Source organism: Burkholderia sp. BCC0405, from assembly GCF_902833075.1.
Lineage (GTDB): Bacteria > Pseudomonadota > Gammaproteobacteria > Burkholderiales > Burkholderiaceae > Burkholderia.
The window spans coordinates 55526-113196 of sequence record NZ_CADFEO010000020.1 but is presented as its reverse complement, the minus strand read 5'-3'; the positions used below and the strand labels follow the sequence as shown (position 1 = coordinate 113196).

The following is a 57671-nucleotide window of genomic DNA, read 5'->3' as shown; positions in this document are numbered from 1 at the left end:
CCCGGCGCTGCCCGCCGTGATGCCCGCCTCCGCTTCCGCTGTTGCCATGCCCACCGCCATGGCCGCCCAGGATTCGTTTCAGAAAGCTCATCGCGTGCTCCTCAACGCTTGGCCTGCGCGCCGCCGAACGCCCCGGAGGACGACAGCAGCCGCAAGCCATTGGCCACGACGATCAGGCTTGCGCCCGCGTCGGCGAAGACCGCCATCCACATCGTGCCGAGCCCCGCGACCGTGAGGCCGAGGAACACGATCTTCACGCCGAGCGCGAAGCCGATGTTCTGCACCAGGACACGATGCGTCGCACGCGACAGCCGCACGAACGCGGGGATCTTGCGCAGGTCGTCGTCCATCAGCGCGACGTCGGCCGTCTCGATCGCCGTGTCGGTACCCATCGCGCCCATCGCGAAACCGATGTCGGCACGCGCGAGCGCCGGCGCGTCGTTGATCCCGTCGCCGACCATCCCGACCGCGCCCGCGCCACTCGCCGACAGTTCCTCGACCGCCGCGAGCTTGTCTTCCGGCAACTGGTTGCCGCGCGCGTCGTCGATGCCGGCCTGCTGCGCGATCGCCTGCGCGGTATGCGGGTTGTCGCCGGTCAGCATCGCGGTGCGGATGCCGAGCGCATGCAGATCGGCGATCGCTTCGCGGCTCGTGTCCTTGATCGTGTCGGCCACGGCGAAGATGCCGAGCACGCGCGCTTCGTCGACCAGCACCACGACGCTCTTGCCCTGCCGCTCGAGCGCATCGAGCTTCGCCTCGAGGGCCGTCGAGCAGCGCTCGAGTTCCTCGACGAGCCGGTGGTTGCCGAGCCAGTAGCGCGTGCCGTCGATCGCGCCGCGCACGCCGCGCCCGACGATCGCTTCGAAGTCCTGCACATCGGCGAAGGCGGTCGCGCCGGCGTCGCGGGCAGCAGTGGCGATCGCCTGCGACACCGGGTGATCGGAGCGCGCCGCGAGGCTCGCGCCGAGATGCTGGACACGTGCCGCATCAGCATCGTCCGCATGCAGGTCGAAGTCGGTCTGCACCGGCTTGCCGTGCGTGATCGTGCCGGTCTTGTCGAGTGCGAGCCACGCGAGCTTGCGCCCTTCTTCCAGGTACACGCCGCCCTTCACGAGAATCCCGCGCCGCGCCGCGGCCGCGAGCCCCGACACGATCGTCACCGGCGTCGAGATCACCAGTGCGCACGGGCACGCGATCACGAGCAGCACCAGTGCACGGTAGATCCAGTCTTGCCACGAACCGCCCATGACGAGCGGCGGCACCACCGCGACCAGCAGCGCGACCGCGAACACGATCGGCGTGTAGACGCGTGCGAACTGGTCGACGAAGCGCTGCGTCGGCGCCTTCGCGCCCTGGGCTTCCTCGACCGCATGGATGATCCGCGCGAGCGTCGAGTGGGCCGCGACGGCCGTCACGCGATATTCGAACGAACCCGATTCGTTGATCGTGCCCGCGTACACGGCGTCGCCGGTCGTCTTTTCGACGGGCAGGCTCTCGCCGGTGATCGGCGCCTGGTTCACCGTCGAGCGGCCCGCGACGACTTCGCCGTCCAGCCCGATCCGCTCGCCCGGTTTCACGCGCACGACCGCGCCGAGCGCCACCCGCGCGGCCTCGATCGTGCGCCACGACCCGTCGGCGTCCCGCACGGTCGCGGTGTCCGGCGCGAGCCGCATCAGGCCCTGGATCGCATTGCGCGCCCGGTCGAGCGACTTCGCTTCGATCAGCTCGGCGATCGTGAACAGCACCATCACCATCGCGGCTTCCGGCCACTGGCCGATCGCCATCGCCCCCGTCACCGCAATGCTCATCAGCGCGTTGATATTCAGGTTGCCGTTGCGGATCGCGATCCAGCCCTTCTTGTACGTGGTGAGCCCGCACGCGAGCACCGCCGCGAGCGCGAGCGCCGCCGACAGCCACACGGGCAGGCCGGCCCAGGTCGCGCCTTCGGACGCGATCGCGGCGACGCCGGCCAGCGCCAGCGGCCACCACGGCTTCGCGGGTGCGTCGGCGACGCGCTGCGCCGATGCGCCGGCCGTTGCCGCCTCGGGCGTCATCCCGAGCGTGCGGATTGCGCTTTCGATCGCCGGCTGCGCGCCCGGCACGTGCTCGACGGTCAGCATCCGCTGCATCAGGTTGAATTCGAGCGCCGACACCTCGCTCATCCCGCCGAGCTTCTTGCGGATCAGCGTTTCCTCGGTCGGACAGTCCATCTGCATGATCCGGAACGCGGAGCGCACGTGGCCCGACGCGGTCGCCTGCGCGACCGGCAGCGGCGCGAGCGTCAGCGCGGCTGGCGCGCAGCAGTCGCCGGCCGCGTGGTCGTGGTCGTGGTCGTGGTCGTGGTCGTGGTCGTGCCCGGCATGGTCGTGCGCATGATCGTGATCGTGGCCAGCATCGCCATGCTCGGCATGCCCGTGCGAGCACGATGCACCCTGCACATGCGGTTCGTCGTGTGCATGGCCGTGATCGTGGTCGTGGCCGCGCGAGGCGGCCTTGCCGTGCGCGTGCTCGCCGGCCGCCGGCACCGCGTCGGCAACGGTCGCCAGCTGCGTGTCGCGCGGGTCGGCGCAGCACGTATCGGCGTCGTCGGCATGACGGTGTCGTGAGTCGTGGGTACGCTGGGCGTCGGTCATGACAACCTCCTTTATGGCTTGACGGTGTAGAGTTAACACCCTGAAGCCACTACAAGGTCAACCCTTACACGGGAGAAAGGCATGAAGATTGGCGAACTGGCCAAAGCGGCCCGCTGCACGCCCGAGACGATCCGGTTCTACGAGAAAGAGGGACTGATGCCGGACGCGGAGCGCACCGACTCGAACTACCGCAACTACACCGACGTGCATGTCGAACGGCTGCGCTTCATCCGCAACTGCCGCGCGCTCGACATGGCGCACGACGAAATCCGCGCGCTGCTGCAGCTCACCGACATGCCTGCCGATCCGTGCGATTCGGTCAATTCGCTGCTCGACGACCACATCGGGCACGTCGACGCGCGCCTCGCGGAGCTCACGCATCTGCGCAACCAGCTCATCGAATTGCGCCGCCAGTGCGTCGGCGAGCATTCGGTCGAGGATTGCGGCATCGTGCACGGTCTCGCGACGATGGAAACCGTCGCCCCGGCCGCGAAACGCTCGCACCTCGGCTGAAACCCTTGTGAAATATGATAGTCTGGTTGAGAATAGTCATATTCACACTAGATATTGAATAACTATTCATGTCCACCAGTCGTCCGTCCCCGCTCGCGCTGGCCGTCCTCGCGACGCTGACCGAAACGCCGATGCATCCATACGGGATGCTGCAGCAACTGAAAGCGCGCGGGTACGACGAAGTCGTCAACGTGCGCCAGCGCACGAGCCTCTATCAGACGATCGACCGGCTGCTGCGCGACGGGATGATCGTCGTGCACGACACCGAGCGCGACGGCGCGTTTCCGGAGCGCACGCTGTATGCGCTGACCGAGACAGGGCACACGGCCGGGCGGGCGTGGCTGCATGCGCTGCTCGCGGAGCCCGCGCGTGAATTTCCGGCATTCGGCGCCGGTCTCGCGTTCCTGCCGCTACTCGACGCCGAAGATGCTCGCCACCAGCTCGAGCTTCGGATCGCCCGGCTCGACGCCGAGCGCGAGCGCCTCGAAACGCTGCGCGCCACCGCGCAGGCCGATCAGGTGCCGCGCCTGTTCCTGCTGCAGAACGAGCACGCGCTCGTGCTGCTCAATGCCGAACTCGAATGGGCGCGCAGCGTCGTCGAACACCTGAAGATCGGCGCGCTGCGCTGGGTGGACGGCTGACGCGTCGCGCCGGCCGCCCCCGCCGGCAACGGGCATCGCCCCGATCAAAGCACCTTGCCGGGATTCAGGATGCCGAGCGGATCCAGCGCGGCCTTCAGGCGTCGCATCAATCCGATTTCCGCGTCGCTGCGCGTGTGCGCGAGATAGGGACGCTTGAGCACACCGATCCCGTGCTCGGCCGACACCGAGCCGCCCATGTCGCGCACCACCGCGTACACGCAGCGATCCAGCGCATCGAGGTCCACGTCGGTCATCCCGGCCAGCGACACGCCGATATGCACGTTGCCGTCGCCGACATGGCCGAAGAACAGGCACGTGACGTCCGGCCAGCGCGAGCGCAACGCCGCCTCGCAGCGCTCGGCGAACGCGCCGAGTTCGCCCGTCGGCAGACTCACGTCGAAGTTGACGAGATGCGGCAGCGCATCGATCGCAAGCCCTTCGCGCAGCGTCCACAGGTCGCGCGCCTGCCGCTCCGACGTCGCGATCACCGCATCCTCCACGAGCCCTGCGTCGAACCCCGCCGCGAGACCGGCTTCCAGCGCCTGGTTCGCGTCGCCGCCCGGTGCGCTCGTCGCACATTCGATCAGGATCGCGAAGCCGGCGTCGCCGACAAACGGTGCCGATACACCCGGCGTATGACGCGCGACGTAGTCGTAGAACGCGGGCCACATCGCCTCAAAGCTGACGACCTCAGGCAGCGTGCGCACGCGGTTCCACAGCGCGACCACCGCGTCGTAGTCCCGCACGCGGCAAAGCGCCGTGGCCGGCGCGGCGAGCAACGGATGCAGCCGCAGCACCGCGCGCGTGACGACGCCGAGCGTTCCCTCGCTGCCGATGAACAGCTGCTTCAGGTCGTAGCCCGCGTTGTTCTTCAGCATCCGGTTCATCGACGACACGACCGTGCCGTCCGCGAGCACGGCCTCGAGCCCGAGCACCTGCTCGCGCATCATCCCGTAGCGGATCGCGCGCGTGCCGCCCGCGTTGGTCGCGAGCATGCCGCCGATCTGGCATGAGCCGCGTGCGCCCAGATCGACGCCGAACGTGAAACCCGCCGCCTCCGCGGCTTCCTGCACCGTCTGCAGCGGCGTCCCGGCGCGTACGGTGATCGTGCCGGCCGCCGCGTCGAGCGCCTCGATGCCCGCGAAACGCTCCATCGACAGCACGACCTCGCCGCCGAGCGCGACCGCGCCGCGCGCGAGCCCGGTCAGCCCGCCCTGCGGCACGACCGGCTGGCCGAGCCGCGTGCACAGCGCGAGCGTGCGCGACACGTCGTCGACGCTGCGCGGGCGCACCAGCGCGCGCGGCCGCACGCCGGCCGGCTCGTTGTACGCGGTGAAGTAACGCGGATCGATGTCGGCCGAACGCGTGACGAGCGCATCGCCCAGTTCGGCGACGAGCATGGCATCGAGCGCGTCACCCGACAGCGACGCGCCGTCCTGTTCGCCGCCCACGGCGGCCGGGTTCGGATTCGGCATCGCGCCCAGCTCCGCTTACTTCGTCGAGATGTCGATATCGCCGAAATACTTCAGGCCCAGCGACTTCACCGTGCCGTCCGCCTTCAGCTTGTCGATCGCCGCATCGAGCTTCGCCTTCAGCGAATCGTCGCCCTTGCGCAGCCCGAAGGCGATGCCGCTGCCGAGGATCTTGTCGTCGTGCACCGGCTGGCCGACGAACGAGAAGCCCTTGCCGTCCGGACGCGACAGGAAACCGCGCTGGCCGGACGGTGCGAGCACGAGCGTCGCGTCGAGGCGGCCCGCCACGAGATCCGCATACGCCTGGTTCTGGTCCTGGTACGCGACCACCGCGACGCCGGCCGGCTCCCAGTGCGCCTTCGCGAAGGTTTCCTGGATCGATGCCTGCAGCACGCCGACGCGCTTGCCCTTCAGTGATTCCGGCGTCGGCAGCAGGCCGCTGCCGGTGCGCGCGATCAGCTGGGTCGGCACGCGATAGATGATCGTCGTGAAGTCGATCGCCTGGCGCCGCTGCTCGGTCGCGTTCATGGCCGAATTGATCGCGTCGAACTTGCGGCCCTTCAGCGCGGGAATCAGGCCGTCGAACGACGTCTCGACCCATTTGCACGACAGCTTCGCCGTCTGGCAGACGGCATTGCCGACGTCGATGTCGAAGCCCTGCAGGTCGCCGTTCGGCGCTTTCGATTCGAACGGCGGGTATTGCGCCTCGAGGCCGAAGCGCAGCGTCTGCGCGTCGGCGAGCGCCGCGCCGGAGCCGATTGCGCACGCGAGTGCGAATGCGAGTTTCAGGGTGGCCGTGTGCTTCATCGTGATCTCCTGGTCTGGTCGATGCGACGTCCTCGTCGCCGGTTTCCGTACGGTTACAGCGAACGCAGCCGCCGCGCGCCTTCGACCAGCGTCGCGTCGTCCTTCGAAAAACTGAGCCGGATCACGCCAGCGTCGGTGCCGTCGGTGTAGAACGCCGACAGCGGAATCGTCGCGACGCGCGCGTCGCGAATCAGGCGCAGCACGAAATCGCTGTCGCGCTCGTCCGAGAAGTGCCGGAAGCGCGCCAGCATGAAGAACGAGCCTTCGCTCGGCAGCAGCTCGAAACGCGAATCGGCCAGTTCGCGCGCGAGCAAGTCGCGCTTGGCCTGGTAGAACGCCGACAGGCCGAGATAGCTGTCCGGGCGTGCGAGGATCTCCGCGAACGCGACCTGCATCGGCGTGTCGGCCGCGAACACCATGAACTGGTGCACCTTGCGGATCTCGTCCATCAGCTCGGCCGGCGCGAGGCAATAACCGACCCGCCAGCCCGTCACGTGGAACGACTTGCCGAACGACGACACGATCACGCTGCGCTCGGCCAGCTCGCGATGGCGCGCCATGCTCTGGTGCTGCGCGCCGTCGAACACGACGTGCTCGTAAACCTCGTCGGACAGGATCACGATGCCGGTATCGTGCGTGAGCTGCGCGAGCCGTTCGAGATCGTCGGCCGAGAACACGGTCGCGGTCGGGTTGTGCGGCGTGTTGACGATGATCATCCGCGTGCGCGGGTTGATCGCCGCGGCGACTTCGTCCCAGTTCACGCGGAAATGCTCCGGCGACAGCTTGATCGCCACCGGCGTCGCACCCTGCAGCCGCACGATCGGCGCATAGCTGTCGAACGACGGCTCGAAGTAGATCACCTCGTCGCCCGGGTGCACGAGCGCGCTGATCGCCGCGTAGAGCCCTTCGCTCGCGCTGGCGATCACCGTGATTTCCGTGGCCGGGTCGTAGCGCGTGCCGTACAGCGCCTCGGTCTTCTCGGCGAGCCGCTCGCGCAGCGCCGTGACGCCGGCCATCGGCGCGTACTGGTTGTGCCCGTCGCGCATCGCGCGCGCAACGCCTTCGACGAGCGCCGGATCGGGCGCGAAATTCGGCGCACCCTGCGACAGGTTCAACGCATCGTGCCGAGCAGCCAGTTGGCCGATCACCGTGAAGATCGTCGTCCCGACGTCGGGCAGTTTCGAACGGGGCGCGGTCGCGCTTCGCATGACTCCTCCTTCTGATGTCCTTCGGGCAGGCCGCGCACGGCCTGCATCTGCCGCAAGATTTAGCCCGAGCCAATATCGGCGGACAATCGAAAGTTCGTCATGGCGGCCATGCATTTTTCTCATGGCTCGCGAAGAGATGCGCGCAGCGGCAAGGCTAGGCCGCCAGAGCGACATGCGAATCAGGCATTTCCTCCAGGGCCTGTTCACGCTAATGACGGGCTTGCGCTGGCCCCACGAATGATTTTTTCCAAATAAGGGAACGTGCGTTGCCGGCCGCATTGCGGCGTCGCGCGTCGCTTGTCTGGCTCGACCAAACGGCGCTCCTTGCTTCTTGCACGCGCCCGAAGGAAGTCCCCTTGGGGGATAGCCGGCAAGGCTCGTTCGCAAGCCCGTTACTAGCGTGAACAGGCCCTCGGAAATGCTACCGGCCGGCCGCGGCCAGGTAGGCGAGCAGCACGGCCCGCAGTTCGTCGCGCAGCGCGGCGATGTCGAACGCGGGCCCGAGCGTCAGCAGCGCCTGCGAGAGACCGCCGTAGCAGATCGCGTGCGCCATCCGCGCGAGCCCGTCGAGCCGTGCGGCCGGCGGCGGATCGGCCGCGTGCGCGAGCGCGTCGCGCCACAGCGCGACGTACGCGTCGTAATGCCGGCGGTACGCGGTGAGCGGCGACACCTGCCGCTCCAGCGCGAAGAGCACGCCCCACAGCGCCGCGTCGGCGCCGATCGCATCGACCTGCAGGTCGACGAGCGCGGCGGCGATTTCGGCCCGCGGCGCGCCGCGCAGCCGCGCCACGGCGTCGCGCAGCCGGTCGGCCAACGCCTGCACGTGCCGGTGGATGCAGAGCGCCGCGAGGCTCTGCTTGTCGCCGAAATACTCGTAGAAGGTGCCGATGCTGACGCCCGCGACAGCCGCGATTTCGCGGATTGTCGCCTTCGCGTAGCCGCGTTCGAGCAAAAGCTGAACGAACGCCTGCTGCAGCGCGTCGGAACTCGCCTGCGCGCGCGACTGGCGCGGCCGGCGGCGCAATGCGGGCGCGGGTTGCGCCGCCGGCTGGCCGGGCGGCGCCGGAACCTGAACATGTCGCGGCGGCATATTTGCTACTCTGAAAATCAGCAGGGTATGCGTTTTACCGGGGGCCGGAACCGGCGCCGAAGCGCCATCCGTGCGGCATGGCGCCGGCCGCCCGCGAAGCATGAGACCGGAGACAACCTCGATGACCGAATCGACTCACGCCGTCACGAACCAGTTCGACGAACTGGTCGACTATAACCTCTTCGCGACGGACATCGCGCTGCGCGACGCGCTCACCCGCGCGGGCGCCGACTGGGCCGTACCGCAGCTCGACGCGTACGGCGCGCGGCTCGGCAGCGCCGACACCGCACGGCTCGCCGACGAAGCGAACCGCCACACGCCGGAGCTGAACACCTTCGACCGGCGCGGCCGGCGTATCGACCGCGTCGACTTCCACCCGGCCTGGCACGCCCTGCTCGGCCAATACCGCCACGAAGGCTTCGTGTCGCTCGCATTCCGCGAGTCGCGCCGCGGCCGCTGGGCCGCGACCGCGGCCGGCTTCTACCTGCACGGCCAGATCGAGGCCGGCACGCTGTGTCCGGCGACGATGACGCAGGCCGCGATCCCGGTGCTGCAGAAGGAGCCTGCGCTGTGGGCGCTGCTGCACGACAAGCTCTACAGCGACGACTACGATCCGCGCGACGTGCCGGTCGCCGACAAGCGCTCGATCTGGTTCGGCATGGGCATGACCGAGAAACAGGGCGGCTCGGACGTGCGCGCGAACACGACACTCGCGACCGCCGTCGGCGCGGGCGGACGCGGCGGCGAATACCTGCTGCGCGGCCACAAGTGGTTTTTCTCCGCGCCGATGTGCGACGCGCACCTCGTCGTCGCGCGCACCGAAGCCGGCGGCCCGTCGTGCTTCTACGTGCCACGCTGGCGGCCGGACGGCACGAAGAACGCGGTCGAGATCCAGCGGCTGAAGGACAAGGTCGGCAACCGCAGCAACTCGAGCAGCGAGGTCGAGCTGAACGACGCGTGGGGCATCATGCTCGGCGACGAAGGCCGCGGCATTCCGACCATCATCGAGATGGCCACCTACACGCGGCTGAACTGCGTGCTCGGCAGCGCGGCGATGCTGCGCCAGGGCGTCGTGCAGGCGATCGCGTACACGCGCCAGCGTCATGCGTTCGGCCGCGCACTTGCCGAGCAGCCGCTGATGCGCACTGTGCTGGCCGATCTCGCGCTCGAAAGCGAAGCGGCGCTGTCCCTCTCGATGCGTCTCGCCGACGCGTTCGAGCGCGACGACTCGCCGCGCGAACGCGCATGGAAGCGCATCGTCACGCCCGCCGCGAAATTCTGGGTATGCAAGCGCGCGGTCGAGCTGACCGGCGAGGTGATGGAAGTGTTCGGCGGCAACGGCTACGTCGACGACGGCCCGATCGCGCGGCTGTTCCGCGAGGCGCCCGTCAACTCGATCTGGGAAGGTTCGGGCAACGTGATGTGCCTCGACGTGCTGCGCGCGATATCGCGCGAGCCCGACGCGGCCGCCGCGCTGTTCGCCGAACTCGCCGACCTCGGCGCGGGCGAACCGCGCATCCGCGCGGCGCTCGATGCGCTGCGCGCGATGCTCGCGGCGCCGGCCGACACGCTCGAGGCATCGGGCCGCGTGTTCGCGCAACGGCTCGCGGTGGTCGCGCAGGCGTGCCTGCTGCGCCGCGATGCACCGGCGGCCGTCGCCGACGCGTTCGTCGCGACGCGGCTCGCCGCGCCCGACTGGGGCCGCATCGCGGGCGGCTTCGATCCGCACGCGATCGACGTCGACGCGCTGCTGCAGCGCGCGTATCCGGCCTGACGTCGTTTCGGATCACTCAGTACGGCCCAGTTCGCCCTCGATCGCCCGCCCGGAGCCCCGATGAACCTCGTCGCCGCCCTTGACCGCGCCGCCCGTGCAACGCCCGGCAAGCCGTTCCTCGTCAGCGAATCCGCGACGATCACCTATGCTGCCGCACGCGAGCGCTCGCACCGCGCGGCAGCCGTGCTGAGCGCGCTGGGGGTCGCGGCCGGCGACCGCGTCGCCGCGATGTGCTTCAACACGCCGGCCTTCGTCGACCTGATGTTCGGCGCGTGGCGGCTCGGCGCGACGTTCGTGCCGATCAACCACAAGCTGCAGGCGCCGGAAGTCGACTACGTGCTCGAACACAGCCGCAGCAAGGCGCTGCTGTTCGACGTGGCGCTCGCGCCGGTGGCCGAACGCATCGTGCATCCCGCGCGACGGCTCGTGACCGAAGGCGAGCTCGACGGCGTGCCGTGCTTCGACACGCTGTGCGCGACGATGGACGGCCTCGCGGGCATCGAGCCGGCCGACGGCGACCTCGCGCAGATCCTCTACACGTCCGGCACGACCGGCCACCCGAAAGGCTGCGTGCACAGCCACCGCACCGTGACGCTCGCGGCGATGCAGGCGGCCCTCGCGACCGGCATCGGCCGCCACGAGCGCACGCTGATGGCGATGCCGATCTGGCATGCGTCGCCGCTCAACAACTGGTTCGGCGGCACGCTGGTCGCGGGCGGCACCGTCGTGCTGCTGCGCGAATACCATCCGCTGCGCTTCCTGCAGGCCGTCGAGCGCGAGCGCGTGACGCTGTATTTCGGCGCGCCGGTGTCGTACCTGCTGCCGCTCGACACGGTCGACGGCTTCGCGGCGTTCGACCTGTCGAGCGTGCGCGCCTGGCTGTATGGGGGCGGCCCGATCGGCCCCGCGCAGGCCGAACGTCTCGCGCGTGCGTATCGCAGCGACGCATTCTTCCAGGTGTACGGCATGACGGAAGCGGGACCGGCCGGCACGACGCTGTATCCGGACGAGCAGATCGCGAAGGCCGGTTCGATCGGCCGCCAGGGCGGCCCGGGCGTCGACCTGCGCGTCGTGCGGATGGACGGGATCGACGCGCAGCCGGGCGAGACCGGCGAGATCTGGCTGAAGACCGACAGCATGATGCTCGGCTATCTCGACGATGCAGCCGCGACGCGCGCCGCGTTCGCGCCGGACGGCTGGTATCGCACCGGCGACATCGCGCGGATCGATCAGGATGGCTACCTGTTCATCGTCGACCGGCTGAAGGACATGATCGTGACGGGCGGCGAGAACGTCTATTCGAAGGAAGTGGAGGACGTGCTCGGCGCGCACCCGGACATCGCCGAGGCAGCCGTCGTCGGCGCGCCTCATCCTGACTGGGGCGAGACGGTCGTGGCGCACGTGGTGCTGCGCACGGGCGCCGTGCCCGACGCGGACGCGCTGCGCGCGTTCTGCGGCGAGCGGCTGGCCGCGTACAAGATCCCGCGCGAATTCACGTTCGCGCAGGCGCTGCCGCGCACGCCGACGGGCAAGCTGCAGAAGTTCCTGCTGCGCGTGCGTCGCAGGGACTGAGTACCCACGATTGCGCCAACGCACTTGCAACTCGCGTACTCATATTCCCCTCGTGCCCCCAATCTTTCATCAAAGCGGGATACTGCACCATTCCCTGTCCGCGTCTCCCTCGGACTGCCACGTAACGAATGCGTAACGCCCTCCAGGAAATCGCACGGCCCCATAAGCTGACCCATGCATTCCCGAACGCGCGGCCGATGCAATACGCGGAATTGAACTAGCAATAGAAGTTAGCGGTACTGAATCATATTCGTCCGATTGATCGACGTTTCTTATCTGGAATAGTGTCTCCAGATAGCCATTCCATTTATTGAAAATGGGATGCCATCCGAATCAAGCAATAAACAATGCCGACAGTGTTGCGGGATACGTAATTTACAATGCTTAAGTTCATTCTCGGCCTAAGCCTTCTCACCTCCAATCCGGCATTTGCATGCATCGCCAGCGAGAATTTTGACATCTACTTCTCGAGAGATAGCTCGCACATATCGAATTCAGAAATCGCCCGCATTGCAAAATGGGCCGCTGACCAAAAAATCCATTACGCCAATCACTTCACCAAAGAAACAACACTGATTAGTGGCCATGCCGAGGAAAGTGAACGGAGCGCACTGGCCCTTGCGCAATCAAGAATGCAAACCGCGTATGCGCTGTTGGAGCAACTAGGTTTTTTACGCGGGACCATCAAGACGAGCGCCCGCGTCTACTCGCATGGCGACGTGGACAATGGGCGGCGTGTGGAAATTTCCTTCCTGCCCGATTGCCCTAACAAGTGCTGCGATGGCAAGTAACGTCATACCGCCGCCGGTCACGGCGATGCGGCGTTGACGTACACATATGGCAAGCCTGCTGCACCATCGCCGGCAAGATCCATATGACGTGCCGGCCGTGTACCACCAAAGAAAAAGCCACCGGAGCCCGACGGCCCGGTGGCTTTTTCGCATGATCGGCAGGGCAGCGACAAGCGCCGCCGCCCGCGCGTCATGTCACGTCATGCCCTGCTTACTTGCCGCCAATGCTCTTCAGCGGCTTCCACTCGCCCTTCTCGACCTTGTACATCGTGATGCCGCCGTTCTTCAGGTCGCCCTTCGCGTCATACGCGACGTGCGTCGACGTCACACCGGCCATGTCGGTCTTCGCGAGCAGCGGCAGGTACTTCGCCGGATCGGTCGAATCGGCCTTCTTCATCGCGTTGAACAGCGCCATCGCACCGTCGTACGCATACGGCGAGTACGTCTGCACGTCTTCGCCGAAGCGCTTCTTGTACTTGTCCGCGTACGTCTTGCCGCCCGGCATTTCTTCCAGCGGGAGGCCTGCCAGCGAAGCGATCGTGCCGTCGGCCGCGTTGCCCGCGATCTTCAGGAACGTCGGCGTCTTCACCATTTCGCCGCTCATCAGCGGAGCGGTGATGCCGAGCGTCTTCATCTGCTTGACCATCGGCGCCGCCTGCGAATCCGCGCCGCCGTAGTAGACGAGATCCGGCTTCGCAGCCTTCAGCTTGGTCAGGATCGCCTTGAAGTCGACAGCCTTGTCGTTCGTGAATTCACGGTCGACGATCGACGCGCCGCCGGCCTTCGCGGCCTTCTCGAACTGGTCGGCGAGACCCTGGCCGTAGGCCGTGCGGTCGTCGACGATCGCGATCTTCTTCATGCCGAGATCCTTCGACGCGAACGTGCCGGCCACCGAGCCCTGCTGCGTGTCGGACGTCATCATGCGGAAGGTCGTCTTGTAGCCCTGCTGCGTGTATTCCGGTGCGGTCGCCATCGCGATCTGCGGAATGCCCGCGTTCGCGTAGATGCGCGAAGCCGGGATCGTCGTGCCCGAGTTGAAGTGGCCGAGCATGCCCTTGATGCCGTCGTCGACGAGCTTCTGCGCAACCGTCGTGCCGGTGCGCGGGTCGGCCTGGTCGTCTTGCGTGTCGAGTGTGAACTTCACCGGCTTGCCGCCGATCTTCGGGTTCGTCGCGTTGAAATCCTCGATCGCGAGCACGATCCCGTTCTGCATATCCTTGCCGTAGTGCGCCTGCGCGCCCGTCATCGGCCCTGCGTAACCGATCTTCACGTCATCCGCATGGGCCGTCCCCGCCAGCGACATGACCGCGACGAACGTCGCGCCTGCCAGCTTTTTCATCGTGTGTTGCATAGCATCTCCTTGGTACCAGGGTAAATGAAGCGGCTTCGGGATCGCCTTGCCGCTTCTTTTGTTTGATCCGAACGGCAAGGATGATCAGCCGATCGTCATCAAATTCGCATTGCCGCCCGCCGCGGCCGTGTTCACGCTCACCGAGCGCTCCGTCAGCAGCCGTTCCAGCGCGTAATCTTCCGCATCGCCGTTCTCGAACGCGCCCACCGACACGCCCTGCACCGACACGATCGGGCCCGGCCGCTGCGCGACGTCCTTCACGAGCGTCTGCAGTTCGTCGCTGTCGCCTTCGAACAGCACCGCGTCGAACGGCGCGTCGGCCTGCTTGCGCACGGTCGCGTGCGCCTTCAGCGACGCCGGCAGCGCGGCGACCAGCGCCTCGCCGGCCGCGCCCGCGAACAGCGCGCGGTTGCCGGTTGCGAGCACTGCCGCGAACTGCGCGCGCGCACCGCCCGGCGTCGCCGCGACACACAGCACCGTGCCGCGCGGGCCGAGTGTATACGTGTTTCGCTCGCCTGTCGGACCGGTCAGCACCGCGGTCGCACCGGCCGGCACCTGGGCCAGATAGCCGTCGCAGCGCGCGGCCAGCGCCGGCTCGCGCTGCTCGATCAGCCAGTCGCGCAGCGTCGTGAGCGCCGCCGCCGGGTTGCCGCGCGCGTCGCCTTCCACCGCGCCGTCCGCGATCAGCATCTGCGCGAGCGAACGCGGCAGGCCCGACGGACGCGTCGCGAGCAGGCGCTGCAGGTACAGCGCGCCGCCAGCCTTCGGGCCCGTGCCCGACAGCCCTTCGCCGCCGAACGGCTGGACGCCGACCACCGCGCCGATCACGTTGCGGTTCACGTAGATGTTGCCGACGTGCGCATTCGAAATCACGTGCGCGATCGTTTCGTCGATCCGCGTGTGGATGCCGAGCGTCAGGCCGTAGCCGGTCGCGCGGATCTGCTCCAGCAGCTTGTCGAGCTGACTGCGGCGGTAACGCACCACGTGCAGCACGGGGCCGAACACCTCGCGCTTGAGCTCGTCGATGCTGCCGATCTCAATCAAAGTCGGCGGCACGAACGTGCCGTGCGCACAGGCCTCGGGCGCCGGCAGTTGCGTGACGGCGTGCCCCTTGTCCTTCATCGCCGCGACGTGCGCGTCGATCGTCTGCTTCGCTTCGGCGTCGATCACCGGGCCGACGTCGGTCGACAGGCGGTCGGGATTGCCGAGCGCCAGCTCGTGCATCGCGCCCTTGAGCATCGTCAGCGTGCGATCCGCGACGTCGTCCTGCAGACACAGAACGCGCAGCGCCGAACACCGTTGACCGGCCGAGTCGAACGACGACTGCATCACGTCCGCGACGACTTGCTCCGCGAGCGCCGACGAGTCGACGATCATCGCGTTCTGGCCGCCCGTCTCCGCGATCAGCGGGATCGGCTTGCCGTCCGGGTCGAGGCGCGAGGCGAGCGTCTTGTTGATCAGGCGCGCGACTTCGGTCGAGCCGGTGAACATCACCGCACGCGTACGCGGATCGGCCACCAGCGCCGCACCGACGGTCTCGCCGGTACCCGGCAGCAGTTGCACCGCACCGGCCGGCACGCCGGCCTCGCGCAGCAGGCGCACGGCCTGGGCGGCGATCAGCGGCGTCTGTTCGGCCGGCTTCGCGAGCACCGTGTTGCCGGCGGCGAGTGCCGCGGCGACCTGGCCCATGAAGATCGCGAGCGGGAAGTTCCACGGGCTGATACAGACCACGGGGCCCAGCGGACGGTGCGTGTCGTTCGAGAATTCGCCGCGGATCTGTGCCGCGTAATAGCGCAGGAAGTCGACCGCTTCGCGGATCTCGGCGATCGCGTTCGGCAGCGATTTGCCGGCTTCGCGCACGATCAGGCCCATCAGCGTGTGCATCTGCGCTTCGAGCAGGTCGGCCGCGCGCACCAGGCAATCGGCACGCGCATCGACCGGCGTCGCCTGCCAGATCGGCGCGGCGGCCACCGCGTGCGCGAGTGCCGCGCTCACGTGTTCGGCCGTCGCTTCGCTGACCGTGCCGACCAGGTCGCGCTGGTCGGCCGGGTTGCGCACGTCGCGGGCCGGCGCATCGGCGAGCGTGTCGTCGGCAAGCATCGGCGCCGCGCGCCACGGGAAATGCGCGCTCGCGAGCAGTGCGGACGACAGCGACGCGAGACGGTGTTCGTTCGACAGGTCGAGGCCCATCGAGTTGGGACGCTCGTCGCCGTACAGGTTGCGCGGCAGCGGGATCTTCGCGTGCGGCGCGCCGAGCGGCACGACCTTCGACGCTTCGTCGACCGGATCGGCGACCAGCTCCTTCACCGACACGGTTTTATCCGCGATGCGGTTCACGAACGACGTGTTCGCGCCGTTCTCGAGCAGGCGGCGCACCAGGTACGCGAGCAGCGTCTCGTGCGTGCCGACCGGTGCGTACACGCGGCACGGACGGTTCAGCTTGTCGCGGCCGGTGACTTCCTCGTACAGCGGCTCGCCCATCCCGTGCAGGCACTGGAATTCGTACTGGCCCGGGTAGTAGTTCTGGCCCGCGAGCTGGTAGATCGCGGCCAGCGTGTAAGCGTTGTGCGTCGCGAACTGCGGGTAGACGGCGTCCGGCGCCGCGAGCAGCTTCTTCGCGCACGCGAGGTACGACACGTCGGTGTAGATCTTGCGCGTGTAGACCGGATAGCCTTCGAGGCCATCGACCTGCGCACGCTTGATCTCGGAATCCCAGTACGCGCCCTTCACGAGGCGGATCATCAGGCGGTGACGGCTGCGGCGCGCGAGATCGATCAGGTAATCGATCACGAACGGGCAGCGCTTCTGGTAGCCCTGCACGACGAAGCCGATGCCGTTCCAGCCCGCGAGATCCGGATCGAAGCACAGCGCCTCGAGCAGGTCGAGCGACAGCTCGAGCCGGTCGGCCTCTTCGGCGTCGATGTTCAGGCCGATGTCATAGCGGCGTGCGAGCAGCGCGAGGGCGCGCACGCGCGGCAGCAGCTCGCTCATCGTGCGGTCCTGCTGCGAACGCGAGTAGCGCGCATGCAGCGCCGACAGCTTGATCGAGATGCCCGGGCCTTCGTAGATGCCGCGGCCCCCGGCTGCCTTGCCGATCGCGTGGATCGCCTGTTCGTACGACGCGTAGTAGCGCTGCGCGTCCTCTTCGGTCGTCGCCGCTTCGCCGAGCATGTCGTACGAGTAGCGGAAGCCGCGCGCTTCGTACTTGCGGCTGTTCGCCAGCGCTTCGGAGATCGTCTCGCCGGTGACGAACTGCTCGCCCATCAGGCGCATCGCCATGTCGACGCCCTTGCGGATCAGCGGCTCGCCGCCGCGGCCGATCAGGCGCGTCAGCGCCGACGACAGCCCGGCTTCGCTGTTGGTCGTCACGAGCTTGCCGGTGATCATCAGCCCCCAGGTCGCCGCGTTCACGAACAGCGACGGCGCGTGGCCGACGTGCGAGCGCCAGTCGCCCTTGCTGATCTTGTCGCGGATCAGCGCATCGCGCGTCGCGCGATCGGGAATGCGCAGCAGCGCTTCGGCGAGGCACATCAGCGCCACGCCTTCCTGGCTCGACAGCGAGAACTCGTGGATCAGCCCCTCGACGCCGCCGCCCGAGCTCTTCTCGCGCAGCGCCTCGACGAGCTTCGTCGCGAGCGCCTGCACGTCCGCCTGCAGGTTCGCGGGCAGGCGCGCCTGGCCGAGCAGGAACGGCACGCATTCCGGCTCGGGGCGGCGGTACGCCGCCGTGATCGCCGCGCGCAGCACCGATTGCGGCTGCACGTTCTGCGCGAACTCGAGGAACGGATGCGGCGAGTTGTCGTCGTCGCCGTCCGCGGCCTGGCCGTCGGCGAGCTCCGTGACGCCGCTGTGGCCCGACAACTCGGGCGGCAACTGGCCGTGCTCGATCCGCTCGAGGTACGCGAAGATCGCCTGCTTGATCAGCCAGTGGGGAGTGCGCTCGAGACGCGCGGCGGCATCCTTGAGGCGCGAGCGGAGAAGGTCGTCGACTTTGACGCCGAGAGTCGTGCTTGCCATGGTGGGTTCGTGCGCCGGTGCGAGCCCGGCAATAGGGTGTGAGAGGATGCGCGAAATCCTACGGCACGCAATAAAAAGGTGCAACCACATTGAGAGATGGGTTGCACCCTTAGGTTAGTCAATATAATCAGCCACTTAGAACGTTGCAACCTAGGGGTTGCCCGTGGTCGGAGGATCGGTGTTTTCCCTGAGCGGGCCGATTTGACATGCGTGCGCAACCTTCCGCGCGCGAGGCGGCGGACGAAAATGGGTTGCACTGGGTGTGACGGCGGGTGTGGCGCCGAGGCGCAGCCGTGCGGCAAAAGACGGCTTGGGGGCGCACGGCCCCGGCGGGCCCGGCTTCAATGGGGCGGCACGCAGCACGGCGAGCGCACGGCGCGCCGCTCAGATATCCAGCGGATCGACCTCGACGCTCCACCGCAGCACGCCCTTCAGCGCGCGCAGCTCCGGCTGCCATGCGCGCAGCGCATGCTGCAGCGCCGCCCGCGACGCGCTTTCGAGCAGTAACTGCGCACGATGGACGTTCGCGACCTTGACGATCGTCATCGGCACCGCGTCGTAGACGGTCACGCGATCGGCGCCCGGCAGCCCCGGCAACGCGGCCGCGGCCTGCAGCAGGAACGCGAGCGCCGCATCGAGCGTTCGCCCTTCGGCGCGCAACAGCGCCTGGTAGACGAACGGCGGCAGGTGCGCGTCGCGGCGCTCGCCGAGCGTCGAATTCGCGAAGCCGACGTAATCCTGCCGCCCGAGCGCGTGGTACAGCGCGTGACGCGGGTAACGCGTCTGCACGAGCACCTCGCCCGGCAGCCCGGCCCGCCCCGCGCGGCCGCTCACCTGCATCAGCTGCGCGAACAGCCGTTCGCTCGCGCGGAAGTCGTGCGAGAACAGCGCGGTGTCGGCATTGAGCACACCGACGAGCGACACGCGCTGAAAGTCGTGCCCCTTCGCGATCATCTGCGTGCCGACGAGGATATCGACCTCGCCCGCGTGCACGTCGGAAAAGAGCGCCTGCGCGCTGCCCTTGCGGCGTGTGCTGTCCGCGTCGATCCGCAGCACGCGCGCGCCCGGCACGGCCTCGGCGAGCGCCTCCTCGATGCGTTGCGTGCCGCGCCCGAGCGGCGCGATGTCGACGTTGCCGCACTCGGGGCACGATCTCGGAATGCGCGCTTCCCAGCCGCAGTGATGGCAGCGCAGCGCGTGCTCGGGCTTGTGCAGCACGACGTACGCGCTGCAGCGCGGGCAGCCGGCCACCCAGCCGCAGGCATCGCACGCGAGCTGCGGAGCGTAGCCGCGCCGGTTCAGGAACACGAGGCTCTGTTCGCCGCGCTCGAGCCGCGCCTTCAGCGCCGCGACGAGCGGCCCCGACAGCCCGCCCAGCGACGCGCGCCCGCGCCGCCGCTCCTCTTCGAGGTCGATCAGCCGCACGGTCGGCAGCGTCGCGTCGGCTACCGCGCGGCGCGACAGCGTGAGCCGCGTGTAGCGGCCCTGCTCGGCCTGCCACCAGCTTTCGAGCGACGGCGTCGCCGAGCCGAGCACGACCGTGATGCCGAGCTGCTTCGCGCGCCACACGGCGAGATCGCGCGCCGAATAGCGCAACCCTTCCTGCTGCTTGTACGCGGGCTCGTGCTCCTCGTCGACGACGATCAGCGCGAGCGTCGGCATCGACGCGAGCACCGCGAGGCGCGTGCCGAGCACGATCCGCGCGCGTCCCGTATGCGCGGCGAGCCAGTTGCGCGCACGCTCGCCCTCGGCGAGCCCGCTGTGCAGCGTGACGATCGCGTCGTCGGCGAGGGCGCCCGCGAAGCGCGCGCGAAACGCGGCCTCGAATTGCGGCGTCAGGTTGATTTCGGGAACGAGCACGAGCGCCTGCGCATCCGGCCGTGCGTCGAGCAGCGACGCGAGCGCATGCAGATAGACTTCGGTCTTGCCGCTGCCCGTCACGCCGTGCAGCAGGAACGGCGCGAAGCCCTGCGCGGCGCGAATCGCGTCGAGCGCCTCGGCCTGCTGGTCCGTGAGCGCCGGCGGCACAGTTCGTCCACCGGCTGCCAACAGGTTATCCACAGCTTTGGGCACAGGCGCATTGGCCCAGCCGATCTCCTCGACGTCGACCCAGCCGCGCGTCGCCCAGTCGTCGAGCGTGACCGCCGCCTTCGGGTGAAGCGCGCGCGCATCCGGCAGCGCCAGCGAGCCGGTGTCGACCAGCGCCTGCGCGAGCCGCCGCAGCGCGGCCCCGCGGGCGGGCAGCGCCTCGGGCAGCGCCGCGCGGCCGGCTTCCGTCGGCCGGTAACGCACTTCGGGCGCGAGCAGCCGCCCCCAGCGCCCGGCATCGCGCAGCGCCTGCGGCAGCGCCGGCAACGCGACCTCGCCACGCCCGCGCTGGTAGTAGTCGGCGGCAAACGACACGAGCGCGAGCCAGTCCGGCGACAACGGCGGCAGGTCGGCGCAGATCGCGTCGATCGCGCGCAGCCGGGACGGCGGCACCTCGGTGTGAGTCGTCACTTCACAGACGAGCCCGACGGCCTGCCGCTTGCCGAACGGCACCTGCACGAGCGTGCCCGGCCCGGGCGGCGGTTGCACGTCGCAGCGGTAATCGAACAGGGTGGCGAGCGGATGGTCGAGCGCGACGCGCAGATAGGTGCCGCTCATGACGGCACTCCGACGGCGGCATGCGCCGCATGGGCATGGACGGCCGACATCCGCGCTCGCATCGGGGCAGCGAACTTAAAGTAAAACTTCAGATTCGGCGCTAAGTTTTGGATTCGCATTAGGAATCGCCGTATACCCTGCCCAGCCTGTGGATAACTTTGTTGAGAACTCGCCGCTCACTGGCCGCAACGCGCGCGGGGCCGTGCTTTGCGCGGATTTTCGCCGCTTGTTGCGGTGCCCCGCTGAGCCTTATTCCATAAGGCTGCTATTCAAATTACCGAACCATAGCGAGACAAATTGACCGATACAGGGCTCTACCGCGCTGCAACGTGGAAAATGTGTATAAGTCAAGTCTTGACAAGCACTGAATCGGCAACCGGTGCGGGGTTGCGTCCTGTTTAGTTCCGATAGCGAAACGCTGTCACGCCGCAGTGCAGCATGACAGCGCTTGCGCTCAGCCCGCGGCTCCGCTACGGATCGAGCGGCTGTGGCGATGCACTTCGTCGACGAGTTCGGCGACGTGATCGGGCGATGTGAATTGCGAAATGCCGTGCCCGAGGTTGAATACATGGCCCGGATGGTTGCCATAGCTGTCGAGCACCGCGCGCGCCTGCTCGCGTACGGCGGCGGGCGGCGCAAACAGGATCGTCGGATCGAGGTTGCCCTGCAGCGCGACCTTGCCCGCAACGCGTTCGCGCGCGTGGCCGAGGTTGACCGTCCAGTCGAGCCCGACCGCGTCGACGCCGGTCGCCGCGATCTCCTCGAGCCACAGCCCGCCGCCCTTCGTGAACGTGATCACCGGCACGCGCTCGCCGTCGTGCTCGCGCTTGAGCTGCGAGACCACGCGGCGGATGTAGTCCAGCGAGAAACGCTGGTACGCGCCGTCCGCCAGCGCGCCGCCCCACGTATCGAAGATCATCACGGCCTGCGCGCCCGCTTCGATCTGCGCGTTCAGGTACGCAGCCACCGCCTGCGCGTTCACGTCGAGGATCCGGTGCATCAGGTCGGGACGCGAATACGCCATCGACTTCACCGTGCGGAAATCGTCCGACCCGCCGCCTTCGACCATATAGCACGCGAGCGTCCACGGGCTGCCCGAAAAACCGATCAGCGGCACGCGCTGGCGGCCCTGGCCGTCGGTGAGCGCGCGACGGATCTCGCGCACAGCGCCCGTCACGTAGCCGAGCGTCTCTTCGATGTCCGGCACCGCGAGCTTCGCGACGTCGGCCTCGGTACGCACCGGATGCGCGAACTTCGGCCCTTCGCCGACCTGGAAGTCGAGGCCGAGCCCCATCGCGTCGGGAATCGTCAGGATGTCCGAGAACAGGATCGCGGCGTCGAGCGGGAAGCGCTCGAGCGGCTGCAGCGTCACTTCGGTCGCGTAGTCGGGATGCTTCGCGAGGCCGAGGAAGCTGCCGGCGCGCGCGCGCGTCGCGTTGTATTCGGGCAGGTAGCGGCCGGCCTGGCGCATCAGCCAGATCGGCGTGTAGTCGGTCGGCTCGCGCAGAAGCGCACGCAGGAAGGTGTCGTTGAGCAGGTTATGGGCCACGGTAGGAGCGACGATGCGAGGGCAAAGCGGCATTTTACCGGACAGCCGCCGTCGGGCCGCGCTTGCCGACGCGATGGCGGCCATATGACGCGCGCGATGGCTCCGTTATGATCGGACGCTCATATCGAACGAAACGAAGGAGGAGACCGATGAAGACACTCGCCACGCTCGCCGCCGCCGCATTGCTTTGCTGCGCCGCGGCGCACGCGCAGACTGGCGCAGGCACCGCCGCCGCACCGGGCGCCGGCTCGCGGCTCGACGACGTGCTCGCGCGCGGCACGCTGCGCGTGTGCACGACGGGCGACTACAAGCCGTATTCGTACTACCGTGCGGACGGCCGCTTCGAGGGCATCGACATCGACATGGCCGAATCGCTCGCGAAGTCGCTCGGCGTGAAGGCCGATTACGTGAAGACGAGCTGGCCGAACCTGACCGGCGATTTCGTCGCGAAATGCGACATCGCGGTGGGCGGCGTGTCGACGACGCTCGAGCGCCAGAAGCGCGTGTTCTTCACGCAGCCGTACGTGGTGGACGGCAAGACGCCGATCGTGCGCTGCGCGGACGCCGGCAAATACCAGACCGTCGCGCAGATCGACCGGCCGGAGACGCGCGTGATCGTGAACCCGGGCGGCACCAACGAGCGGTTCGCGAAGCAGCATTTCACGCATGCGAACCTCACCGTCTATCCGGACAACGTAACGATCTTCAAGCAGATCCTCGCCGGCAAGGCGGACGTGATGGTGACGGATGCGTCCGAGACGCTGCTGCAGCAAAAGCTGAATCCGGGCCTGTGCTCGGTGCATCCGGACAAGCCGTTCCAGTTCGGCGAGAAGGCGTACATGGTGCCGCGCGGCGACGTCGCGTTCCAGCAGTACGTCGATCAGTGGCTGCATCTCGCGCTGTCGACCGGCGAATACCAGGCGATTTCGGACAAATGGCTGAAGTAAGCGGGCACGCGCACGGCGACAGGTAGCAGGCACCGACCCCGCGGCTACCGCCGCGAAAGCCGCTGCGCGGCGGCAGCCAAAGCGCCGCCGTTACAGTTCGGCGCAGCGCGCCGGCGCCCGGAAAATCGGCCCGAAGCCACCGAATTGGCCGAACGGCCGACTTCCACGCGTGCCGATCACGTTTCAAAATCTTTCCGACGAATGAATCGTCATGCGCGGTATCGGCCGGAAGGCGCATTTTCTCACGTGCAAATCGGCAGTTCGTCGAGCCTGATACGCATGAAAAACGCATCGTGCGCATGCGCTGAAAACGCTGCGGAAAATATGAGTAAAAATGACCTTTTTCAGGCCCTCAAAAACAGCAAAAAATCCCGGAAAGCCTTATCTGGCGGGCGTTACAACCTGAAACACTTTGTTACCGCGACGGGTCATTAATTCGCCCACAATGGCCTCAACGGTTTCAACACGGATGCGGTCTCGTGTGCCAAGTGTGAGCGGACGCGAAGCGCTGCGAGCCAGTCGGTCACGTACCGAAGCCCTTCCGAGGGGCATCCCTGTTGGAGTCGTTTCCGGCCCCCCGCCGGACTCGGTTTCATCTTTGGTCTCCTCGCGCTAACCCCGTAGCGTGTGGTTTTTAGCGGGCTAATAAGCCCGCTTTTTTTCGTCCATCGAAAGCGCAACGGCCCGCAGGCCGCCGCGTTTTTCCCGCCTTCATGCCGCACTACGCGGTCTTCTGCACGTCGAGCTTCAGCTCCTCGATCATCCGGTCGCGCATCACGAATTTCTGCACCTTGCCCGTCACCGTCATCGGCAGCTCGTCGACGAAGCGGATGTAGCGCGGGATCTTGTAGTGCGCGATCTGCCCGTTGCAGAACGCACGCACGTCGTCCTCGGTCATCTGCTCGTCCGCGCGCAGCACGATCCACGCACACAGCTCCTCGCCGTACTTCGCATCGGGCACGCCGAATACCTGCGCGCTCTGGATCTTCGGATGCCGAAACAGGAATTCCTCGATCTCGCGCGGATAGACGTTCTCGCCGCCGCGAATCACCATGTCCTTCAGCCGGCCGACGATGTTGCAGTAGCCGTCCGCATCGAGCGTCGCAAGGTCGCCCGTATGCATCCAGCCGTCCACCAGCACCTCGCGCGTCTTCGCGTCGTCGTCCCAGTAGCCGAGCATGACCGAATAGCCCTTCGTGCACAGCTCGCCGGTTGCGCCGACCGGCACGATCTCGCCGTTCGGGTCGACGATCTTCACCTCCAGATGCGGCTGGATGCGGCCGACCGTCGTCGTGCGCTTTTCGAGCGGATCGTCGGTCGAGCTCTGGAACGACACGGGGCTCGTTTCCGTCATCCCGTACGCAATCGTGATCTCCGACAGGTGCATCTGCGACACGACGCGCTTCATCGTCTCGATCGGGCACGGCGAACCGGCCATGATCCCGGTGCGCAACGTCGACAGGTCGAATTTCGCGAACTCGGGGTGAACGAGCTCCGCGATGAACATCGTCGGCACGCCATGCAGCGCGGTGCAGCGCTCGTCGGCCACCGCCGCGAGCGTCGCGACCGGGTCGAACGCCTCGCCCGGGAACACCATCGCCGCGCCCTTCGACACGCACGCGAGCACCGCGAGCACCATCCCGAAACAGTGATACAGCGGCACCGGGATGCACAGCGTGTCCTGCTCGGTGAAGCGCATCGCCGCCGCGATCGAGCGCCCGTTGTTGACGACGTTGCGATGCGTGAGCGTCGCGCCCTTCGGGCTGCTGGTCGTGCCGCTCGTGAACTGGATGTTGATCGGCTCGCTGGCCGCGAGCGTCGCGCCGATCGCATCGAGCAGCGCGGGACCGACGGCCTGGCGGCCGCGCGCCATCACGTCCGCGAAGCGGAACATGCCGGCCGGCGCGACGTCGCCCATCGACACGACCGTGCGCAGGCTCGGCACGCGGGCCGCATGCAGATCGCCCGGCGTCGCGCTCGCGAGCTCCGGCGCGATGGTCTGCAGCATCTCGACGTACGCGGAAGTCTTGAAGCGCTCGGCGGCGATCACGGCCTTGCAGCCGACCTTGTTCAGCGCGTATTCGAGCTCCGACAGCCGGTAGGCCGGATTGATGTTGACGAGCACGGCGCCGATCCGCGCCGTCGCGAACTGCGTGAGCAGCCATTCGCTGCGGTTCGGCGACCAGATGCCGACGCGATCGCCCTTCACGATGCCGAGCGAGGCCAGGCCGGACGCCAGCACGTCGACCTCGTTCGCGAACTCGCGCCAGGTCCAGCGCACCTGCTGCTCGCGGAACACGACGGCCGGACGATCGGGAAAGCGGCCCGCCGTGTCGAGCAGGAACCGGCTGATCGTCGCTTCGGAGAGCGGAACGTCGGTCGTGCCGCGTACGTACGACAATCCGTTTTCGGGCGCGATCAGCGCCCCCACGCCAAGGTCTGCTGCCATGAATGTCTCCGTCCTTTTGGTCTGGTCGGCCTGCGCACTTGCGGCGCCCGCCTCCGCCGCGCAATCGCGACGGACGGCCTCGACGCAGATGATGACGCGCGCGGCTGACGACACTCTGACAGCAAATCGCGGCCGACGGATGAAATAGCACGACCGGACGGAATGATCCGGCCCGCAAAAATCAGACGAACGCGACAGGCGAAAAAAAAGCAGCCCGAAGGCTGCTTTCTTTCGCGGGATACGCGGCGCGGCTCAGTGCCGGCTGCGAATCTTCGCCAGACGCTGGATCGCCTCGAGCTGCGCCATCGCGGTCGCAAGCTCGGATTGCGCCTTCGCGAGGTCGAGATCCGACTTCGCGTTCTGCAGCGTTTCCTCGGCACGCTTGCGTGCTTCCTCGGCTTTCGCCGCGTCGAGATCCTTGCCGCGGATCGCGGTATCGGCGAGCACCGTCACGGCGCCCGGCTGCACTTCGAGAATGCCGCCCGCGACGAACACGAATTCGTCGTTGCCGCCCTCGACTTCGATGCGCACCGCACCCGGACGAATCCGCGTGATCAGCGGCGTGTGGCCCGGCAGAATACCCAGCTCACCCGTTTCGCCCGGCAGCGCGACGAATTTCGCCTCGCCCGAGAAGATCTGCTCTTCCGCGCTGACGACGTCTACTTTGATGGTTGCCATATCGACTCCTGTCGACGAGTGCGAACGCCTCGCGGCGCCTGCCCTCGTCCCATGCACGGCGGATTGAGCGTGTTGCGGTCGGCGCGACCGGCCCGGTTACCGGTCAGTGAAGACCGACACCCAGCCAGCACGCGCCGTGCGACTCACTCGAACCCTTACGAGATCTTCTTGGCCTTTTCGAAGGCTTCGTCGATCGTGCCGACCATGTAGAACGCCTGTTCCGGCAGGTGGTCACACTCGCCGTCGACGATCATCTTGAAGCCGCGGATCGTTTCCTTCAGCGGCACGTACTTGCCCGGCGAGCCCGTGAACACTTCAGCAACGTGGAACGGCTGCGACAGGAAACGCTGGATCTTACGAGCGCGCGCGACCGACAGCTTGTCTTCCGGCGACAGTTCGTCCATACCCAGAATCGCGATGATGTCGCGCAGTTCCTTGTAGCGCTGCAGCGTTTGCTGAACGCGACGGGTGATCGTGTAGTGCTCTTCACCGATCACGTTCGGGTCGATCTGGCGCGACGTCGAGTCGAGCGGGTCGACCGCCGGGTAGATACCCAGCGAAGCGATGTCACGCGACAGAACGACGGTTGCGTCCAGGTGGCCGAAGGTCGTAGCCGGCGACGGGTCGGTCAAGTCGTCCGCAGGGACGTACACGGCCTGGACCGACGTAATCGAGCCCTTCTTGGTCGACGTGATGCGCTCTTGCAGCTTGCCCATTTCTTCAGCCAGCGTCGGCTGATAGCCCACTGCCGACGGCATACGGCCGAGCAGTGCCGACACTTCGGTACCGGCCAGCGTGAAACGGTAGATGTTGTCGACGAAGAACAGCACGTCGAGGCCTTCGTCACGGAAGTGCTCGGCCATCGTCAGGCCGGTCAGCGCGACGCGCAGACGGTTGCCCGGCGGCTCGTTCATCTGGCCGTACACCAGCGCGACCTTGTCGAGAACGTTCGAGTCCTTCATTTCGTGGTAGAAGTCGTTCCCTTCACGGGTACGCTCGCCCACGCCCGCGAACACGGAGTAACCACCGTGTTCCTTCGCGATGTTGTTGATGAGCTCCATCATGTTGACGGTCTTGCCCACGCCAGCACCGCCGAACAGGCCAACCTTGCCGCCCTTTGCGAACGGGCAGATCAGGTCGATAACCTTGATACCCGTTTCGAGCAGTTCGGTCGACGGCGACAGTTCGTCGAACGCCGGAGCCTTCTGGTGGATCGAACGCGTATGTTCGCTTTCGATCGGGCCGGCTTCGTCGATCGGACGGCCGAGCACGTCCATGATCCGGCCGAGGGTCGGCTTGCCGACCGGCACCGAGATCGGCTTTGCCGTGTTCTTCACGGTCAGGCCGCGGCGCAGGCCGTCGGATGCACCCAGACAAATGGTGCGGACCACGCCGTCGCCCAGCTGCTGCTGGACTTCGAGCGTCAGTTCCGAGCCATCGAGAATAAGCGCGTCGTAGATCTTCGGCATGCTGTCGCGCGGGAATTCCACGTCGATAACGGCGCCGATGCACTGTACGATCTTGCCTTCTACCAAAGCAGCAGTACTCATCGCTTTTCCTTTAAATACCTGATTCTTTACTCGCGCAAAGGCGCAGTTGTCGTCCGTGGCGCGCGCTTAAACAGCAGCTGCGCCGCCGACGATCTCCGACAGTTCTTTCGTAATCGCGGCCTGACGGCTCTTGTTGTACACGAGCTGCAGTTCGCTGATCACCGTCTTCGCGTTGTCGGACGCGGCCTTCATCGCGACCATGCGCGCCGATTGCTCGGACGCCATGTTTTCCGCGACGGCCTGGTACACCAGCGCCTCGACGTAACGCACGAGCAGTTCGTCGACGACTGCCTGCGCGTCCGGCTCGTAGATGTAGTCCCACGACGTGGCCGGCGTACCGTCATCGGCTTCGAAGTGCTCCGACGACAGCGGCAGCAGCTGCTCGATCACGGCTTCCTGCTTCATCGTGTTGACGAAGCGCGTGTACGCGATATAAACGGCCGACAGCTTGCCTTCCGAGTACAGGTCGAGCTGCGTCTTCACCGCGCCGATCAGCTTGTCCAGGTGCGGGGTGTCGCCGAGGTGCACGACCTGCGACATCACCTTCGCGCCGAAGCGGTTCAGGAACCCGAGGCCCTTGCTACCGATTGCGGTGGCTTCGACCTTCTGGCCCTTCTCTTCCAGCTCCTTGAACTTCTGCACCGTCGCACGCAGCACGTTGGTGTTCAGACCGCCGCACAGCCCCTTGTCCGTCGTGACGAGGATGATGCCGGCCGTCTGCGCGCCGTCGTTCGCCACCATGAACGGGTGGCGGTACTCCGGGTTCGCGCGGCTCATGTGCGCGGCGATGGCACGGACCTTGTCCGCATACGGGCGAGCGGCGCGCATGCGTTCCTGCGCGCGGCGCATCTTCGATGCGGCCACCATCTCCATCGCCTTCGTGATCTTGCGCGTGTTCTGCACGCTCTTGATCTTGCCGCGAATTTCCTTCATTCCAGCCATAGCTTGCTCCTTGACCGAAGCGGCGCGGGCGCATCAGCACCCGCGCGGCCTCAGTGTGTCACTCGCGGATCAATAGGCACCGGACTTCTTGAAGGATTCGATCGCCGAGCGCAGTGCGCCTTCGTCGTCCTTCGAGAGATCCTTGGTGTCTTCGATGCGCTTGATGAGGTCAGCGTTGCTGGTCTTCAGGCTTTCGCGCAGGCCCTTCTCGAACGACAGCACTTGCTTGACGTCGAGGTCGTCGAGGTAGCCGTTGTTTGCGGCGTACAGCGACACGGCCAGTTCCCACACCTGCAGCGGCTGGTACTGCGGCTGCTTCAGCAGTTCCGTCACGCGGCGGCCGCGCTCGAGCTGCTTGCGGGTCGCTTCGTCGAGGTCCGACGCGAACTGGGCAAATGCCGCCAGTTCACGATACTGCGCGAGGTCGGTACGGATACCGCCCGACAGCTTCTTCACGACCTTCGTCTGAGCGGCGCCACCGACGCGCGACACCGACACGCCGGCGTTGATTGCCGGGCGGATGCCTGCGTTGAACAGGTCGGTTTCCAGGAAGATCTGGCCGTCGGTAATCGAGATCACGTTCGTCGGAACGAACGCGGTCACGTCGCCCGCCTGCGTTTCGATGACCGGCAGTGCCGTCAGCGAACCGCTCTTGCCCTTCACTTCGCCGTTCGTGAACTTCTCGACGTACTCTTCCGACACGCGAGCCGCGCGCTCGAGCAGACGCGAGTGGAGATAGAACACGTCACCCGGGTATGCTTCACGGCCGGGCGGGCGGCGCAGCAGCAGCGAGATCTGACGGTATGCCCAGGCTTGCTTGGTCAAGTCGTCGTAAATGATCAGCGCGTCTTGGCCACGGTCGCGGAAGTATTCGCCCATCGTGCAGCCGGCGTACGGTGCGAGGTACTGCATCGCTGCCGAATCCGAAGCCGAAGCGGCGACGACGATCGTGTATTCCATCGCGCCCGTTTCTTCGAGCTTGCGAACCACGTTCATGATCGACGAAGCCTTCTGGCCGATCGCGACGTAGATACAGATCAGGTCCTTGCCCTTCTGGTTGATGATCGCGTCGAGCGCCACCGCGGTCTTGCCGCACTGACGGTCGCCGATGATCAGCTCACGCTGGCCACGGCCGATCGGCACCATTGCGTCGATCGACTTGATGCCCGTCTGCACCGGCTGCGACACCGACTTGCGCCAGATCACGCCCGGGGCGATCTTTTCGATCGCGTCGGTCAGCTTCGCGTTGACCGGGCCCTTGCCGTCGATCGGGTTGCCGAGCGCATCGACCACGCGGCCGACGAGTTCCGGACCGACCGGCACTTCGAGAATGCGGCCCGTCGTCTTGACGATGTCGCCTTCCGAGATGTGTTCGTATTCGCCGAGAATCACCGCGCCGACCGAGTCGCGCTCGAGGTTCAGCGCGAGGCCGAACGTGTTGCCCGGAAACTCGAGCATTTCGCCCTGCATCACGTCCGACAGGCCGTGGATACGCACGATACCGTCGGTCACGGAGATCACGGTGCCCTGGTTGCGAACGTCTGCGCTCGCTTCAAGGCCCTGGATCCGGCTCTTGATCAGCTCGCTGATCTCAGAGGGATTGAGTTGCATTATTCGCTCCTGATAGTCAATTCTGTTGCGTGCCGGCGTGGCGCTCAGGCGGTCAACGCAGCCTGCATCGATGCGAGGCGCGCGCGAACCGAGGTGTCGAGCACTTCGTCGCCGACCGTCACGCGCACGCCGCCGATCAGCGACGAATCGACTTCGACCGTCGGTTTCAGCTTGCGCTTGAACTTGCGCTCGAGGCCCGAGACGAGACTCTCGAGATCCGCGCCGTTCAGCGGGAACGCGCTCACGATCTCGGCGTCGGCTGCACCTTCACGTTCGTTCTTGAGCGCCTCGAACTGCTCGGCGATTTCCGGCAGCAGCGCGATGCGATGATTGTCGACCAGCATCTGCACGAAGTTCTTCGCTTCAGCGCCAGCCGCGAGCGGCGACTTCACCGCAGCAAGCAGCAACTCGGCTACTTGCGTGCGCGTCACCTTCGGGCTCGACGCGACCGACAGGACTTCCGGCAGACGCGCAACCTGGGCCAGCTCTTGCACGAGCGTGGACCAGGCGGCGATGTCACCGCCCTCGGCCACGCGGAACAGCGCTTCTGCGTAAGGGCGGGCGATGGTTGCAAGTTCGGCCATGATCAGAGCTCGGCTTTCAGTTGATTCAGCAGTTGGGCGTGGGCCGTTTGATCGACTTCGCGCTTCAGGATCTGCTCGGCGCCCTTCACGGCCAGCGTAGCGACTTCGCCACGCAGCGCTTCGCGCGCCTTCACGATTTGCTGTTCTGCTTCCGCCTTCGCCTGGGCGATGATGCGGGCGGCTTCAGCCTGGGCGTTGGCCTTGATTTCCTCGGCGACCGCCTGGGCACGCTTTTCGGCGTCGGCGATGCGCTGCTGGCCGTCATTGCGGGCCTGCGCGAGTTCCTGGTCCACGCGCTTGTGCGCTGCGTCGAGTTCTGCCTTGCCCTTTTCGGCGGCGGCGAGGCCGTCGGCGATCTTCTTCGAACGTTCGTCGAGGGCGTTGATCAACGGCGGCCACACGAATTTCATCGTGAACCACGCGAGGACCAGGAACACGACCATTTGCGCAAACAGAGTTGCGTTGAGATTCACGGTGTTTCCTTATCTGCTATTCCGGAAAAATGAAACGGTAAGGCGCTCATCGAGTTGCATTCGATCAGCGCCCCAAGTCTCCGTTCCGCCCTGCGCCGGCTTGCGCCGGACGCATATTTCCGAGGAACCTTAGCCTGCGAGCTTCGACAGGAGCGGGTTCGCGAACGCGAACAGCATTGCAACACCCACGCCGATCAGGAATGCCGCGTCGATCAGACCAGCCAGCAGGAACATCTTCGTTTGCAGCGGGTTGATGAGTTCCGGCTGACGTGCGCAGGCTTCGATGTACTTACCACCCATCAGCGCGATACCGATACAGGCGCCGATTGCACCCAGGCCGATGATGATGCCGATACCGATGGCGGTCAGACCCTGGATGTTGGCGATGTAAGCTTGCATGATCACTCCTTTGTGAAAAGACTTGGAACTGAGATTTAAAAAACTAAAACGGAAACTCTTTCTTGCACGCCGCGCTTAATGCTTGTCGTGCGCCTGGCCGAGATACACCAGCGTCAGCATCATGAAAATGAATGCCTGCAACAGAACAATCAGGATGTGGAAGATTGCCCAGACGCTACCCGCGATCACATGGCCAACGAAGCCGAGGAACGTTGCGTCGCCACCGAAGCTCCACATGCTGCCGAGCAGGGCGATCAACAGGAACAACAGCTCACCCGCGTACATGTTGCCGAACAGCCGCATACCGAGGGAGACGGTCTTCGCGAGATATTCGACGATGTTGAGCGCGAGGTTCGGGATCCACAGCAGCGGGTGGGCGCCAAACGGAGCCGACAGCAGCTCATGCACAAAGCCGCCCGCGCCCTTGATCTTGATGCTGTAGTAGATCATCAGGACGAACACGCCGAGCGCGATGCCGAGCGTGCCGTTCAGGTCGGCCGTCGGGACGATGCGATGGTGGGTAATCACGTCCGACAGACCGAGCCAGCCGATCACGCGGCCCGGCAGGTCGACGGGGAGGAAGTCGAGGGAGTTCATCAGCGCGACCCACACGAACACCGTGAGCGCGAGCGGAGCGATGAAGGTACGATTGCCGTGAACGATGGCCTTCGATTGGTCTTCGACCATCTCGACGAGCATCTCGATCGCGCACTGGAAACGGCCCGGCACGCCCGACGTCGCCTTGCGGGCAGCCAGACGCAGCACGAGGATCGTCACGATGCCGCAAACGATCGACCAGAACAGCGTGTCGAGATTCCAGACGTGGATGTCGAAAATCGACGTCTGATGCGAGGTGGAGAAATTCTGCAAGTGGTGCGCAATGTACTCGGACGGATCCGGACCACGCGTGCCTTCGCTAGCTGCCATATCGTTAATGCCACCCAAATTGTCGAAAATCGTTTTGCCAGTTCCGCAACACCCTATTGCGGGAACGGGCCGGTGCGGTTCGTTGTCGAAACCGCACGCTGCTTGTTCCTTACCGCCAGGCCAGCGCGATCCAATACGTCTTCAGCACGACGAGGTACGTGACGAGGAACGGCACCCAGTGCACGCCGGCCCAGCCGAACGCCACTGCTGCGAACATCCCGATCGTCAGGCCGAGCTTCAGGGCTTCGCCCATCACCCAGCTCATCACGGTGGCCGAGCCACCTGCCTTCAGTCGTGCCACGAACACCGCACTGGGCACCCAGCCAATCGCCCCGCCCAGAAACGCGGATTGCGCAGCGGCGCCCGGCGACTTCGAAAACAGCCACCACGCCAGCGTTGCAACCAGGGACAGAACCACTTGCGCGAATACCACCTTGTAGGGAGTCACGCGCGAGGGCTTGCTCACGTTCGGGCCGAACAGCTTTTCGGCTTCTGCCCGTGTGAGCGGAACGATGTTGTTATCTTGCTGCTCGACATCCCAGTCATCATCGAATTCGCGCCGCTCGCCGGCCGCTAAAGCGGTGCGTTGCGTGCGCTGATCGTCGTGCCTGTCGTCCGGCGCCTGACCCGCCATCGCAATCTTCCGCAAAATCCTTGAACCCGGCCCCAAGCTTTCCGAAAGCTTTCAGGGGTGCCTAGCTAACAAATCCGGGCGATTGTAAGCGATAGTTGCAAGTGATTCAAGGCTTTAGACGCGACAAAAACCTGCGTAAAACGACGCCTCATCATGTGAAAAAACACGCGATTCGACGACGTACGATGACAGTTGTAAGGTCGCTTTTTTGCGCCGGTATTTCTTGCTCGAAAACATCCGGCGATGAGGGAATGGCGAGGAAACGATGCCCGGTGCGGGCGCTGGCGGAGCGGCGCGATCACCGCCCAAGATCCACGCTGTGACGCAGCTCGGGGCCCAGGCTCCGCTCGACACCCCAAGCAGACGAAACACTGTGACCACCCGGCCGCGCCGGTTGCGTGAAATTGGGACCGACGCTGACGCGCCGAACCATCCAATCAGTTGTCACGCCACCACAGTCGATCGACTGTGGATTGCCGCACTTATCAACAGCCCGCACCAGCGCGAATGCTGTGCACCCTCCCCGCCACACGAATGGCACGCCTGTGCCACGCACATCCGCATCGCTCAACCGTGAACGAGCAGCCATGCGCCGAGTGCCGCGCTTGCGAGCGCGAACGGAATCGAGACCAGGTGGAACGGCAGCCACATGCGCGGCTCCTTCGCGAGACGCACCGCGATCAGGTTCGCCAGCGAGCCGATCGCGAAACCGAATCCGCCGACCGATACGCCGAACGCGAGCGCGCGCCAGTCACGCGTGAACTCCGACAGCAGGATCGCGGCCGGCACGTTGCTGATGCCCTGCGACAGCACGGCACCGGCCGCAAAGATGCGCAGCGATGAATCGAGGCGCGCATGCGCAATCGCGTCATGGATGACGGGCAGCGCAGCCGCGCTGCGCAGCACGACGAACATCAGGACGAAAATCAGGAGCAGCAGCCAGTCGATCTTAAGGACTGCATCACGTTTTACGACAAGCAGCACGATCGCGACGGCAACCAGGCCCGGCAGCGGATGGTGTGCATCGGCGAGCAGCACGAATGCCGCGAACAGCACCGCCGCGATCAGCGCGTGCATGCGCTGTACGGGAATGGCAACGACGTCGCCGGACAGGTCGAGCGGCTTCGCGCGAAATGCGCACGCGGTCAGCACGAACAGCAGCGCCATCAGCGCGATCGCGAGCGGCCCGAGCGTGACCACGAAACGGCCGAACGACACGCCGCTCAATTGCCACAGGAAAAGATTCTGGGGATTGCCGAGCGGCGTCGCGACGGACCCCGCATTGACGGCCAGCGCGACGACGATCACGAGCCGCCGGAACGGCAGCGGTGTCAGCGCACGCAACGACACCATCAACGGCACGACGACGAACAGCGCGACGTCGTTGGTGAGCCACATCGACAGCAACGCGGCGAATCCGACCAGCAGCATCGCCAGGCCGCGTTCGGAGTGCACGTGATGCACGATGCGGTGTGCGAGCCACATCAGGCAGCCGGACAGCTCGAGCGCCTTGGTCAGCATCAACAGGCCCGCAAGCGTCGCGACCGTCTGCCAGTCGACGCGATCGGCCAACACGGACAATGGTTGCGGACGCACCCATTGCAGCAGGATCAGGCCCAGCGCGAGCACCGATAGCACGGGCTCCTGCGCAAGCCATCCGAGCCAACTGCGCGGCGCCCGCGCGCCCGTCTCCGCCATCGGCTACCCGTTACTCTTCGGCTGCAACGTTGCCGCGCAGTCGCGCGAGAATGCCCTCGAGCGCGTCGAGGTTGCCGAAGTCGATCATCACCTGCCCTCGCCCGCGGCGGCCAAGTTTGATCTTCACCGTCGACGCGAGCAGGTCGGACAACTCCTCCTCGAGACGGCGCGTATCGCGGCCGCCGTCGTCCTTCGCGCGCGCCTTCACGGACGGCGCTTCCTTTGTCGTGTGCGAGACAAGCTTCTCTGTCTCGCGTACCGACATGCGCTTGTTGACGACCTGATGGGCGAGCGTGATCTGCGTGGCAGCATCGACGGCGAGCAGCGCGCGCGCATGCCCCATGTCGAGATCACCGGCCAGCAGCATCGTCTGCACCGGCGAGGCCAGGTTCAGCAAGCGCAGCAGGTTCGACACCGCGCTGCGCGAACGGCCAACCGATTCGGCCGCCTGTTCGTGCGTGAAACCGAACTCGTCGAGCAGGCGCTGGATACCGTGCGCCTCTTCAAGCGGGTTCAGATCCTCGCGCTGGATGTTCTCGATCAGCGCCATCGCCGCGGCGGCCTGATCCGACACGTCCTTCACGAGCACCGGCACTTCATCGAGGCCCGCCAGGCGCGCCGCACGGAAACGGCGCTCGCCTGCGATGATCTCGTATTTGTCTGACGAAATGGGCCGTACCAGGATCGGCTGCATCACGCCCTGCGCGCGAATGCTCGCCGCGAGCTCCTGCAGGCTGCCCTCGTCCATCCGCGTCCGCGGCTGGTACTTGCCGGCCTGCAGCTTGCCGAGCGCGAGCGTGTTCGGTGCGCCTTCGATCTTCACCGCTTCGGTGATATCGGCACTGCCGCCGAGCAGCGCTTCGAGGCCACGTCCCAAGCCCTTCTTCTTTGGTACCGCGTTCATGTCTTTCTTCCTCGCTTCGCTCATGTCCGGATCACGACACCTCGAACGCGCGCACGCGGTCGATCATCTCGGCGCCGAACTGGAGATACGCTTGCGCACCACGCGAGTTGCGGTCGAACACGACGCCCGGCAGCCCGTAACTCGGCGCTTCCGCCAAGCGCACGTTACGCGGAATCACCGCGTCGAACACCTTGTCGCCGAAGTGCGCTTTCAGTTGATCGGAGACTTGCTGCTGCAACGTGATGCGCGGATCGAACATCACGCGCAGCAAGCCGATGATCTTCAGGTCGCGGTTCATGTTCGCGTGAACCTGCTTGATCGTGTTGACGAGGTCGGACAACCCTTCCAGCGCGAAGTATTCGCACTGCATCGGGATGACTACGCCGTGCGCCGCGCACAGCCCGTTCAGTGTCAGCAGCGACAGCGTCGGCGGGCAATCGATCAGCACGAAGTCGTATTCGTCGGCCACGTGCTCGAGCGCGGCCTTCAGCCGGCGCTCGCGGTTGTCGATGTTGATCAGTTCGATCTCGGCACCGGACAGCTCGCGGTTCGCGGGCAGCACATCGTAGGTGACGCCGTCCGGGCGGATGCGCGCTTCGGTCACCGACACGCCGTCGACCAGCACCTCGTACACGGTCGATTCGCAAGCAGCCTTGTCGATCCCGCTGCCCATCGTCGCGTTGCCCTGCGGGTCGAGATCGATCAGCAGGACTCGTTGCTCCTGCGCTGCAAGGCTTGCGGCGAGATTGACCGATGTCGTCGTCTTGCCGACGCCCCCCTTCTGGTTCGCAACGCAGAAGATCTTTGCCATCGTTGGTGTGTTCCCTTTACCTTCAAACAAACGGCGCGCTACTGCGCGCCTGCCCTTCAATTCGCTTCGTCGACGGCCACTTCGATCAGATGCCGTTCGGCATCGAGCATCGGTACCGCCAGCCGTATCGTCTGCTTCACGCGGCTACCTTCCGGCAATCGCGCAATCTCGTCGTCCGGATGGACGCCCTTCATTGCCCAGATCGATCCGCCCGGCGCGACCAGATGTCGGGCAAGTTTAACGAAGTCGGACAGATCCGCGAAGGCGCGGGATACGATCATGTCGAATTTTTCCGGCACTTCGACACCCGGCCGCAGCGATTCGACCCGCCCGGTGACCACCGACAGGTTCGCGAGCTTCAACTCCGCGCGCATCTGAGTCTGGAATGCAGACTTCTTCTGCACGATATCGTTCAGCGTGATCTGCCAGTCCGGCTCGACGATCGCCAGCACGATACCGGGCAGCCCGCCGCCCGAACCGACGTCGAGCACACGGGCCGATGCGCGGCCACGCAGATGCGAGACGATGGAGAGCGAATCGAGGATGTGCTGGATCAGCATCTGCTTCGGGTCGCGAATCGCCGTCAGGTTGTAGACCGCGTTCCACTTGCCGAGCAGCGCGACGTAGTCGAGCAGCTGGTTGCGTTGTGCATCCGTCAGTGCGAGGTCGAGCGCCGCCGTACCTTCGACGAGCATCTGTTCCAGTACGTCCCGATTAACCGCCGGCGCGCGACGCGCCGTCATTGTTGCGTCGGGACGGCGCCGTCCCCCTGCTCCGTTGCCGCTTCGGCAGTGCCATTACGGCGGCCCAGGCCACGGCGCTTCAGGTGCACCATCAGCAGCGAGATCGCCGCCGGCGTGACGCCCGAGATGCGCGACGCCTGCCCGATCGTCTCCGGCCGGAACTCGTTGAGCTTCTGGCTCACCTCGAACGACAGGCCGCGGACTTCGCGGTAATCGATACCGTCCGGCAGGCGCGTATTCTCGTTCGCATCGTTGCGCTCGATCTCGGAGGCCTGGCGCTCGATATAGCCCTGATACTTGATGCCGATCTCGACCTGCTCCTTGATCTGCTCGAGCAGCACCGGATCGTCGGTCAGCGGCTCTGCGGGGCCACATTCGCCGCCCTTCAGCCCGCACACGCCGTCGTAGCTGATACCCGGACGGCGCAGCAGCTCGGCGAGGCTGTATTCGTGATCGATCGCCTTGCCGAGGAGCGCGGTCGCCTCTTCCGGCGGCAACGTCTTCGGCGTGACCCACGTCGACTTCAGGCGTTCGGTTTCACGTGAAACAGCGTCGCGCTTCCGGTTGAATGCGTCCCAGCGCGCGTCGTCGACGAGCCCAAGCTCGCGGCCGATCTCGGTCAAGCGCATGTCGGCATTGTCTTCACGCAGGCTGAGACGATACTCGGCACGGCTTGTGAACATCCGGTACGGCTCGGCCACGCCACGCGTCACGAGATCATCGACCAGTACGCCAAGGTAGGCCTGGTCGCGGCGCGGGCACCATGCGTCCTTCTCCTGCACGTAGCGGCCCGCATTGAGGCCGGCCAGCAGACCCTGCGCGGCCGCCTCTTCATAGCCGGTCGTCCCATTGATCTGGCCCGCAAAGAACAGCCCGTTGATCGCCTTCGTCTCGAGCGACGCCTTCAGCGCGCGTGGGTCGAAGTAGTCGTACTCGATCGCGTAGCCAGGGCGCAGGATATGCGCGTTCTCGAGGCCGCGCATCGAGTGCACGAGCTCAAGCTGGACGTCGAACGGCAGGCTCGTCGAGATCCCGTTCGGGTAGAACTCGTTGGTCGTCAGCCCTTCCGGCTCCAGGAAGATCTGGTGCGATTCCTTCGATGCGAACCGGTGAATCTTGTCCTCGATCGACGGGCAATAGCGCGGTCCGACGCCTTCGATCACGCCTGTATACATAGGCGAACGGTCGAGACCGCCACGAATGATGTCGTGCGTGCGTTCATTCGTGTGCGTGACCCAGCACGGCAGCTGCTGCGGATGCTGCTCCGCGCGGCCCAGGAACGAGAACACAGGGACCGGATCGAGATCGCCCGGCTGTTCGGTCAGCTGCGAGAAATCGATCGAACGGCCATCGATACGCGGCGGCGTACCGGTCTTCAGGCGGCCCTGCGGCAGCTTCAGCTCCTTCAGGTGCGACGACAGCGACACGGCCGCCGGATCGCCCGCGCGACCGCCCGTGTAGTTGTTCAGGCCGACGTGGATCTTGCCGTCGAGGAACGTACCGGCGGTCAGCACGACCGCGCGGGCGCGGAAGCGGATGCCGATCTGCGTGACGGCGCCCACCACGCGGTCGCCTTCGACCATCAGGTCGTCGACGGCCTGCTGGAACAGCCAGAGGTTCGGCTGGTTCTCGAGCCGGTGGCGGATCGCAGCCTTGTACAGGATGCGATCGGCCTGCGCACGCGTCGCACGCACAGCCGGGCCCTTCGACGAATTGAGGATCCGGAACTGAATGCCGCTCTCGTCCGTCGCGGCCGCCATCGCGCCGCCCAGCGCGTCGACCTCCTTGACCAGATGGCCCTTGCCAATGCCGCCGATCGACGGATTGCAGCTCATCTGCCCAAGTGTTTCGATGTTGTGGGTCAGCAGCAGTGTCTTTGCGCCCATGCGGGCGGACGCCAGCGCGGCTTCGGTGCCGGCATGGCCGCCACCGACGACGATGACGTCAAATTCTGTGGGAAAAAGCATGGTGGATTCCGTACGCAGGACAGCGCACGAACCTATCTGAGAAATGTATGGGCCGAATTATAGCGGGTTCGCTTTTCACCCGAAGGCTATCCGAATGGTAGGGTCTGAGCATTTCGTCGTTTTTTTGGCGGCGGCCCGATGACTCCGTGGTTCAAAGCCCCTTCTGCAAAGCTTCCGGCCCGGCCGCCGCACATCGATGCGCCTGTGCAGAGAGCCATTTGTCCGGAAATTTCACGTGGAACATACAACCCGATCGGGGCCTGTGCCCCACCCAACACCTCGGACGAAACACCCTGTGCAACCACACCCACCCTCTTCCTCACAGAATTTTCGTCGGCTCGTTCGACGCTTATCCACTGTGACGACGCACATCGCCTGCCTGTGAAACGAGTGGCCAACTCCGAATGGCAAACCGGATCGCCCTCTGCACTGTGGATACCTCCACCCATCGCCGCTGCACAGGGCTTTTGATTGTTCCTCCGGAACTTGTCCCCTGGTTGTGAACCGCCGATGTACCGGCATCACATCTCGCCCAAAAAACAAAAACGGCGTGTTTCACGTGAAACACGCCGCCCGTTTTCCGCCAACCGCACGTCCGATCAAGCCGTTTTCTTCGCCAACCCAAGGTAGGTTTCGATCACACGCGGATTCTGCGCGAGTTCCGCCGCCGGCCCTTCCAGCGCAAACTCGCCCGTCTCCAGCACGTAGCCGTAGTCCGAGATCTGCAGCGCCGCACGCGCATTCTGTTCGATCAGCAGCGTCGCCACCCCCGTACCGCGCAACGCGCTGATGATATGAAAGATCTCCTTAACGATCAGCGGCGCCAGCCCGAGGCTCGGCTCGTCGAGCATCAGCAGGTCGGGCTTACCCATCAGCGCGCGGCCAACCGCGAGCATCTGCCGCTCGCCACCGGACAGCGTGCCCGCCGCCTGCTTGCGCCGCTCCTTCAGCCTCGGAAACAGTGCGAAGACGTGATCGAGCTGGTCGAGGAAGTTCGCTTCGCCCGCCTGTTTGCGCCGATACGCGCCCAGTATGAGGTTGTCTTCGACCGTCATCGTGCTGAACAGCTCACGCTTCTCTGGCACGAGGCACATCCCGCGTGCGACGCGCTGCTCGACCGGCAGTGCACCGACATCGTGACCGCGATACACGACCGCGCCCGACGCATGCCCGGTCACCGGTAGCGCGCCCATGATCGCGTTCAACAGCGTCGATTTGCCGGCCCCGTTCGGGCCGATCACGCTGACGATCTGTCCTGCACCAACCTTGATCGCCGCGCCGTGTAGCGCCTCCACCTTCCCGTACCGGACCGCCAGCCCGCGCACGTCGAGAATCGGTATCGTCGTGTCCGTCATCACTCCACCCCGCCCAGATACGCTTCGAGCACCGCAGGATCCTGCTGCACATCCTGTGGCAGCCCTTCCGCGATCCGTGTGCCGAATTCCATCACCACCAGCCGGTCGGTGAGATTCATCACGAAATCCATGTCGTGTTCCACGAGCAACACGCTCATTCCCTCCGCCTTCAGCCGCCGCAGCAAGTCAGCGAGTTGCTGCTTCTCCTGATAACGCAGCCCGGCGGCCGGCTCATCGAGCAGCAACAGCGTCGGGTCGCAACACAGCGCGCGCGCGATTTCGAGAATCCGCTGCTGGCCCAGCGCGAGGCTGCCCGCTTCGTCGTACATGTGCTTTTCGAGCCCGACGCGGCGGATCTGCTGTGCGGCCTCGGCCAGCAACTGCGCTTCCTCAAGGGCATTGAGCCGAGCGACGCTACGCCACACACCGGTATGGCCGCGAAGGTGCGCACCGATCGCGACGTTCTCGAGCACCGTCATCGCCGGCAACAGCTTCACGTGCTGGAACGTCCGGCCAATGCCGCGGCGGACGATCTGGCGCGATGTGAGCCCGTCGATGCGCTCGCCACGGAACGTGATCGTGCCGCCCGTCGGCTTCAGCACACCGGTCACGAGGTTGAACGTGGTCGACTTGCCGGCGCCGTTCGGGCCGATCAGCCCGATGATCTGCCCGGCTTTCACGTCGAAGCTGACGTCGTTGACGGCCACGAGCCCGCCGAACTGCTTGCGCGCGTTGTCGACGACGAGCAACGGCTCGCCGGCCATCGGCTTCGCCCGTTGCGGCAACGGCTCGGCGTGCTCGGGTACATGCGCCCGCGGCCCGCGCGGGAACAGCCTGGCGACGAACGGCCACACGCCCTGGCGCGCGTACTGCAGCAGCAGCACCATCAGCACGCCGAACACGATGATCTCGAAGTTGCCTTCCGAGCCGAGCAGCTTCGGCAGCAGCGTCTGCAGGTAGTCCTGCAGCACGGTCAGGATCGCCGCACCGAGCACCGCGCCCCACACGTGCGACACACCACCCACCACGGCCATGAACAGGAACTCGATCCCGTGGTTCAGCCCGAACGGCGTCGGGTTCACCGCGCGCTGCAGGTGTGCGTACAGGAATCCCGATACCGCCGCGAGCACGGCCGCGTAGACGAAGATCACGACCCGCATCCACGCGGTGTTCACGCCCATCGCCTCGGCCATCACGCCACCGCCGCGCAGCGCGCGGATCGCACGGCCCGGGCGGCTATTCAGCAGGTTCTGCACCGACACGATCGCGGCCAGCACGACGGCCCAGATCAGGAAGTACAGGCTGCGGCCGCTTTCGAGCTCGATGCCGAACAGGTTCAGCGCCGGAATCCCGTTGATCCCGTCGTACTTGCCGAGCAGTTCGAGGTTGCCGAACAGGTAGAACAGCGCGAGGCCCCACGCGATCGTGCCCAGTGGCAGGAAGTGACCGGACAGCCGCATCGTGACCGCGCCGAGCACGAGCGCGACGAGCGCCGTCAGCACGACGCCTGCGATCAGTGCGAGCCACGGCGATACACCGTAGCGCGTCGTCAGGAGCGCGGTCGCATAGGCGCCGATGCCGACGAACGCGGCCTGCCCGAAGCTCGTCATCCCGCCGACGCCCGTGAGCAGCACGAGCCCGATCGCGACGATCGCGTAGAGGCCGATGTAGTTCAGCAGCGTGATCCAGTATTCAGGCACCTGCAGCGCGCCGGGCAGCACCGGCAGCGCGAACAGCACCACGAGAAACACCCAGAAGGTCTTGTTGCGTCCCATCGTCTTCATCGTGTCACTCCTCTTCCTCTTCCGCGTGCGGCGTGGCGAAGCTCCGCCACAACAGCACCGGAATGATCAGCGTGAACACGATCACCTCCTTGTAGGCGCTCGCCCAGAACGACGAATACGATTCGAGCACGCCAACGAGCAGCGAGCCGGCGGCCGCGAGCGGGTAGCTGACGAGCCCGCCGATGATCGCGCCGACGAAACCCTTCAGGCCGATCAGGAAGCCCGAGTCGTAGTAGATCGTCGTCAGCGGGCCAACGAGGATCCCGGACAGCACGCCGAGCCCCGCCGCGAACGTGAACGCGAGCCGCCCCGCCTCGGTCGTGCCGATGCCGACGAGCCGCGCGCCGAGCCGGTTCACCGACGTCGCGCGCAGCGCCTTGCCGGCGATCGTGCGACCGAAGTACACGTAGAGCGCGCCGATCAGCACGAGCGCGGTCACGACGACCAGGAGGCTCTGCACCGACACGGTCATGCTGCCGATCGACAGCGACGCATCCGAGAAGCCGTTGGTGCGCGAGCCTTCCGCGCCGAACATCACGAGCCCGAGGCCGACCATCGCGAAGTGAACGGCGACCGATACGATCAGCAGCAGCAACGTCGTGCCTTCGGCGATCGGCTGGTACACGAGCCGATAGACGAATGGCCCCATCGGCACGACGATCGCGAGCGTCAGTGCGATTTGCGCAAGCATCGGCAGCGGCTGCACGGCGAAGCTGCGTGTGATCGCGAACACCGCGAGCGGCAGCAGCACGTAGCGGCTGCCGAGCGTCGCGAGCGTGCGGCCGAGCTGATGGCGCCGTTCGCGATGCCGGATCAGGCCGCCGACTTCGAGCAGGAAACACGCGATGCCCATCACGAACAGCAGCCAGCAGGTGGCGGGAAATTTCTGCGCCTGCAACGCGGCAAGCGTCAATGCACCGTAGGCGACGAATTCGCCCTGGGGAATGAAGATCACCCGCGTGACGGAAAACACCAGCACGAGCGCCAGCGACAGCAATGCATATATGGCGCCGGTCGTGATGCCGTCTTGCGCGAGGATCGCTGCAATCGAGAGATCCATACGTTTCGTGTATCGAGAATGCTGCGGAGAAACGAAAGACGGGATGGCCGACGCGCGGACGGCAAGGTCAGCGCGTCGGGCGCCAGGCAGGCGGCCCCGGCGGTTCCTGGCGGCACGGGCGCGGCCCGTCAGGCCCGGCACCCTGCCGACGGCATGCACGGCGCCACTCGCGCCGCGCACGCCGGTTTGACGTGATGCTTACTCGGCCTGCAGCTTCCACTTGCCGTCGACGATCTGCACCATCACGCGCGCACGCGTGTCGAAGCCGTTGTGGTCGGTCGGCGTCATGTTGATCACGCCATGCGACACGGGCAGGTCTTTCACGTTCTCGATCGATGCGCGCAGCGCCTCGCGGAACGCCTCGGTGCCCGGCTGGCCCTTCTTCAGCGCTTCCGGAATCGCACGCTGCAGCAGCAGCCCCGCGTCCCACGCATGGCCGCCGAACGTCGCCAGCGAGCCCGCGCCGTACGCCTTCTCGTACGCGGCCTTATAGCCGAGCGCCGGCTTCTTCACCGGGTTCGAATCGGGCAGCTGGTCGGTCACGAGCACCGGGCCGGCGGGCAGGATCTCGCCTTCGCAATCCTTGCCGCACACGCGCAGGAAGTCGTTGTTCGCGACGCCGTGCGTCTGGTACACCTTGCCCTTGTAGCCGCGCTCCTTCAGCGTCTTCGCCGGCAGCGCCGCCGGCGTGCCCGAGCCGGCGATCAGCACCGCATCCGGATTCGAGCCCATCAGCTTCAGCACCTGCCCCATCACCGACGCGTCGGTGCGGTTGTAGCGCTCGTTCGATACGACCTTCAGGCCGTTCTTCGCGGCCGCCGCGTTGAACGTGTTGTACCAGCTGTCGCCATACGCATCGGCGAAGCCGATGAAGCCGACCGTCTTCACACCGTGCTTCGCCATGTAGCCGGCGATCGCGTCGGCCATCAGCTGGTCGTTCTGCGGCACCTTGAACATCCATGCGCGTTTCGCGTCCATCGGCGAGATGATCTGGGCGCTCGCCGCGAGCGAAATCGTCGGCGTCTTGCCCTGCGACACGGGATCGAGCATCGCGAGCGAGTTCGGCGTGACGGACGAGCCGATGATCGCGTCGACGTGATCTTCATCGATCAGCTTGCGCACGTTCTGCACCGCGCGGCTCGTGTCGGATGCGTCGTCGAGCACGATGTACTGCACGCTCTTGCCGGCGATTTCCTTCGGCAGCAGCGCGATCGTGTTCTTTTCCGGAATCCCGAGCGACGCGGCCGGCCCGGTGGCCGACACCGTCACGCCGATCTTCACCTGCGCCGACGCCGTTGCCGCCGCGCATACGAGGCCCGCGGCGAGCACGGCCTCCATCCATCGATTCATTTTCATTTACGTTGTCTCCAAACGCTGCTCGAAAAAGCCACGGGTCGCTCGGGCGGCTCCCGGCTCCCAAAACAAGTTAATAATTTAACTATCTCGCCTTGCCACGCCTACGCTCGTTTTCCCGTGAAACACCTCACCTTCAACTGCGCCCAAACGACACCGCGCGCGGGCGCACCGGCCGGCGGTCGAAACGGTCGTTCGACCGTCACGATGCGCAGCAGCGGTGTCGTCTGGATGAAGAACGCGGAGAAATGCGCAATCGCGCGGGCAATCGATGTGCGCGCAACGATCAAGGAAAGGCACGGCAATCCGGCCTGATACGGTCTGGCGCGCGAGCGGCACATGATCGGGAAGCCGGCCGCTCATGCGAATGCGGATGCGGATATCGATGCGGATGCGCATGCAACGACCGGCGATGGCGCCGGAACACGCCTACAGGCCGCAGAACGGCTCGGGAAGGCCTCCGTGAGACAGGCCCAACCCCACGACGAACGAGCGGCGCCAGCCGCCCTTCCTGCCCCGATCCATCGTCCCGCGCCGCTCATCCAACCGTACTCCCTCTTCCGCATTCTGCTTGTAGGAGAACTGCCGACCGATTTTCCCGACCGCACGGTCGGCGAAAGCTGAGTGTAACGGACGCGTTTTGCGCACGCCAACCGGGTTAGCCCGAACGGCCGGCGCACGGCTGCGCATCGTTTGCGAAGGAATCGCGGAAAAGCGGAAAACGGGGGGACGTGGCGAAGCGCGGAAGAAGCGCGGTGCGAACACAAGCGCGGAATAGGGTCACTGCGCAGGCCGATGCACCATCAGCGGAAATCCGTGCACGCAAATGAAAAAGCGCTGTTGGATTCCGTCCAACAGCGCTTTGGGGTCCGGGCACTTTGTGCCTCGATTGTCTCCTCGTTCTCCACCTGCAAATTCGTTTCGCGGTGCATCAGAACTAGACCGAATCTTAAAGAGGCTTAAGCACCACGGCAACTTAGCATTTACCCCTATGGTGCATCGCCGCACGAAAATGGGGCACCAGTCTGCCGCGCGGCACCGACTTGAGCACGCTGCGACGCCCTTTCGCAGCGCACCGGATGGTGCTTCGCATCAACGTGCCGCGACGCGCGCGGCACGCGCTCAGGACGCCCTGAGCGGCTTGATCCGCGCGACTATCTCGCCGACGATGCCGCGCCGGAATGCGAGCACGCATGCGATGAAGATCAGCCCCGTGACGATCGTCGCCGATTCGCCGAGCGAATGGAACCACGCGACGCCCGTCGCCGATGCGAGCCATTCGCCGATGTCGCCGAGCCGGTCTTCCAGCGCGACGATCAGCGCCGCACCCAGCAGCGGCCCGAACAGCGTGCCCATCCCGCCGACGAGCGTCATCAGTACGACGAGGCCCGACATCGTCCAGTACGCGTCCGACAGCGTCTCGAAGCCGAGCACGAGCACCTTCAGCGAGCCGGCGAGCCCCGCGATGCCCGCCGACAGGATGAACGCGAGCAGCTTGAAGCGGTCGGTGTCGTAGCCGAGCGAGATCGCGCGCGCTTCGTTCTCCTTGATCGCGACGAGCACCTGGCCGAACGGCGAATGCACGACCCGCACGATGAACGCGCACGCGGCGACGACCACCGCCAGCACGACGTAGTACAGCGCGACGTCGTTCGACAGGTCGAGCAGCCCGAACAGGTGGCCGCGCGGCACGCCCTGCAGCCCGTCCTCGCCGTGCGTAAACGGCGCCTGCAGGTAGATGAAGTAGACCATCTGTGCAAACGCGAGCGTGATCATCGCGAAGTAGATGCCCTGCCGCCGGATCGCGAACAGCCCGACGACGAGCCCGAGCAGCGTTGCGGCAACGGTACCGGCCAGCACGCCGAGCTCCGGCGTGAAACCGAGCGTCTGCATCGAATACCCGGTCGCATAGCCGGCGGTCGCGAGGAACATCGCATGGCCGAACGACAGCAGCCCCGTATAGCCGATCAGCAGGTTGAACGCGGCCGCGAACAGCGCGAACGTGAGCACCTTCATCACGAACACCGGGTACGCGCCGATGAACGGCGCGGCGAGCAGTGCGGCGAGCAGCACGCCGTAGAGCACTTTTCTCTGCATCATTTTTCCTTGCCGAAGAGGCCCGCCGGGCGGAACAGCAGCACGATCGCCATGATCACGAACACGACGGTGGCCGACGCTTCGGGGTAGAACACGCGCGTGAAACCCTCGATCACGCCGAGCAGCAGGCCCGTGACGATCGAGCCGAGGATCGAGCCCATCCCGCCGATCACGACCACCGCGAACACGGTGATGATCATCGGCTGGCCCATCAGCGGCGACACCTGGATCACCGGCGCGGCCAGCACGCCCGCGAACGCGGCGAGCGCGACGCCGAAGCCGTAGGTGAGCGTGATCATCATCGGCACGTTCACGCCGAATGCCTCGACGAGCTTCGGGTTCTCGGTGCCCGCGCGCAGGTAGGCGCCGAGGCGCGTCTTCTCGATCACGAACCACGTCGCGAGGCACACCGCGAGCGATGCGACGACGACCCACGCGCGGTAGTTCGGCAGGAACATGAAACCGAGGTTGGTGGCGCCGGACAGCTGCGACGGCACGTCGTACGGCTGGCCGGACGAGCCGTAGATCGACCGGAACACGCCTTCGACGACCAGCGTGAGCCCGAACGTGAGCAGCAGTCCGTACAGGTGATCGAGCTTGTACAGCCAGCGCAGCATCGATCGCTCGATCAGGATCCCGAACGCACCGACGACCAGCGGCGCGATCACCAGCATCGCCCAGTACGGCAGCCCGAAATACGACAGGCCCATCCACGCGAGCATCGCACCCAGCATGAACAGCGCGCCGTGCGCGAAGTTGATCACGTTGAGCAGCCCGAAGATCACCGCAAGCCCGAGGCTCAGGATCGCGTAGAACGAGCCGTTGACGAGCCCGAGCAGCAACTGGCTCAGCATCGCCGGCAACGGAATGCCAAAAATTTCCATCGACTTAGCCGTCAGAATGAGGTTCGTTGCGTGCGCAACCTTCATGCGTCGCGTCCGCGGGCGGCGCAGCGGGCACATCGCTGCAGCCGCCACCGAGCGGCGCGCCCGCGCGCGCCGCTAAGCCCTGCTTACTTCCACAACGCGCAGCGCGATTCCTGCTTGGTTCCGAACGCCTGTTCGCCCGGAATCGTCGCGAGCACCTTGTAGTAATCCCACGGCTCCTTCGACTCCGACGGCTTCTTCACTTCCATCAGGTACATGTCGTGGATCATGCTGCCGTCCGTGCGGATGTAGCCCTTCGCGTAGAAGTCGTTGATCTTGATCTTCTTCAGCTCGGCCATCACCTTGTCGGAGTCGGTCGTGCCTGCGGCCTGGACGGCCTTCAGGTAAGTCGTCACCGACGAGTAGTCGGCCGCCTGCAGGCTCGACGGCATCTTCTTCATCTTGCCGAAGTAGCGCTGCGCCCACTGGCGCGACGCCGCGTCGCGGTTCCAGTACCAGCTGTCGGTCAGCACCAGGCCCTGCGTCGTCTCGAGGCCGAGGCTGTGCACGTCGTCGATGAACATCAGCAGCGCGGCGAGCTTCATCGTCTTCGTGATGCCGAACTCCTTCGCGGCCTTGATCGCGTTGATCGTGTCGCCGCCCGCGTTCGCGAGACCGAGGATCTGCGCCTTCGACGCCTGCGCCTGCAGCAGGAACGACGAGAAATCCGACGCGGACAGCGGGTGGCGTACCGCACCGAGCACCTGGCCGCCGTTCGCCTTCACGACATCGGACGTGTTCTTCTCGAGCGCCTTGCCGAACGCGTAATCGGCGGTCAGGAAGAACCACGTCTTGCCGCCCTGCTTCACCACCGCCGAACCGGTGCCCTTCGCGAGCGCCATCGTGTCGTAGGCGTAGTGCACCGTGTACGGCGTGCACTGCTCGTTGGTCAGCGTGTCGGCGCCCGCGCCGATGTTGATGTAGACCTTCTTCTTCTCGGCCGCGACCTGGTTCATCGACAGCGCGGTGGCCGAGTTCGTGCCGCCGACCAGCAGGTCGAGCCCGCCTCGATCCATCCATTCGCGCGCCTTCGACGCGGCGATGTCGGCCTTGTTCTGGTGATCGGCATAGACGACCTCGATCGGCTTGCCGAGCACCTTGCCGCCGAAATCGGCGACCGCCATGCGGATCGCCTCGAGGCCGCCCTGCCCGTCGATATCCGCGTATAGCCCCGACATGTCGGTGATGAAGCCGATCTTCACGGTATCCGCGGCCTGCGCGGCGCCAGCGGTGAGCGCGGCGGTCGCGAGCGCGAGACAGGCGTGTGCGAGGGTCTTCATTTTCATTGACGTCTCCTGTTGTTCTGATGCGTTGTGGTTGTTCGAAGCCGCCTCGGCTAGCGGCGAGAGAGACGGGGCGGCGTCACACCCCGAGCAGGTCGTGCAGGGTCGGCATCTTGCTTTCCAGTTCGGCCGCCTGGAAATGTTCGACGATGCTGCCGTGCTCCATCACATAGAACCGGTCGGCGAGCGGTGCCGCGAAGCGGAAATTCTGTTCGACCATCACGATCGTGTAGCCGCGCGCCTTCAGCGCGACGATCATCCGCGCGAGCGCCTGCACGATCACCGGTGCAAGGCCTTCGGAAATCTCGTCGAGCAGCAGCAGGTTCGCGCCGGTGCGCAGGATCCGCGCGACCGCGAGCATCTGCTGCTCGCCGCCGGACAGCCGCGTGCCCTGGCTCTGCCGGCGCGACGCGAGGTTCGGGAACATCGCGTAGATCTCGTCGATCGACATCGCGTGGTCGCGCGGTCCGATCGGCGGCGGCAGCATCAGGTTCTCCTCGCACGACAGGCTCGAGAAGATTCCGCGCTCCTCCGGGCAGTAGCCGATCCCGAAATGCGCGATGCGGTGCGTCGCGAGGCCGATCGTCTCGTTGCCCGCGACCTTGATCGACCCGCTGCGGCGGCCCGTGAGGCCCATGATCGCGCGCAGCGTCGTCGTGCGGCCCGCGCCGTTGCGGCCGAGCAGCGTGACGACCTCGCCGCGATGCACCGTCAGGTCGACACCGTGCAATATGTGGGATTCCCCGTACCAGGCCTCCAGGCCCGTGATCTCCAGCGCGGGCGTACCGCTTTCGACGCCGCTCAATTCGCGTTCCTCCCGTTCGCTGTGCTTCATGCGTGCGCCCCCGCGAGCGCCGCGTCGGCGCTGCCCATGTAGGCCTCGATGACGAGCGGATTCTTCGACACTTCCGCATACGAGCCTTCGGCCAGCACCTCGCCGCGCTGCAGGACGGTGATCGTGTCGGAGATGCCCGCGATCACGTTCATGTTGTGCTCGACCATCAGGATCGTGCGGCCGCTCGCGACCTTCTTGATCAGCGCGGTCACGCGATCGACGTCCTCGTGGCCCATCCCCTGCGTGGGCTCGTCGAGCAGCATCAGTTCCGGCTCCATCGCGAGCGTGGTCGCGATCTCCAGCGCGCGCTTGCGGCCGTAAGCGAGTTCGACGGTCGGCACCTGCGCGAAATCGGTGAGGCCGACCTGCGTGAGCAGGTCCATCGCGCGGTCGTCAAGCCGCTTCAGCGTGCGTTCGCTGCGCCAGAAATGGAATTCGGTGCCGAGCGCGCGCTGCAGGCCGATGCGCACGTTCTGCAGTGCGGTCAGGTGCGGGAAGACGGCCGAGATCTGGAACGAGCGGATGATGCCGCGGCGTGCCACCTGAGCGGGCCGCTCGTCGGTGATGTCGATGCCGTTGAAGACGATCTGGCCGGCCGTCGGCGTCAGGAATTTGGTGAGGAGGTTGAAGCAGGTGGTCTTGCCCGCGCCGTTCGGTCCGATCAGCGCGTGGATCGCACCGCGACGCACACGCAGGTTCACGCCGTTGACGGCCGTGAAACCCCTGAATTCCTTGGTCAGTCCGCGTGTTTCCAGAATCGTGTCGCCGAGAATCATGTTCCCTTCCGTACGAAGTCAGGCGAAGCACCGGGAAGATTCGCGAGAAGCGTCCGCGAAACAGGTCAGCGGATGAGTGGGCTGCCCCGGGCGCCGTGTCACGCCTCGAGGGTGGTCTCCCGCGCCGACGCGTATGCACGCTGCGCCACATTGTCTCGCCGTTGGTGCAGTGCAATCATCGGGATTTGCACTTATAGGGCTGGCCGCCATCTCGCGCGCGACTGTGCACGGTTTTTCACCGCGTTTTTTTGATACGTGCATCATCGCGTATTGACCATCCGCACGGCCCGGCACGTACGCAACAAAAAAGCCGCGCGGCTGCACGGCTTGCATGGATCTTGCCGGCGAACCGGCATAATCGGCACCGACGCCGCAACAGCAGCTTGTTTCGCATAGCGAATCAGCGGGCGTCATCATGACCGCCCGCTGTCGTGCGTGTCAGCGTCCCGTCACACGGGTGTCGCCGCGGCCTCCGTGCGCACCGGCGTCGCTTCGCGTGCCGCGCGGCGATCGGCACGGATCATGTCGCTCGCGCGCTCGGCGATCATCAGCGTCGGCGAATTGGTGTTGCCCGATGTAATGAACGGCATCACCGATGCATCGACGATCCGCAGCCCGGCGATGCCGCGCACGCGCAGCCGGCTGTCGACCACCGCGCGCTCATCGTCGGCACGCCCCATCCGGCAGGTGCCGACCGGATGGAAAATCGTCGTGCCGACGGCGCCGGCCGCCTCGATCAGCTCGGCTTCGCTCCGGTACTGCGCGCCCGGCAGGATTTCCTCGGGACGATAGCGTGCGAGCGCCGGCGCGGACGCGATCCGGCGCGTGAGCCGCAGCGCGTTCGCGGCGACGTGGCGATCGTGATCGGTCGACAGATAGTTCGGCGCGATCGCGGGGGCCATACCCGGATCGGCACTCGCGATATGCACGCTGCCGCGCGACGTCGGCCGCAGATGGCACACGGAGGCGGTGAACGCATTGAAGCTGTGCAGCGGCTCGCCGAAGCGTTCGAGCGACAGCGGCTGCACGTGGTATTCGAGATCGGGGCGCGTGAGCGCGGGATCGTCCGGATCGGATTTCGCGAACGCGCCGAGCTGCGACGGCGCCATCGACATCGGCCCGCGCTGCAGCAACGCATATTCGGCGCCGATCATCAGCTTGCCCCACCAGTGCGCGGACAGCGTGTTCAGCGTGCGCACGCCTTCGACGCGAAACGCCATCCGCAATTGCAGGTGATCCTGCAGGTTTTCGCCGACGCCGGGCAGATCCTGCACGACGTCGATGCCGAGCGCCTGCAGCCGCCGGCCATCGCCGATACCCGACAGTTCGAGCAGCTGCGGCGAATTCACGGCGCCGGACGTCAGCAGCACCTCCGAACGCGCCCGTGCAACGTAATCGGTGCCGCCGCCGCGATATTCGACGCCGACCGCGCGCCGACCGTCGAAGATCACGCGCTGCGCCTGCGCGCCGGTGATGACGGTCAGGTTCGGGCGTGCCATCGCGGGCCGCAGGAACGCTTTCGAGGTATTCCAGCGCACGCCGCGCTTCTGGTTCACCTCGAAATAGCCGACCCCGGTATTGTCGCCACGATTGAAATCGTCGGTTGCCGGGATCCCCGTCTGCTGCGCGGCCTGCGCGAACGATTCGAGGATCTCCCAGCGCAGCCGCTGCTTCTCGACGCGCCAGTAGCCACCCGCGCCGTGCGCATCGCTCGCGCCCGCATGGTGATCCTCGCTGCGCTTGAAGATCGGCAGCACGCTGTCCCACGACCAGCCGGCGTCGCCGGTTTCCTGCGCCCAGCCGTCGTAATCCTCGCGCTGGCCACGCATGTAGATCATCCCGTTGATCGACGAGCAGCCGCCGAGCACGCGGCCGCGCGGGTACGAAAGCGCACGGCCGTTGAGCGCCGCTTCGGGCTGCGTCTTGTACAGCCAGTCGGTGCGCGGGTTGCCGATGCAATACAGATAGCCGACCGGGATGTGGATCCAGTGATAGTCGTCCTTGCCGCCCGCTTCGAGCAGCAGCACGCGGATGTCGGGATCTTCGGTCAGGCGGTTCGCGAGCACGCAGCCCGCGGTGCCCGCGCCGACGATCACGTAATCGAATTCGCCTTCTAGCGTGCGTTGTGTAGTCACGGTTTGTCTCCTGTCACGCGGCGCAACGCCGCGCGTCATTTCCAGCATAGTGTGTCGCGAGCCACGCTTGCGGCCCCGCGCGCCCCGCGCCGATGAAGCGTACTCCGGCCGCCGGCCGCCGATCCAATGAGTTATGCTGAAGTGCGTTATAAGCCGCGCTCATATCACGACGATGGATCTCACCCTGCTCCGCGCGTTCGCGACGGTCGCGCGCGAAGGCAACCTGACGCGCGCCGCCGTGCAACTGCACCTGACGCAGCCGGCGGTCAGCCTGCAGATCAAGCATCTGCAGGAAACACTCGGCGTCACGCTGTTTACGCGCACGTCGCGCGGTCTCGCACTGACGCGCGACGGGCAGACGCTGCTGCCGCATGCGGAACGCGCGCTCGCCTCGGCGGCCGACGTGGAGCGCGCCGCTGCTGCGCTGCGACACGAGGTGCGCGGCCGGCTGCGGATCGGCACGATCCTCGATCCGGGCTTCCTGCGGCTCGGCGGCTTCCTGCGCGCGCTCGTCGAAACCCATCCGCAGATCGAGACGGCGCTGCGGCACGGCATGTCGGGCTGGGTGATCGAACAGGTGCGCGCGCAGGCGCTCGACGTCGGCTACTACATCGGCTGGCCGGGTGAGGACGATCCGCTCGACGGCGCGCTGTTCCACACCGTCACGCTCACGCATTTCCAGTACCGCGTGCTCGCGCCGGCCGGCTGGAAGGAGCGCGTGCAGCGCGCCCATGACTGGCGTTCGCTCGCGACGCTGCCGTGGATCTGGACGCCGCCGGCGTCCGCGCACCACCGGCTGCTGTCGCGGCGCTTCGCCGATGCCGGCGCGCAGCCGCTCAAGGTCGCCGAGGTCGACCAGGAGCAGTCGATGCTCGATCTCGTCAAATCGGGGATCGGGTTGACGCTCGCGCGCGACTCGACCGCGCTGGCCGAAGCGCACGCGCATGCGCTGACGATCGTCGAGCCCGTGACGGTGCCCACCGAACTGACGTTCGTGACGCTCGCCGAGCGGCGCGACGAACCGGCGATCGCGGCCGCGCTGCGGCTGATCGAGGCGCAGTGGTCGATATGAGCGGTGCTGATGACGACGCGTCCGGGCCCGGGCGCGTCATCTCGCCACGCCCCCCGCCCGTCGTCACGCCACCGTCTCCGCGTTTTTGCTAGATTGTGCGTTCGCACACCGCGAGACCCCGATTGAAGGAGACCCGCATGGCCCGCAACATCGAGATCAAAGCCCGCGCCCGCGAATTCGACCAGCTGCGCGAACAGGCGGCCAGGCTCGCGACCGAGGCGCCGCTGTTCTATCGCCAGCAGGATTTCTTCTATGACGTGCCGCGCGGCCGGCTGAAGCTGCGCCGCTTCGAGGACGGCACGCCGGCCGAACTGATCTTCTACCAGCGCGACGATCGCGACGGCCCGAAGGCGTCGTACTACACGCGCAGCCCGGTGACGAACCCCGACGCGATGCACGCGCTGCTCGCCACCGCGCTGACCACGCGCGGAATCGTGACGAAGGAACGGCACGTGTACCTCGCGGGCCGCACCCGCATCCACCTCGACCGCGTCGACGGCCTCGGCGATTTCATCGAACTGGAAGTCGTGCTCGGCCCCGATGACGACGAAGCCGGCGGCGAAGCCGAAGCGCACGACGTGTTCGCGAAGCTCGGCGTGTCGCAGGACGATCTCGTCGCGGTCGCGTACGTCGACCTGCTGAACGCCGACACGCGGCACGAAGCGACCTGATCCGGCCCCGCTCTACCGCGGCGCCACCCGCGCCGCCTTCGCCCCTGCCGCCGCCCGGTCGCCGCGTCAGGCGGCGCCCGGCGCCAGGTGCGCGAGCGGCAGCGCGCCGTTGCGCTTGAAGGTCGTCAGCACGATGTTCGAGCGCACGCTGTCCACGCCCGGCACGCGCATCAGCTTCTTCATCACGAACTGCGACAGCGCGTTCAGGTCGGGCGCGACGATCCGCAGCAGGTAATCCGCGTCACCCACCACCGCATGGCATTCGAGCACTTCGGGCAGCACGTCGATCTGCTGCTGGAACTGCTCGATGATCGAATCGCCGTGATGCTTGAGCTTCAGGCTCGTGAACGCGGTGACGCCGAGCCCGAGCTTTTCGGGGCGCAGCATCACGCGATAGCCTTCGATCACGCCGGCCGCCTCGAGCCGCTGCAGCCGCCGGCCGATCTGCGACGGCGACAGCGGCACCTCCTCGCCGAGCTGCTGGTGCGTCGCGCGCCCGAAGCGCTGCAGCACGTCCAGCAACGCAAGATCGAAATGATCGAGTTCCAGCATGAGCATTCTCCGCATTGATTCGTGATTTGATGCACAATTATCTCATCATCAAGCAAATCAACGCCAATATTGCGCCCATTCCGCGCGCACCCCGCTCTACACTTGCATGGTTCCCAACCGCCACGTGCAGAGCCAGATCATGTCCACCGTCGTCACCGCGAAACTGCAGGAGCAGTTCGATGCGGGCCTCGAAACCCGCGCCGATTTCACCATCGACCAGCCGCTCGCGCATTACGGCCAGGTTGACCACGCGGTGTGGAAGCAGCTCTATGCACGCCAGTCGGCACTGTTGCGCGGGCGCGCGTGCGACGCGTTTGTCGCGGGGCTCGGGAAGATCGACCTGCCGGCCGATCGCGTGCCGTCGTTCGCCGACGTGAACCGCCAGTTGAAGCCGGCAACGGATTGGGAGATCGTCGCGGTGCCGGGCCTCGTGCCCGACCGGGTGTTCTTCGAGCATCTCGCGAACCGGCGCTTCCCCGTCACCTGGTGGATGCGCCGCCCCGACCAGCTCGATTACCTGCAGGAACCCGACTGCTTCCACGACCTGTTCGGCCACGTGCCGCTGCTGATCAACCCGGTGTTCGCGGACTACATGCAGGCGTACGGCCGTACCGCACTCGCGGTCGCCGACGACGAAGCGGCGCTGGCGCGCCTCGCGCGGCTCTACTGGTATACGGTGGAATTCGGGCTGATCCGCGATCCGCGCGGCACGAACGGGCTGTCGATCTACGGCGCCGGAATCGTGTCGAGCAAGGGGGAAAGCCTGTACAGCCTCGAAAGCGCGGCGCCGAACCGGCTCGGCTTCGACCTCGAGCGCGTGATGCGCACGAAGTACCGGATCGACACGTTCCAGAAGACCTATTTCGTGATCGACGATTTCGCCCAGCTGTTCGCGCTCGCCGACCTCGACGGCCGTGCGCTGGCCGACCGGCTGGCGGCGCTGCCCGAGTTCGCAGCCGGCGCGGTGCTCGATACCGATCGCGTGCTGCACCGCGGCACCGGCGAAGGCTGGCCCGACGACGCCGACGCATGACGGTCGAGGGCGCAGGAACGCGCCCCTGGCGGCCTTCCGATCGCCTTCACGCAACTATGAAACAATGACCGGTGCCGGCTTCGCCGCGCGGCGCAGCCGCGCGCGGGCGCCGTTACCGAACGAGAGGTGCAAGATGATCCACAAGCTCACATCAGAAGAACGCAAGACCCGGCTCGAAGGCCTGCCGCTCTGGACGGCCGTACCGGGCCGCGACGCGATCCAGCGCAGCCTGCGCTTCGCCGATTTCAACGACGCGTTCGGTTTCATGACGCGCGTCGCGATCAAGGCGCAGGAAATGAACCACCATCCGGAATGGTTCAACGTGTACAACCGCGTCGACATCACGCTGTCGACCCACGACGCCGACGGCCTGACCGAACGCGACATCGAACTCGCGCTGTTCATCGACCGCGCCGGCGCGCACGCGAAACCCGCCGCCTGAGGCCTTCCTCTACCGCCGCGCGTCTTTCGATGCGCGGCGCGTCAACTTTTCATTTCGATGAACGTTTTCTAGGATGTAGTCAGCGAAAGCCTTCAGCTTTCCAAGCCATCCTTAAGGCGCACGTAAGTCTCGTATGCATTCCGTGCCTTGGGGTCCAAACCTTCCAGTTGCAGCGCGCTTTGGCGCTGTACAATCAGCAGCGCATACGGCTTGGAAAGCGCGCTGGCCTCTTCGCAGAGTTTGAGTTCGTCGCCGCTCGACGGCGAGCGGGCGCGCCAGAAATTGATCGCGGCTTCTAGGTCGTTGATCGAAATATCGGACATGTTTGGATTTAATCGTTCGCTGGCCGCCATGCTTGATGTCAGGTGTTGCGGCGCCCCTGTGGAAACGGCGTCGTGCTGTCCGCGTGCCTGAACCGCCAACCCATTGTACTTGAGCGAACTTCATGCGACTCCTTCTGATTGAAGACGACCGCCCCATCGCACGCGGTATCCAGAGCAGCCTCGAGCAGGCTGGCTTCACCGTCGACATGGTGCACGACGGCATCTTTGCCGAACAGGCGCTGGCACAGAACCGCCACGAACTCGTGATCCTCGACCTCGGCCTGCCGGGCATCGACGGGATGACGCTGCTCACGCGCTTCCGCCAGACCAACCGCCACACGCCCGTCATCGTGCTGACCGCGCGCGACGAGCTGAACGACCGGATCCAGGGCCTGAACTCGGGCGCCGACGACTACATGCTCAAGCCGTTCGAGCCGGCCGAGCTCGAAGCGCGCATCCGCGCGGTGATGCGCCGCAGCGGCCCGCACAGCGACATGCCGCGTCCGGAAGTGTCGCTCGGCGGCGTCCGCCTGTCGGGCGTCGACCGCCGCATCTTCAACGACGACAAGCCGCTCGAACTGTCGCCGCGCGAA

Annotated in this window: 49 protein-coding genes (2 of these 49 running past the window's edge); 12 read left to right on the top strand and 37 right to left on the bottom strand. The window is 66.0% G+C overall.

Translation table 11 applies throughout. The annotated features are described in order from the left end of the window. Together HWX36_RS28140 and HWX36_RS28135 are read right to left on the bottom strand one after the other, a co-directional pair. Positions 1 to 91, bottom strand: the start of a protein-coding gene (locus tag HWX36_RS28140) for a zinc ribbon domain-containing protein (protein WP_175956678.1). Its footprint begins 254 nt before the window's first position; 91 of the gene's 345 nt are visible here — the first part of the coding sequence; its start codon is at positions 89 to 91; the stop codon falls past the left edge of the window. A 10-nt stretch (positions 92 to 101) separates the two neighbouring features. Next, positions 102 to 2633: a heavy metal translocating P-type ATPase gene (locus tag HWX36_RS28135; protein WP_175956676.1), complete on the bottom strand. Its 2532-nt coding sequence runs from the start codon at positions 2631 to 2633 to the stop codon at positions 102 to 104. A gap of 81 nt (positions 2634 to 2714) precedes the next feature. On the opposite strand from HWX36_RS28135, the gene cadR reads away from it, so the two are divergent. Next, a complete protein-coding gene (cadR, locus tag HWX36_RS28130) occupies positions 2715 to 3146 on the top strand; it encodes a Cd(II)/Pb(II)-responsive transcriptional regulator (protein WP_175956675.1) in 432 nt (143 codons plus the stop codon). Positions 3147 to 3214: 68 nt separating this feature from the next. Continuing rightward, positions 3215 to 3787, top strand: a complete 573-nt coding sequence (locus tag HWX36_RS28125) for a PadR family transcriptional regulator (RefSeq protein ID WP_175956673.1) — start codon at positions 3215 to 3217, stop codon at positions 3785 to 3787. A 44-nt stretch (positions 3788 to 3831) separates the two neighbouring features. On the opposite strand, the gene HWX36_RS28120 is transcribed toward HWX36_RS28125, so the two are convergent. The 4 genes from HWX36_RS28120 to HWX36_RS28105 form a co-directional block, all read right to left on the bottom strand. After that, positions 3832 to 5262: an FAD-binding oxidoreductase gene (locus HWX36_RS28120; RefSeq protein WP_175956671.1), complete on the bottom strand. Its 1431-nt coding sequence runs from the start codon at positions 5260 to 5262 to the stop codon at positions 3832 to 3834. A 15-nt stretch (positions 5263 to 5277) separates the two neighbouring features. Next, positions 5278 to 6066 (bottom strand): ABC transporter substrate-binding protein, encoded by a 789-nt coding sequence (locus tag HWX36_RS28115; RefSeq protein ID WP_175956670.1) that lies wholly within the window; start codon positions 6064 to 6066, stop codon positions 5278 to 5280. 53 nt (positions 6067 to 6119) lie between these two features. Then, positions 6120 to 7274 carry a pyridoxal phosphate-dependent aminotransferase gene (locus HWX36_RS28110; RefSeq protein WP_175956668.1) on the bottom strand — a complete coding sequence of 385 codons (1155 nt, stop codon included), beginning with the start codon at positions 7272 to 7274 and terminating at the stop codon, positions 6120 to 6122. Between the two features lie 421 nt (positions 7275 to 7695). Beyond that, positions 7696 to 8364, bottom strand: coding sequence for a TetR/AcrR family transcriptional regulator (locus HWX36_RS28105; protein WP_175956667.1), 669 nt, complete (start codon positions 8362 to 8364; stop codon positions 7696 to 7698). A 121-nt stretch (positions 8365 to 8485) separates the two neighbouring features. Between HWX36_RS28105 and HWX36_RS28100 the strand changes: the two genes are divergently transcribed. The 3 genes from HWX36_RS28100 (at position 8486) to HWX36_RS28090 (ending at position 12501) form a co-directional block, all read left to right on the top strand. Next, complete coding sequence (locus HWX36_RS28100) at positions 8486 to 10138, top strand: acyl-CoA dehydrogenase family protein (protein ID WP_175956665.1); 1653 nt, start codon at positions 8486 to 8488, stop codon at positions 10136 to 10138. A 60-nt stretch (positions 10139 to 10198) separates the two neighbouring features. Then, positions 10199 to 11710, top strand: a complete 1512-nt coding sequence (locus HWX36_RS28095; RefSeq protein ID WP_175956664.1) for an AMP-binding protein — start codon at positions 10199 to 10201, stop codon at positions 11708 to 11710. A gap of 380 nt (positions 11711 to 12090) precedes the next feature. Further along, a complete protein-coding gene (locus tag HWX36_RS28090) occupies positions 12091 to 12501 on the top strand; it encodes a hypothetical protein (protein ID WP_175956662.1) in 411 nt (136 codons plus the stop codon). A 211-nt stretch (positions 12502 to 12712) separates the two neighbouring features. On the opposite strand, the gene HWX36_RS28085 is transcribed toward HWX36_RS28090, so the two are convergent. From HWX36_RS28085 to hemE, 4 genes are all read right to left on the bottom strand, one after another. Beyond that, positions 12713 to 13852 (bottom strand): branched-chain amino acid ABC transporter substrate-binding protein, encoded by a 1140-nt coding sequence (locus HWX36_RS28085; protein WP_175956661.1) that lies wholly within the window; start codon positions 13850 to 13852, stop codon positions 12713 to 12715. Between the two features lie 84 nt (positions 13853 to 13936). Next, complete coding sequence (gene putA, locus HWX36_RS28080; RefSeq protein WP_175956659.1) at positions 13937 to 17869, bottom strand: trifunctional transcriptional regulator/proline dehydrogenase/L-glutamate gamma-semialdehyde dehydrogenase; 3933 nt, start codon at positions 17867 to 17869, stop codon at positions 13937 to 13939. Positions 17870 to 18253: 384 nt separating this feature from the next. Further along, positions 18254 to 20515, bottom strand: a complete 2262-nt coding sequence (locus HWX36_RS28075; RefSeq protein ID WP_175956658.1) for a primosomal protein N' — start codon at positions 20513 to 20515, stop codon at positions 18254 to 18256. A gap of 454 nt (positions 20516 to 20969) precedes the next feature. After that, entirely contained in the window at positions 20970 to 22064 is a 1095-nt protein-coding gene (gene hemE, locus HWX36_RS28070; RefSeq protein ID WP_226199219.1) for a uroporphyrinogen decarboxylase, read from the bottom strand. A gap of 149 nt (positions 22065 to 22213) precedes the next feature. On the opposite strand from hemE, the gene HWX36_RS28065 reads away from it, so the two are divergent. Continuing rightward, positions 22214 to 23011 carry a transporter substrate-binding domain-containing protein gene (locus HWX36_RS28065; protein ID WP_175956655.1) on the top strand — a complete coding sequence of 266 codons (798 nt, stop codon included), beginning with the start codon at positions 22214 to 22216 and terminating at the stop codon, positions 23009 to 23011. Positions 23012 to 23732: 721 nt separating this feature from the next. On the opposite strand, the gene HWX36_RS28060 is transcribed toward HWX36_RS28065, so the two are convergent. The 19 genes from HWX36_RS28060 to HWX36_RS27970 all read right to left on the bottom strand — a co-directional run bounded on the left by HWX36_RS28060 (position 23733) and on the right by HWX36_RS27970 (position 44936). Continuing rightward, entirely contained in the window at positions 23733 to 25460 is a 1728-nt protein-coding gene (locus HWX36_RS28060; RefSeq protein WP_175956654.1) for an AMP-binding protein, read from the bottom strand. 252 nt (positions 25461 to 25712) lie between these two features. Further along, positions 25713 to 26138, bottom strand: coding sequence for a F0F1 ATP synthase subunit epsilon (locus HWX36_RS28055; protein ID WP_006477288.1), 426 nt, complete (start codon positions 26136 to 26138; stop codon positions 25713 to 25715). 155 nt (positions 26139 to 26293) lie between these two features. Then, positions 26294 to 27688, bottom strand: a complete 1395-nt coding sequence (gene atpD, locus HWX36_RS28050; RefSeq protein WP_175956652.1) for a F0F1 ATP synthase subunit beta — start codon at positions 27686 to 27688, stop codon at positions 26294 to 26296. A 66-nt stretch (positions 27689 to 27754) separates the two neighbouring features. Beyond that, the gene (atpG, locus tag HWX36_RS28045) at positions 27755 to 28630 is read right to left on the bottom strand and encodes a F0F1 ATP synthase subunit gamma (RefSeq protein ID WP_057927954.1); all 876 of its coding nucleotides are present in this window, start codon (positions 28628 to 28630) and stop codon (positions 27755 to 27757) included. A gap of 69 nt (positions 28631 to 28699) precedes the next feature. Further along, entirely contained in the window at positions 28700 to 30241 is a 1542-nt protein-coding gene (gene atpA / locus HWX36_RS28040; RefSeq protein WP_011350525.1) for a F0F1 ATP synthase subunit alpha, read from the bottom strand. Positions 30242 to 30285: 44 nt separating this feature from the next. Continuing rightward, positions 30286 to 30825, bottom strand: coding sequence for a F0F1 ATP synthase subunit delta (locus HWX36_RS28035; RefSeq protein WP_040142773.1), 540 nt, complete (start codon positions 30823 to 30825; stop codon positions 30286 to 30288). Between the two features lie 2 nt (positions 30826 to 30827). Then, positions 30828 to 31298 (bottom strand): F0F1 ATP synthase subunit B, encoded by a 471-nt coding sequence (locus tag HWX36_RS28030; RefSeq protein ID WP_039351436.1) that lies wholly within the window; start codon positions 31296 to 31298, stop codon positions 30828 to 30830. Positions 31299 to 31427: 129 nt separating this feature from the next. Further along, entirely contained in the window at positions 31428 to 31697 is a 270-nt protein-coding gene (gene atpE / locus HWX36_RS28025) for a F0F1 ATP synthase subunit C (RefSeq protein ID WP_006482730.1), read from the bottom strand. Positions 31698 to 31772: 75 nt separating this feature from the next. Beyond that, positions 31773 to 32624 carry a F0F1 ATP synthase subunit A gene (atpB, locus tag HWX36_RS28020; RefSeq protein ID WP_175956651.1) on the bottom strand — a complete coding sequence of 284 codons (852 nt, stop codon included), beginning with the start codon at positions 32622 to 32624 and terminating at the stop codon, positions 31773 to 31775. A 109-nt stretch (positions 32625 to 32733) separates the two neighbouring features. After that, positions 32734 to 33258: an ATP synthase subunit I gene (locus tag HWX36_RS28015; protein WP_175956649.1), complete on the bottom strand. Its 525-nt coding sequence runs from the start codon at positions 33256 to 33258 to the stop codon at positions 32734 to 32736. A gap of 567 nt (positions 33259 to 33825) precedes the next feature. Continuing rightward, positions 33826 to 34956 carry an SLC13 family permease gene (locus HWX36_RS28010; protein ID WP_175956647.1) on the bottom strand — a complete coding sequence of 377 codons (1131 nt, stop codon included), beginning with the start codon at positions 34954 to 34956 and terminating at the stop codon, positions 33826 to 33828. 10 nt (positions 34957 to 34966) lie between these two features. Continuing rightward, a complete protein-coding gene (locus tag HWX36_RS28005) occupies positions 34967 to 35860 on the bottom strand; it encodes a ParB/RepB/Spo0J family partition protein (RefSeq protein ID WP_175956645.1) in 894 nt (297 codons plus the stop codon). 31 nt (positions 35861 to 35891) lie between these two features. After that, complete coding sequence (locus HWX36_RS28000; protein ID WP_175956643.1) at positions 35892 to 36671, bottom strand: ParA family protein; 780 nt, start codon at positions 36669 to 36671, stop codon at positions 35892 to 35894. A 56-nt stretch (positions 36672 to 36727) separates the two neighbouring features. Continuing rightward, entirely contained in the window at positions 36728 to 37414 is a 687-nt protein-coding gene (rsmG, locus tag HWX36_RS27995) for a 16S rRNA (guanine(527)-N(7))-methyltransferase RsmG (protein ID WP_175956641.1), read from the bottom strand. Then, complete coding sequence (mnmG, locus tag HWX36_RS27990; RefSeq protein WP_175956639.1) at positions 37411 to 39381, bottom strand: tRNA uridine-5-carboxymethylaminomethyl(34) synthesis enzyme MnmG; 1971 nt, start codon at positions 39379 to 39381, stop codon at positions 37411 to 37413. The genes rsmG and mnmG overlap by 4 nt, the downstream gene beginning before the upstream one ends. Before the next feature lie 599 nt (positions 39382 to 39980). Further along, positions 39981 to 40736, bottom strand: coding sequence for an ABC transporter ATP-binding protein (locus HWX36_RS27985; protein ID WP_175956638.1), 756 nt, complete (start codon positions 40734 to 40736; stop codon positions 39981 to 39983). Continuing rightward, positions 40736 to 42520, bottom strand: a complete 1785-nt coding sequence (locus HWX36_RS27980) for a branched-chain amino acid ABC transporter ATP-binding protein/permease (RefSeq protein ID WP_175956636.1) — start codon at positions 42518 to 42520, stop codon at positions 40736 to 40738. Before HWX36_RS27980 ends, HWX36_RS27985 begins: the two co-directional genes overlap by 1 nt. 4 nt (positions 42521 to 42524) lie before the next feature. Further along, positions 42525 to 43580, bottom strand: a complete 1056-nt coding sequence (locus HWX36_RS27975; protein ID WP_175956635.1) for a branched-chain amino acid ABC transporter permease — start codon at positions 43578 to 43580, stop codon at positions 42525 to 42527. 198 nt (positions 43581 to 43778) lie between these two features. Then, on the bottom strand, positions 43779 to 44936 hold the full coding sequence (locus HWX36_RS27970) for an ABC transporter substrate-binding protein (RefSeq protein WP_175956634.1): 1158 nt from the start codon (positions 44934 to 44936) through the stop codon (positions 43779 to 43781). 336 nt (positions 44937 to 45272) lie between these two features. Here HWX36_RS27970 and HWX36_RS27965 point away from each other — a divergent pair, with 336 nt between their 5' ends. After that, positions 45273 to 45557 carry a hypothetical protein gene (locus HWX36_RS27965; protein WP_175956529.1) on the top strand — a complete coding sequence of 95 codons (285 nt, stop codon included), beginning with the start codon at positions 45273 to 45275 and terminating at the stop codon, positions 45555 to 45557. Positions 45558 to 46055: 498 nt separating this feature from the next. Here the strand turns inward: HWX36_RS27965 and HWX36_RS27960 are convergent, their stop codons facing one another. From HWX36_RS27960 to HWX36_RS27935, 6 genes are all read right to left on the bottom strand, one after another. After that, positions 46056 to 47030: a branched-chain amino acid ABC transporter permease gene (locus HWX36_RS27960; protein WP_175956633.1), complete on the bottom strand. Its 975-nt coding sequence runs from the start codon at positions 47028 to 47030 to the stop codon at positions 46056 to 46058. Then, entirely contained in the window at positions 47030 to 47914 is an 885-nt protein-coding gene (locus tag HWX36_RS27955) for a branched-chain amino acid ABC transporter permease (RefSeq protein WP_011350508.1), read from the bottom strand. Before HWX36_RS27955 ends, HWX36_RS27960 begins: the two co-directional genes overlap by 1 nt. A 128-nt stretch (positions 47915 to 48042) precedes the next feature. After that, on the bottom strand, positions 48043 to 49242 hold the full coding sequence (locus HWX36_RS27950; protein WP_175956632.1) for an ABC transporter substrate-binding protein: 1200 nt from the start codon (positions 49240 to 49242) through the stop codon (positions 48043 to 48045). A 76-nt stretch (positions 49243 to 49318) separates the two neighbouring features. After that, positions 49319 to 50074: an ABC transporter ATP-binding protein gene (locus tag HWX36_RS27945; RefSeq protein ID WP_059682652.1), complete on the bottom strand. Its 756-nt coding sequence runs from the start codon at positions 50072 to 50074 to the stop codon at positions 49319 to 49321. Further along, positions 50071 to 50850 carry an ABC transporter ATP-binding protein gene (locus HWX36_RS27940; RefSeq protein WP_021160426.1) on the bottom strand — a complete coding sequence of 260 codons (780 nt, stop codon included), beginning with the start codon at positions 50848 to 50850 and terminating at the stop codon, positions 50071 to 50073. Before HWX36_RS27940 ends, HWX36_RS27945 begins: the two co-directional genes overlap by 4 nt. Positions 50851 to 51299: 449 nt before the next feature. Next, entirely contained in the window at positions 51300 to 52985 is a 1686-nt protein-coding gene (locus HWX36_RS27935) for a GMC family oxidoreductase N-terminal domain-containing protein (protein WP_175956631.1), read from the bottom strand. Between the two features lie 172 nt (positions 52986 to 53157). On the opposite strand from HWX36_RS27935, the gene HWX36_RS27930 reads away from it, so the two are divergent. Together HWX36_RS27930 and HWX36_RS27925 are read left to right on the top strand one after the other, a co-directional pair. After that, on the top strand, positions 53158 to 54057 hold the full coding sequence (locus HWX36_RS27930; RefSeq protein ID WP_175956630.1) for a LysR family transcriptional regulator: 900 nt from the start codon (positions 53158 to 53160) through the stop codon (positions 54055 to 54057). A 137-nt stretch (positions 54058 to 54194) separates the two neighbouring features. Then, positions 54195 to 54728: a class IV adenylate cyclase gene (locus HWX36_RS27925; RefSeq protein WP_175956629.1), complete on the top strand. Its 534-nt coding sequence runs from the start codon at positions 54195 to 54197 to the stop codon at positions 54726 to 54728. 66 nt (positions 54729 to 54794) lie between these two features. Here HWX36_RS27925 and HWX36_RS27920 read toward each other — a convergent pair whose 3' ends face one another. Then, positions 54795 to 55280: an Lrp/AsnC family transcriptional regulator gene (locus HWX36_RS27920; RefSeq protein WP_006408082.1), complete on the bottom strand. Its 486-nt coding sequence runs from the start codon at positions 55278 to 55280 to the stop codon at positions 54795 to 54797. Between the two features lie 139 nt (positions 55281 to 55419). Between HWX36_RS27920 and phhA the strand changes: the two genes are divergently transcribed. Next, the gene (phhA, locus tag HWX36_RS27915; protein WP_244136530.1) at positions 55420 to 56313 is read left to right on the top strand and encodes a phenylalanine 4-monooxygenase; all 894 of its coding nucleotides are present in this window, start codon (positions 55420 to 55422) and stop codon (positions 56311 to 56313) included. A 64-nt stretch (positions 56314 to 56377) separates the two neighbouring features. Continuing rightward, positions 56378 to 56755, top strand: a complete 378-nt coding sequence (locus tag HWX36_RS27910) for a 4a-hydroxytetrahydrobiopterin dehydratase (RefSeq protein WP_279613403.1) — start codon at positions 56378 to 56380, stop codon at positions 56753 to 56755. Positions 56756 to 56847: 92 nt separating this feature from the next. On the opposite strand, the gene HWX36_RS27905 is transcribed toward HWX36_RS27910, so the two are convergent. After that, complete coding sequence (locus tag HWX36_RS27905) at positions 56848 to 57078, bottom strand: DUF3717 domain-containing protein (protein ID WP_089438903.1); 231 nt, start codon at positions 57076 to 57078, stop codon at positions 56848 to 56850. 122 nt (positions 57079 to 57200) lie between these two features. Between HWX36_RS27905 and HWX36_RS27900 the strand changes: the two genes are divergently transcribed. Continuing rightward, on the top strand, positions 57201 to 57671 hold the 5' portion of the coding sequence (locus HWX36_RS27900) for a response regulator transcription factor (protein WP_006401494.1). The gene runs 222 nt beyond the window's last position; the window shows 471 of its 693 coding nt (coding positions 1-471); it begins with the start codon at positions 57201 to 57203; its stop codon lies beyond the right edge, outside the window.

Coding starts and splice junctions, on each gene's coding strand:
- HWX36_RS28135 (WP_175956676.1), bottom strand. CDS start 2,633: ATGACCGACGCCCAGCGTACCCACGACTCACGACACCGTCATGCCGAC.
- cadR (WP_175956675.1), top strand. CDS start 2,715: ATGAAGATTGGCGAACTGGCCAAAGCGGCCCGCTGCACGCCCGAGACG.
- HWX36_RS28125 (WP_175956673.1), top strand. CDS start 3,215: ATGTCCACCAGTCGTCCGTCCCCGCTCGCGCTGGCCGTCCTCGCGACG.
- HWX36_RS28120 (WP_175956671.1), bottom strand. CDS start 5,262: ATGCCGAATCCGAACCCGGCCGCCGTGGGCGGCGAACAGGACGGCGCG.
- HWX36_RS28115 (WP_175956670.1), bottom strand. CDS start 6,066: ATGAAGCACACGGCCACCCTGAAACTCGCATTCGCACTCGCGTGCGCA.
- HWX36_RS28110 (WP_175956668.1), bottom strand. CDS start 7,274: ATGCGAAGCGCGACCGCGCCCCGTTCGAAACTGCCCGACGTCGGGACG.
- HWX36_RS28105 (WP_175956667.1), bottom strand. CDS start 8,364: ATGCCGCCGCGACATGTTCAGGTTCCGGCGCCGCCCGGCCAGCCGGCG.
- HWX36_RS28100 (WP_175956665.1), top strand. CDS start 8,486: ATGACCGAATCGACTCACGCCGTCACGAACCAGTTCGACGAACTGGTC.
- HWX36_RS28095 (WP_175956664.1), top strand. CDS start 10,199: ATGAACCTCGTCGCCGCCCTTGACCGCGCCGCCCGTGCAACGCCCGGC.
- HWX36_RS28090 (WP_175956662.1), top strand. CDS start 12,091: ATGCTTAAGTTCATTCTCGGCCTAAGCCTTCTCACCTCCAATCCGGCA.
- HWX36_RS28085 (WP_175956661.1), bottom strand. CDS start 13,852: ATGCAACACACGATGAAAAAGCTGGCAGGCGCGACGTTCGTCGCGGTC.
- putA (WP_175956659.1), bottom strand. CDS start 17,869: ATGGCAAGCACGACTCTCGGCGTCAAAGTCGACGACCTTCTCCGCTCG.
- HWX36_RS28075 (WP_175956658.1), bottom strand. CDS start 20,515: ATGAGCGGCACCTATCTGCGCGTCGCGCTCGACCATCCGCTCGCCACC.
- HWX36_RS28065 (WP_175956655.1), top strand. CDS start 22,214: ATGAAGACACTCGCCACGCTCGCCGCCGCCGCATTGCTTTGCTGCGCC.
- HWX36_RS28060 (WP_175956654.1), bottom strand. CDS start 25,460: ATGGCAGCAGACCTTGGCGTGGGGGCGCTGATCGCGCCCGAAAACGGA.
- HWX36_RS28055 (WP_006477288.1), bottom strand. CDS start 26,138: ATGGCAACCATCAAAGTAGACGTCGTCAGCGCGGAAGAGCAGATCTTC.
- atpD (WP_175956652.1), bottom strand. CDS start 27,688: ATGAGTACTGCTGCTTTGGTAGAAGGCAAGATCGTACAGTGCATCGGC.
- atpG (WP_057927954.1), bottom strand. CDS start 28,630: ATGGCTGGAATGAAGGAAATTCGCGGCAAGATCAAGAGCGTGCAGAAC.
- atpA (WP_011350525.1), bottom strand. CDS start 30,241: ATGCAACTCAATCCCTCTGAGATCAGCGAGCTGATCAAGAGCCGGATC.
- HWX36_RS28035 (WP_040142773.1), bottom strand. CDS start 30,825: ATGGCCGAACTTGCAACCATCGCCCGCCCTTACGCAGAAGCGCTGTTC.
- atpE (WP_006482730.1), bottom strand. CDS start 31,697: ATGCAAGCTTACATCGCCAACATCCAGGGTCTGACCGCCATCGGTATC.
- atpB (WP_175956651.1), bottom strand. CDS start 32,624: ATGGCAGCTAGCGAAGGCACGCGTGGTCCGGATCCGTCCGAGTACATT.
- HWX36_RS28015 (WP_175956649.1), bottom strand. CDS start 33,258: ATGGCGGGTCAGGCGCCGGACGACAGGCACGACGATCAGCGCACGCAA.
- HWX36_RS28010 (WP_175956647.1), bottom strand. CDS start 34,956: ATGGCGGAGACGGGCGCGCGGGCGCCGCGCAGTTGGCTCGGATGGCTT.
- HWX36_RS28005 (WP_175956645.1), bottom strand. CDS start 35,860: ATGAACGCGGTACCAAAGAAGAAGGGCTTGGGACGTGGCCTCGAAGCG.
- HWX36_RS28000 (WP_175956643.1), bottom strand. CDS start 36,671: ATGGCAAAGATCTTCTGCGTTGCGAACCAGAAGGGGGGCGTCGGCAAG.
- rsmG (WP_175956641.1), bottom strand. CDS start 37,414: ATGACGGCGCGTCGCGCGCCGGCGGTTAATCGGGACGTACTGGAACAG.
- mnmG (WP_175956639.1), bottom strand. CDS start 39,381: ATGCTTTTTCCCACAGAATTTGACGTCATCGTCGTCGGTGGCGGCCAT.
- HWX36_RS27985 (WP_175956638.1), bottom strand. CDS start 40,736: ATGACGGACACGACGATACCGATTCTCGACGTGCGCGGGCTGGCGGTC.
- HWX36_RS27980 (WP_175956636.1), bottom strand. CDS start 42,520: ATGAAGACGATGGGACGCAACAAGACCTTCTGGGTGTTTCTCGTGGTG.
- HWX36_RS27975 (WP_175956635.1), bottom strand. CDS start 43,580: ATGGATCTCTCGATTGCAGCGATCCTCGCGCAAGACGGCATCACGACC.
- HWX36_RS27970 (WP_175956634.1), bottom strand. CDS start 44,936: ATGAAAATGAATCGATGGATGGAGGCCGTGCTCGCCGCGGGCCTCGTA.
- HWX36_RS27965 (WP_175956529.1), top strand. CDS start 45,273: ATGATCGGGAAGCCGGCCGCTCATGCGAATGCGGATGCGGATATCGAT.
- HWX36_RS27960 (WP_175956633.1), bottom strand. CDS start 47,030: ATGCAGAGAAAAGTGCTCTACGGCGTGCTGCTCGCCGCACTGCTCGCC.
- HWX36_RS27955 (WP_011350508.1), bottom strand. CDS start 47,914: ATGGAAATTTTTGGCATTCCGTTGCCGGCGATGCTGAGCCAGTTGCTG.
- HWX36_RS27950 (WP_175956632.1), bottom strand. CDS start 49,242: ATGAAAATGAAGACCCTCGCACACGCCTGTCTCGCGCTCGCGACCGCC.
- HWX36_RS27945 (WP_059682652.1), bottom strand. CDS start 50,074: ATGAAGCACAGCGAACGGGAGGAACGCGAATTGAGCGGCGTCGAAAGC.
- HWX36_RS27940 (WP_021160426.1), bottom strand. CDS start 50,850: ATGATTCTCGGCGACACGATTCTGGAAACACGCGGACTGACCAAGGAA.
- HWX36_RS27930 (WP_175956630.1), top strand. CDS start 53,158: ATGGATCTCACCCTGCTCCGCGCGTTCGCGACGGTCGCGCGCGAAGGC.
- HWX36_RS27925 (WP_175956629.1), top strand. CDS start 54,195: ATGGCCCGCAACATCGAGATCAAAGCCCGCGCCCGCGAATTCGACCAG.
- HWX36_RS27920 (WP_006408082.1), bottom strand. CDS start 55,280: ATGCTGGAACTCGATCATTTCGATCTTGCGTTGCTGGACGTGCTGCAG.
- phhA (WP_244136530.1), top strand. CDS start 55,420: ATGTCCACCGTCGTCACCGCGAAACTGCAGGAGCAGTTCGATGCGGGC.
- HWX36_RS27910 (WP_279613403.1), top strand. CDS start 56,378: ATGACCGGTGCCGGCTTCGCCGCGCGGCGCAGCCGCGCGCGGGCGCCG.
- HWX36_RS27905 (WP_089438903.1), bottom strand. CDS start 57,078: ATGTCCGATATTTCGATCAACGACCTAGAAGCCGCGATCAATTTCTGG.